Annotated in this window: 52 protein-coding genes, 1 pseudogene and 1 riboswitch (1 of these 54 only partly in view); of the genes and pseudogenes, 43 read left to right on the top strand and 10 right to left on the bottom strand. The window is 45.3% G+C overall.

What is annotated here, in order from left to right:
• The 17 genes from yfkAB to AB4Z45_RS10695 form a co-directional block, all read left to right on the top strand.
• A protein-coding gene (gene yfkAB / locus AB4Z45_RS10615; protein ID WP_441909165.1) for a radical SAM/CxCxxxxC motif protein YfkAB crosses the window boundary here: on the top strand, nucleotides 1-302 show its final stretch. The gene continues 838 nt to the left of window position 1, outside the view; 302 of the gene's 1,140 nt are visible here — the last part of the coding sequence; the start codon falls outside the window, past its left edge; its stop codon occupies nucleotides 300-302.
• Between the two features lie 64 nt (nucleotides 303-366).
• A complete protein-coding gene (gene ytvI, locus AB4Z45_RS10620; RefSeq protein WP_076270261.1) occupies nucleotides 367-1,398 on the top strand; it encodes a sporulation integral membrane protein YtvI in 1,032 nt (343 codons plus the stop codon).
• Between the two features lie 83 nt (nucleotides 1,399-1,481).
• Nucleotides 1,482-2,639, top strand: coding sequence for a glycosyltransferase family 4 protein (locus AB4Z45_RS10625; protein ID WP_076270260.1), 1,158 nt, complete (start codon nucleotides 1,482-1,484; stop codon nucleotides 2,637-2,639).
• A gap of 74 nt (nucleotides 2,640-2,713) precedes the next feature.
• Nucleotides 2,714-2,818, top strand: a riboswitch (TPP riboswitch).
• Nucleotides 2,819-2,900: 82 nt separating this feature from the next.
• Nucleotides 2,901-3,038, top strand: coding sequence for a hypothetical protein (locus AB4Z45_RS10630; protein ID WP_441909166.1), 138 nt, complete (start codon nucleotides 2,901-2,903; stop codon nucleotides 3,036-3,038).
• A gap of 91 nt (nucleotides 3,039-3,129) precedes the next feature.
• A complete protein-coding gene (gene thiC, locus AB4Z45_RS10635) occupies nucleotides 3,130-4,893 on the top strand; it encodes a phosphomethylpyrimidine synthase ThiC (protein WP_441909168.1) in 1,764 nt (587 codons plus the stop codon).
• The gene (locus tag AB4Z45_RS10640) at nucleotides 4,886-5,953 is read left to right on the top strand and encodes a ThiF family adenylyltransferase (protein ID WP_441909170.1); all 1,068 of its coding nucleotides are present in this window, start codon (nucleotides 4,886-4,888) and stop codon (nucleotides 5,951-5,953) included. The genes thiC and AB4Z45_RS10640 overlap by 8 nt, the downstream gene beginning before the upstream one ends.
• A 43-nt stretch (nucleotides 5,954-5,996) precedes the next feature.
• Nucleotides 5,997-6,851: a thiamine phosphate synthase gene (thiE, locus tag AB4Z45_RS10645; RefSeq protein WP_441909171.1), complete on the top strand. Its 855-nt coding sequence runs from the start codon at nucleotides 5,997-5,999 to the stop codon at nucleotides 6,849-6,851.
• A 5-nt stretch (nucleotides 6,852-6,856) separates the two neighbouring features.
• A complete protein-coding gene (locus AB4Z45_RS10650) occupies nucleotides 6,857-7,675 on the top strand; it encodes a thiazole synthase (RefSeq protein WP_441909173.1) in 819 nt (272 codons plus the stop codon).
• Nucleotides 7,675-8,823: a glycine oxidase ThiO gene (gene thiO / locus AB4Z45_RS10655; protein WP_441909175.1), complete on the top strand. Its 1,149-nt coding sequence runs from the start codon at nucleotides 7,675-7,677 to the stop codon at nucleotides 8,821-8,823. Before AB4Z45_RS10650 ends, thiO begins: the two co-directional genes overlap by 1 nt.
• 186 nt (nucleotides 8,824-9,009) lie before the next feature.
• On the top strand, nucleotides 9,010-10,050 hold the full coding sequence (locus AB4Z45_RS10660) for a FecCD family ABC transporter permease (protein ID WP_441909177.1): 1,041 nt from the start codon (nucleotides 9,010-9,012) through the stop codon (nucleotides 10,048-10,050).
• 2 nt (nucleotides 10,051-10,052) lie between these two features.
• Entirely contained in the window at nucleotides 10,053-11,084 is a 1,032-nt protein-coding gene (locus AB4Z45_RS10665) for a FecCD family ABC transporter permease (protein ID WP_441909179.1), read from the top strand.
• Between the two features lie 159 nt (nucleotides 11,085-11,243).
• The gene (locus tag AB4Z45_RS10670) at nucleotides 11,244-17,507 is read left to right on the top strand and encodes a WIAG-tail domain (protein ID WP_441909181.1); all 6,264 of its coding nucleotides are present in this window, start codon (nucleotides 11,244-11,246) and stop codon (nucleotides 17,505-17,507) included.
• Nucleotides 17,508-17,720: 213 nt separating this feature from the next.
• Nucleotides 17,721-19,109 (top strand): glycosyltransferase family 2 protein, encoded by a 1,389-nt coding sequence (locus AB4Z45_RS10675; protein WP_441909182.1) that lies wholly within the window; start codon nucleotides 17,721-17,723, stop codon nucleotides 19,107-19,109.
• Between the two features lie 64 nt (nucleotides 19,110-19,173).
• Nucleotides 19,174-19,464: a nucleoside-diphosphate sugar epimerase gene (locus tag AB4Z45_RS10680; RefSeq protein WP_441909183.1), complete on the top strand. Its 291-nt coding sequence runs from the start codon at nucleotides 19,174-19,176 to the stop codon at nucleotides 19,462-19,464.
• 27 nt (nucleotides 19,465-19,491) lie between these two features.
• Nucleotides 19,492-19,836: a restriction endonuclease subunit S gene (locus AB4Z45_RS10685; protein ID WP_441909184.1), complete on the top strand. Its 345-nt coding sequence runs from the start codon at nucleotides 19,492-19,494 to the stop codon at nucleotides 19,834-19,836.
• Nucleotides 19,836-20,150 carry a hypothetical protein gene (locus tag AB4Z45_RS10690; protein WP_441909186.1) on the top strand — a complete coding sequence of 105 codons (315 nt, stop codon included), beginning with the start codon at nucleotides 19,836-19,838 and terminating at the stop codon, nucleotides 20,148-20,150. Before AB4Z45_RS10685 ends, AB4Z45_RS10690 begins: the two co-directional genes overlap by 1 nt.
• A complete protein-coding gene (locus AB4Z45_RS10695) occupies nucleotides 20,137-20,382 on the top strand; it encodes a hypothetical protein (RefSeq protein WP_441886803.1) in 246 nt (81 codons plus the stop codon). Before AB4Z45_RS10690 ends, AB4Z45_RS10695 begins: the two co-directional genes overlap by 14 nt.
• A gap of 81 nt (nucleotides 20,383-20,463) precedes the next feature.
• Here the strand turns inward: AB4Z45_RS10695 and AB4Z45_RS10700 are convergent, their stop codons facing one another.
• Nucleotides 20,464-21,471 (bottom strand): ketoacyl-ACP synthase III, encoded by a 1,008-nt coding sequence (locus tag AB4Z45_RS10700; RefSeq protein ID WP_441909188.1) that lies wholly within the window; start codon nucleotides 21,469-21,471, stop codon nucleotides 20,464-20,466.
• A 161-nt stretch (nucleotides 21,472-21,632) separates the two neighbouring features.
• Between AB4Z45_RS10700 and AB4Z45_RS10705 the strand changes: the two genes are divergently transcribed.
• Together AB4Z45_RS10705 and AB4Z45_RS10710 are read left to right on the top strand one after the other, a co-directional pair.
• Entirely contained in the window at nucleotides 21,633-22,358 is a 726-nt protein-coding gene (locus AB4Z45_RS10705; RefSeq protein WP_441909190.1) for a YhcN/YlaJ family sporulation lipoprotein, read from the top strand.
• A 232-nt stretch (nucleotides 22,359-22,590) separates the two neighbouring features.
• A complete protein-coding gene (locus tag AB4Z45_RS10710; RefSeq protein WP_441909191.1) occupies nucleotides 22,591-23,730 on the top strand; it encodes a hypothetical protein in 1,140 nt (379 codons plus the stop codon).
• Nucleotides 23,731-23,792: 62 nt separating this feature from the next.
• Here the strand turns inward: AB4Z45_RS10710 and AB4Z45_RS10715 are convergent, their stop codons facing one another.
• Nucleotides 23,793-24,872 carry a glycosyltransferase gene (locus AB4Z45_RS10715; RefSeq protein WP_441909193.1) on the bottom strand — a complete coding sequence of 360 codons (1,080 nt, stop codon included), beginning with the start codon at nucleotides 24,870-24,872 and terminating at the stop codon, nucleotides 23,793-23,795.
• Between the two features lie 218 nt (nucleotides 24,873-25,090).
• On the opposite strand from AB4Z45_RS10715, the gene AB4Z45_RS10720 reads away from it, so the two are divergent.
• Together AB4Z45_RS10720 and AB4Z45_RS10725 are read left to right on the top strand one after the other, a co-directional pair.
• Nucleotides 25,091-25,921 carry a nucleotide sugar dehydrogenase gene (locus tag AB4Z45_RS10720; protein WP_441909195.1) on the top strand — a complete coding sequence of 277 codons (831 nt, stop codon included), beginning with the start codon at nucleotides 25,091-25,093 and terminating at the stop codon, nucleotides 25,919-25,921.
• Nucleotides 25,918-26,703 carry a glycosyltransferase gene (locus tag AB4Z45_RS10725; RefSeq protein ID WP_441909197.1) on the top strand — a complete coding sequence of 262 codons (786 nt, stop codon included), beginning with the start codon at nucleotides 25,918-25,920 and terminating at the stop codon, nucleotides 26,701-26,703. The genes AB4Z45_RS10720 and AB4Z45_RS10725 overlap by 4 nt, the downstream gene beginning before the upstream one ends.
• Before the next feature lie 31 nt (nucleotides 26,704-26,734).
• On the opposite strand, the gene AB4Z45_RS10730 is transcribed toward AB4Z45_RS10725, so the two are convergent.
• Complete coding sequence (locus AB4Z45_RS10730) at nucleotides 26,735-27,553, bottom strand: UTP--glucose-1-phosphate uridylyltransferase (protein WP_441909198.1); 819 nt, start codon at nucleotides 27,551-27,553, stop codon at nucleotides 26,735-26,737.
• 231 nt (nucleotides 27,554-27,784) lie between these two features.
• Here AB4Z45_RS10730 and AB4Z45_RS10735 point away from each other — a divergent pair, with 231 nt between their 5' ends.
• From AB4Z45_RS10735 to AB4Z45_RS10755, 5 genes are all read left to right on the top strand, one after another.
• Nucleotides 27,785-28,507: a sugar phosphate nucleotidyltransferase gene (locus AB4Z45_RS10735; protein ID WP_441909199.1), complete on the top strand. Its 723-nt coding sequence runs from the start codon at nucleotides 27,785-27,787 to the stop codon at nucleotides 28,505-28,507.
• A 186-nt stretch (nucleotides 28,508-28,693) separates the two neighbouring features.
• The gene (locus AB4Z45_RS10740) at nucleotides 28,694-29,872 is read left to right on the top strand and encodes a glycosyltransferase family 4 protein (RefSeq protein WP_441909201.1); all 1,179 of its coding nucleotides are present in this window, start codon (nucleotides 28,694-28,696) and stop codon (nucleotides 29,870-29,872) included.
• A gap of 225 nt (nucleotides 29,873-30,097) precedes the next feature.
• Nucleotides 30,098-31,009 carry a CgeB family protein gene (locus AB4Z45_RS10745; protein ID WP_441909202.1) on the top strand — a complete coding sequence of 304 codons (912 nt, stop codon included), beginning with the start codon at nucleotides 30,098-30,100 and terminating at the stop codon, nucleotides 31,007-31,009.
• 32 nt (nucleotides 31,010-31,041) lie between these two features.
• On the top strand, nucleotides 31,042-32,373 hold the full coding sequence (locus tag AB4Z45_RS10750) for a glycosyltransferase family 2 protein (RefSeq protein ID WP_441909203.1): 1,332 nt from the start codon (nucleotides 31,042-31,044) through the stop codon (nucleotides 32,371-32,373).
• Between the two features lie 24 nt (nucleotides 32,374-32,397).
• Nucleotides 32,398-33,477, top strand: coding sequence for a family 6 glucosyltransferase (locus tag AB4Z45_RS10755; RefSeq protein ID WP_441909204.1), 1,080 nt, complete (start codon nucleotides 32,398-32,400; stop codon nucleotides 33,475-33,477).
• A 78-nt stretch (nucleotides 33,478-33,555) separates the two neighbouring features.
• Here the strand turns inward: AB4Z45_RS10755 and AB4Z45_RS10760 are convergent, their stop codons facing one another.
• Nucleotides 33,556-34,635 (bottom strand): hypothetical protein, encoded by a 1,080-nt coding sequence (locus AB4Z45_RS10760; protein WP_441909205.1) that lies wholly within the window; start codon nucleotides 34,633-34,635, stop codon nucleotides 33,556-33,558.
• A 242-nt stretch (nucleotides 34,636-34,877) separates the two neighbouring features.
• Between AB4Z45_RS10760 and AB4Z45_RS10765 the strand changes: the two are divergent.
• From AB4Z45_RS10765 to AB4Z45_RS10795, 7 genes and pseudogenes are all read left to right on the top strand, one after another.
• A pseudogene (locus tag AB4Z45_RS10765) lies at nucleotides 34,878-35,475 on the top strand (sugar phosphate nucleotidyltransferase).
• Nucleotides 35,476-35,591: 116 nt separating this feature from the next.
• Complete coding sequence (locus AB4Z45_RS10770) at nucleotides 35,592-35,801, top strand: GDP-mannose 4,6-dehydratase (RefSeq protein ID WP_441909206.1); 210 nt, start codon at nucleotides 35,592-35,594, stop codon at nucleotides 35,799-35,801.
• Nucleotides 35,752-35,883, top strand: a complete 132-nt coding sequence (locus AB4Z45_RS10775; RefSeq protein WP_441909545.1) for a hypothetical protein — start codon at nucleotides 35,752-35,754, stop codon at nucleotides 35,881-35,883. Before AB4Z45_RS10770 ends, AB4Z45_RS10775 begins: the two co-directional genes overlap by 50 nt.
• A gap of 84 nt (nucleotides 35,884-35,967) precedes the next feature.
• Nucleotides 35,968-36,498: an NAD-dependent epimerase/dehydratase family protein gene (locus tag AB4Z45_RS10780; RefSeq protein WP_441909208.1), complete on the top strand. Its 531-nt coding sequence runs from the start codon at nucleotides 35,968-35,970 to the stop codon at nucleotides 36,496-36,498.
• A gap of 405 nt (nucleotides 36,499-36,903) precedes the next feature.
• Nucleotides 36,904-37,326, top strand: a complete 423-nt coding sequence (locus tag AB4Z45_RS10785) for a hypothetical protein (RefSeq protein ID WP_441909210.1) — start codon at nucleotides 36,904-36,906, stop codon at nucleotides 37,324-37,326.
• Between the two features lie 64 nt (nucleotides 37,327-37,390).
• Nucleotides 37,391-38,023 carry a glycosyltransferase family A protein gene (locus tag AB4Z45_RS10790; RefSeq protein ID WP_441909526.1) on the top strand — a complete coding sequence of 211 codons (633 nt, stop codon included), beginning with the start codon at nucleotides 37,391-37,393 and terminating at the stop codon, nucleotides 38,021-38,023.
• Between the two features lie 109 nt (nucleotides 38,024-38,132).
• A complete protein-coding gene (locus tag AB4Z45_RS10795) occupies nucleotides 38,133-39,239 on the top strand; it encodes a glycosyltransferase family 2 protein (protein ID WP_441909211.1) in 1,107 nt (368 codons plus the stop codon).
• Nucleotides 39,240-39,296: 57 nt separating this feature from the next.
• Here the strand turns inward: AB4Z45_RS10795 and AB4Z45_RS10800 are convergent, their stop codons facing one another.
• Nucleotides 39,297-40,232 (bottom strand): GDP-L-fucose synthase family protein, encoded by a 936-nt coding sequence (locus AB4Z45_RS10800; RefSeq protein WP_441909213.1) that lies wholly within the window; start codon nucleotides 40,230-40,232, stop codon nucleotides 39,297-39,299.
• 194 nt (nucleotides 40,233-40,426) lie between these two features.
• Between AB4Z45_RS10800 and gmd the strand changes: the two genes are divergently transcribed.
• The 10 genes from gmd (at nucleotide 40,427) to AB4Z45_RS10850 (ending at nucleotide 52,897) form a co-directional block, all read left to right on the top strand.
• On the top strand, nucleotides 40,427-41,500 hold the full coding sequence (gmd, locus tag AB4Z45_RS10805; protein ID WP_441909214.1) for a GDP-mannose 4,6-dehydratase: 1,074 nt from the start codon (nucleotides 40,427-40,429) through the stop codon (nucleotides 41,498-41,500).
• On the top strand, nucleotides 41,500-42,825 hold the full coding sequence (locus tag AB4Z45_RS10810; protein WP_441909215.1) for a sugar phosphate nucleotidyltransferase: 1,326 nt from the start codon (nucleotides 41,500-41,502) through the stop codon (nucleotides 42,823-42,825). Before gmd ends, AB4Z45_RS10810 begins: the two co-directional genes overlap by 1 nt.
• Nucleotides 42,822-43,010 (top strand): hypothetical protein, encoded by a 189-nt coding sequence (locus AB4Z45_RS10815; RefSeq protein WP_441909216.1) that lies wholly within the window; start codon nucleotides 42,822-42,824, stop codon nucleotides 43,008-43,010. The genes AB4Z45_RS10810 and AB4Z45_RS10815 overlap by 4 nt, the downstream gene beginning before the upstream one ends.
• A 350-nt stretch (nucleotides 43,011-43,360) precedes the next feature.
• Nucleotides 43,361-47,167, top strand: coding sequence for a phospholipid carrier-dependent glycosyltransferase (locus tag AB4Z45_RS10820; protein ID WP_441909217.1), 3,807 nt, complete (start codon nucleotides 43,361-43,363; stop codon nucleotides 47,165-47,167).
• A 111-nt stretch (nucleotides 47,168-47,278) separates the two neighbouring features.
• A complete protein-coding gene (locus AB4Z45_RS10825) occupies nucleotides 47,279-48,280 on the top strand; it encodes a glycosyltransferase family 2 protein (RefSeq protein WP_430061252.1) in 1,002 nt (333 codons plus the stop codon).
• The gene (locus tag AB4Z45_RS10830; RefSeq protein ID WP_441909219.1) at nucleotides 48,273-48,719 is read left to right on the top strand and encodes a GtrA family protein; all 447 of its coding nucleotides are present in this window, start codon (nucleotides 48,273-48,275) and stop codon (nucleotides 48,717-48,719) included. The genes AB4Z45_RS10825 and AB4Z45_RS10830 overlap by 8 nt, the downstream gene beginning before the upstream one ends.
• Before the next feature lie 16 nt (nucleotides 48,720-48,735).
• Nucleotides 48,736-49,407: a class D sortase gene (locus AB4Z45_RS10835; protein ID WP_076270221.1), complete on the top strand. Its 672-nt coding sequence runs from the start codon at nucleotides 48,736-48,738 to the stop codon at nucleotides 49,405-49,407.
• Between the two features lie 125 nt (nucleotides 49,408-49,532).
• The gene (locus AB4Z45_RS10840; RefSeq protein WP_006040330.1) at nucleotides 49,533-49,757 is read left to right on the top strand and encodes a helix-turn-helix domain-containing protein; all 225 of its coding nucleotides are present in this window, start codon (nucleotides 49,533-49,535) and stop codon (nucleotides 49,755-49,757) included.
• 177 nt (nucleotides 49,758-49,934) lie between these two features.
• On the top strand, nucleotides 49,935-51,524 hold the full coding sequence (locus tag AB4Z45_RS10845) for a sensor domain-containing diguanylate cyclase (protein WP_441909221.1): 1,590 nt from the start codon (nucleotides 49,935-49,937) through the stop codon (nucleotides 51,522-51,524).
• A 62-nt stretch (nucleotides 51,525-51,586) separates the two neighbouring features.
• Nucleotides 51,587-52,897: a GHKL domain-containing protein gene (locus AB4Z45_RS10850; protein ID WP_441909222.1), complete on the top strand. Its 1,311-nt coding sequence runs from the start codon at nucleotides 51,587-51,589 to the stop codon at nucleotides 52,895-52,897.
• Nucleotides 52,898-52,951: 54 nt separating this feature from the next.
• Here AB4Z45_RS10850 and ptsP read toward each other — a convergent pair whose 3' ends face one another.
• Genes ptsP through AB4Z45_RS10875 form a run of 5 tightly spaced genes read right to left on the bottom strand, consistent with a single transcriptional unit; the run spans nucleotide 52,952 to nucleotide 57,557 of the window.
• Nucleotides 52,952-54,682 (bottom strand): phosphoenolpyruvate--protein phosphotransferase, encoded by a 1,731-nt coding sequence (gene ptsP / locus AB4Z45_RS10855; protein WP_441909223.1) that lies wholly within the window; start codon nucleotides 54,680-54,682, stop codon nucleotides 52,952-52,954.
• 3 nt (nucleotides 54,683-54,685) lie between these two features.
• Entirely contained in the window at nucleotides 54,686-54,961 is a 276-nt protein-coding gene (locus AB4Z45_RS10860; protein ID WP_076270216.1) for an HPr family phosphocarrier protein, read from the bottom strand.
• A 27-nt stretch (nucleotides 54,962-54,988) separates the two neighbouring features.
• Entirely contained in the window at nucleotides 54,989-56,440 is a 1,452-nt protein-coding gene (gene nagE / locus AB4Z45_RS10865; protein ID WP_076270215.1) for an N-acetylglucosamine-specific PTS transporter subunit IIBC, read from the bottom strand.
• Nucleotides 56,441-56,483: 43 nt separating this feature from the next.
• Nucleotides 56,484-56,984, bottom strand: a complete 501-nt coding sequence (locus AB4Z45_RS10870) for a PTS sugar transporter subunit IIA (RefSeq protein WP_441909224.1) — start codon at nucleotides 56,982-56,984, stop codon at nucleotides 56,484-56,486.
• A 12-nt stretch (nucleotides 56,985-56,996) separates the two neighbouring features.
• The gene (locus AB4Z45_RS10875) at nucleotides 56,997-57,557 is read right to left on the bottom strand and encodes a PRD domain-containing protein (protein ID WP_441909225.1); all 561 of its coding nucleotides are present in this window, start codon (nucleotides 57,555-57,557) and stop codon (nucleotides 56,997-56,999) included.
• Nucleotides 57,558-57,671: the final 114 nt, after the last annotated feature.

The raw sequence follows: 57,671 nt of genomic DNA on the forward strand, positions 1-57,671 counted from the left end.
TGCGAAGATTAGCGAATGAGCCAAATGTAACGGTACGCAACGACCCTGACGGCCGCAATCGACTGAACGTAAATTTGTTTACAGGCGATGTATTTGTAACTGACTTTTCTGACGTGCCCGCTTTTGGCAACATCGGTTCGTCAAAATTGGAGGATTTATTTGATAAATGGCTGGACCATTCCCTTGCGCAAAGTGTGAATTGTCACTGCCCGGTCGCTTCATGCTGCGGACCTAATCTCCTTGTTAAGGATATGTACTACAAAGATGTTAATTTCCATGAGCGCAGCGCAGTGCTGGATTAGTATGAAAGAGCTGGTTTAAGAGTGGCGTAAAGTGCATATAAAAGAATAGAGAGGAGGAGAAGCTGTGTCTATTAAGACAATCGTATTTATCGCTTTAGGGTTATTGTTGCTCTATCTGTTTTTTACGGTAGGTGCTCCTTTCTTGCTTGCGCTTGTTGTAGCTATTTTTCTTGAGCCGCTTAATCAGCTGTTTATGAAAAAATTCCGAATGAATCGGCTGGTGGCAGCTACAATATCAAGCAGCCTGTTTACGGTTATTCTCATCGGACTAATCGCGCTGCTTGGCGTGAAAGTGGTAGCCGAATTAATAGCCTTTTTCAAAAAAGTGCCCCAATACTTCGAAAATGCCAATGGGATGGTAGACGATCTCATGTTTCAGGCACAATCGTTATATCAAAACTTCCCTCCTGACGCCATTGAAACGTTAGAGAAATGGCTAATGGAGCTAACGAGTACATTAACGAAAATGGTGGGTACGCTATCGAACACCGTTATCGCTTTCGCCTCAAGCATTCCGGGCATGTTCATCTTCTTTATCGTTTTCTTGGTGGCGGTATACATGATGAGCTTTAGTCTAAATACGATGAAGGCAACGGTGCTTTCATTATTTGAAGAAAAATCGCAGCCTCAGGTCAATGATGTGCTGAACAATCTCAAAAAGTCGATTTTTGGTTTCTTGCGTTCGCAGTTTATTTTGAGTGCACTCACCTACATCATTTCGTTGATCGGTTTGCTCATACTTAATGTCAAATATCCGCTTGCTATCGCGCTGCTTATTATCATTGTTGATATTATGCCGATTCTTGGAACAGGTTCTGTACTTGTGCCATGGGGAAGTTATTTGCTGCTGACGGGCAATGTTTTTGTAGGGGTAGGGCTAATTATTCTATTTCTAGTGATTACCGTTTTCCGCCGCATCGTAGAGCCTAAAATTCTCGGTGATTCTGTAGGGATCGGCTCATTGTCTGCGCTTGTAAGTTTATATGTCGGCTTCAAGCTCGTCGGTGTTATCGGTGTATTCATCGGACCGCTTGTCGTGATTATCTATATGGCAGCTCGAAGAGCTGGACTATTCCAAATGAAATTCAAGCTATAGCCTTGGAAACGCCGTGCCAAAGCCGTTGCTAGATACGTATGATACTGCAAAAAAAGCAGATCATGCAGGAGGCATACGAATAAATGGCACCTATTAAAGTTGCAATTGTAACACCAGGCTCCTTCCCGATTCCATCATCAGGGAGCAGCTCGGTTGAGCGAGTGGTAGAGAAATTTGCCCCGCTGCTTAAGCCTTACGCGGAACCTCGTATATTTGGAAGACTGAGCAAGCGATTGCCTCGTCAAGGACAATTTAACGGTGTTGTTTGTGAACGGTTTGCAGCGGGCAATAAGCAGCGATATATTCAAGAGGTAGGACATGCGGTTCACCGTTTTTCCCCTCACGTCATCGACGTCGAGAATCGTCCCCAATTTGTGCTAACGATGAAGCGATTGAATCCAGGCAAACGAGTCTGGCTTTATTTGCATTCCTCCACCTTTATTTCACCCTCCTATATTTCTTCTGCAAACTTGCATAAGTGCTTGCAGGCCGCAGATAGAATCATCGTAAATAGCGAGTTTCTAAGGCGAATTGTAGTGTCGAAAGCGCCAGAAGTCGCTTCGAAGCTGCGAGTCATTTATCCTGGGGTAGATACGGCCAGGTTCCCTTCACAATATTCCTCCGAAGGAGCCGCTAAACGGGAGAGTTTAAGGCAAAAGAGAGGATTGAATGGTAAAAAAGTGGTGCTTTTTATGGGGAGGCTTATTCCGCTTAAGGGCGTTCATCATCTTCTCAATATCGTGCCGCAGCTTGCCAAAAGCCACCCGGAGCTCGTCGTTATCATCGTAGGGAGCCCATTTTATGGCTCGCATCGCAAAACGGCTTATGCGCGCAAGCTTGAACAGCTTGGACGCAAATGTCCGGGTCATGTTCGTTTTGTGCCCTACGTGCCGCATTCGGAAGTGCCCAGCTGGATGCTCGTTGCTGATGTAGCGGTCGTTCCATCTGGACAGAGGGAGGCATTTGGGCTCGTAAATGTCGAGGCGATGTCCTGCGGCGTTCCGGTAGTCGCAACACGTGCAGGCGGAATGAAAGAAATTATCCGTAATGGTGAAACGGGCTATTTGGTCAATCAGCTTCATATCGAGCGAGAGCTGCGAGAAAAGCTGCATCTGCTGCTTCGCGATAAACAGCTCAGGCAGAAGCTGGGGCGCCGCAGCCGCGAGCGTGTGGAGCAGACATTCACATGGCGTCACACCGCTGATCGATGGGTAAGGCTGCTGAAGGAAAGCGGACTGTAGCAGGCTGTATTTTTCCGCGGTTTGGAAAATAGAGGGTTGACACCCTTCTTTACTAAACGGTATAGTCAAACAAGGAAATCCACTAGGGGCGCCGTAATGGCTGAGATAAAGCGAATCGCTTTGGTCCCTTTGAACCTGATCTGGGTTATGCCAGCGTAGGAAAGTGGGATTGTGCGTTTATGCTTTGCGCGTGAAAGCCCTGCCAGAATCTGCTGAAGCCTCAGCCTATGCGGCATGACTTTATCTGCTTAGGGGGAACCCTTGCAAGATAACACTCGCATGACGACACTCTTCGACCGCTCCTTTGCTGGAGCGGTTTTTTTGTTTGGCGCCAGTGAATCGATAAGCTTTGTGGCCGCCATGCACGCTCCAGCAATTGAAGCTCTTGTAGCAGCCTAGCTACTTGTATAGCAGCGGTGTTTTATACTTTCTCATATGCTTGCGTATGCCTCCAGGAGGAATTCTATTATTCCATTAGGAGGTTTTTGTTATGACTATTTTTTCTACTCCGCTTCCGGGCAGCCGCAAGGTGTACGTCGAGGGCTCAAAGGGAAACATCCGTGTTCCGATGAGAGAAATTGCACTTGAAGCTAGTACTGGCAGAAATGGTGAAGAGCTGCCGAATGAACCTGTAAGAGTTTATGATGCAAGCGGCCCATATACCGATGAAACGTATAAGGCAGATGTTCGGCGCGGTTTGCCCGGTATTCGCAGCGAATGGATCTTGGAGCGTAGTGATGTAGAGCCCTATGAGGGCAGGGAAATCAAACCGGAGGATAACGGATTTATTTCGGCTGAAAAAGCAGAGCAGCGAGGCGCGGAACGATTCCCGGGGCTAACGAGGAAACCGCTTCGTGCCAAAACAGGGCAAAATGTTACGCAGCTTCATTACGCCCGCAAAGGGATCATAACTTCTGAGATGGAATACATCGCTATTCGCGAAGGGATGAGTGCAGAATTTGTACGCAGCGAGATTGCAGCCGGCCGTGCCATTATTCCGACGAATATCAACCATCCTGAAAGTGAGCCGATGATTATTGGGCGGCAGTTTCACGTTAAAATCAATGCTAATATCGGCAACTCTGCTGTAGCTTCTTCGATTGAAGAGGAAGTGGAGAAGATGACTTGGGCGACGCGCTGGGGAGCCGATACGATTATGGATTTGTCCACGGGGAAAAACATCCATACGACGCGGGAGTGGATCGTGCGGAATTCACCAGTTCCAGTTGGAACAGTCCCCATTTATCAAGCATTGGAGAAGGTAAATGGCAAAGCAGAAGACCTTTGCTGGGAAGTATTCCGCGATACGCTTATTGAACAAGCCGAGCAGGGCGTCGACTATTTTACGATTCATGCAGGTGTGCTGCTGCGCTACATACCACTCACGGCAAAGCGCGTTACGGGTATTGTCTCGCGAGGGGGATCAATTATGGCAGCTTGGTGCCTGGCACATCATAAGGAAAATTTCCTATATACGCATTTTGAAGACATTTGTGAAATTATGAAAGCATACGACGTATCATTCTCGCTCGGTGACGGCCTGAGACCCGGTTCTATAGCAGATGCCAATGACGCTGCTCAGTTTGCTGAGCTGGATACATTGGGGGAGTTAACGAAGATCGCATGGAAACATGATGTACAAGTGATGATTGAAGGCCCTGGCCATGTGCCTATGCATTTGATCAAAGAAAATATGGATCGTCAGCTAGAGGTGTGCGATGAAGCACCTTTCTATACATTAGGACCGCTAACGACCGATATCGCGCCAGGCTATGATCATATTACTTCGGCAATTGGAGCTGCAATGATTGGATGGTTCGGCACGGCAATGCTTTGTTATGTAACACCGAAGGAGCACCTTGGCCTCCCGAATAAGGAGGATGTGAAGGAAGGCGTCATTACGTACAAAATTGCGGCGCATGCGGCTGACTTGGCGAAGGGGCACCGGGGAGCGAAGCTGCGTGATGATGCATTGTCCAAAGCGCGATTCGAGTTTCGTTGGCGTGATCAATTCCATCTGTCGCTTGATCCAGAGCGTGCGATGGCTTATCACGATGAGACGCTTCCGGCAGATGCAGCGAAATCCGCTCATTTCTGCTCCATGTGCGGGCCGAAGTTTTGCAGCATGCGAATCACCCAAGATATAAGGGAGTATGCCGCGCAAAACGATATGGAAACAACGGAAGCCATTGAAGCGGGGATGAAGGAAAAATCAGATGCATTCAAGGCGGCAGGGAGCAAGATTTATGGTTGATTCTGTTCTTGATGCTTTTGCAGATCGTTATTCGAGGCAAACGAGATTTGCTTTAATTGGAGAGGCAGGCCAGCGGAAGCTGGCCGATGCCTCGGTGCTTATCGTCGGTGTTGGCGCATTAGGAGCTTCGCTTGCGCAGCATATGGTAAGAGCAGGTGTCGGGGAAGTTAGGCTGGTAGACAGGGACTTTGTTGAGCCGAGCAACTTGCAGCGCCAAATGCTTTTTGACGAGGCGGACGCGCTGGCTGTGATGCCCAAAGCAGTGGCCGCTGCCAATCGGCTTCGCCAAATTAACAGCAGTGTAAACATTATGGCGACAGTAGCGGATGTGAATGCACAGAACATCGGATTTCTCGCCGAAGGAGTCCATCTCGTCCTTGATGGTACGGATAATGCAGCGACAAGGCTTCTGGTCAGCGACCAATGCTTTAGACAGCAAATCCCATTTGTTTATGGCGGGGTGGCTGGGGCGCAGGGCATGCAGGCAACATTAATTCCTGGAGAGACAGCTTGCTTGCGCTGCTTAATCGGAGCAGATGATATGGAGCAGGAGGCAGATACTTGCGATACGGTGGGCGTACTTGCTCCAGCGGTTGAATGGATTGCATCTATGCAAGCAGCTGAGGCGATAAAATGGCTCACGGGCAATGATTCGGCGCTGCGTAAAACGTGGTTGAGCATTGATTTATGGTCATTCCGAATGCGGGAATCGGAGCTTCCGGCAGTCAGTACCGAGTGTCCATTCTGTGGTCAAACGCCTGATGGAGCAACTGACGACAAGCGTTGTTTTGAAACTGATAGAGCGGAAGACACTCAAATAAGCTCGACCGTATTATGCGGGAGGGATACGGTGCAGGTGACGTTAGGCAAGCCGTTTGATTTAAAAGAGGTAGAGCAAACTTTGCGAGCGATTGGCTGCACGCTCACCGTGAATCGGTATTTAGTGAAAGCGATGATCTCAAGCGGAGAGCAGCTGATTCTCTTCCCAGATGGACGAGTGCTTGTGCAAGGCACAGCGGATGCGGAGAATGCAATTAATCTCATTAAAACGTTCTTATGAAATGAAAAAAAATGATTTGTTTGATGAAAGGTTGTGTTTGAAGATGAGTAGACCAGATTGGCGGAACTTCAAGCTCTACGCCATTACAGCAAAATCCAATCACCCTGGCAGATCCGTTGTTGAAGTAATGGAGCAGGCGCTGATTGGCGGAGCTCAAATGGTTCAGCTTCGCAACAAAACGGGGACGAGAGAAGAGGTGCTTGAAGAGGCCAAAGCCCTTCGAATACTAACGCGAAAATATAAAGTGCCTCTTATCATTAATGATTATCCTGATCTTGTTCTTGAGACGGATGCTGACGGTGTTCATTTGGGGCAGGATGATATGCCAATTGCCAAAGCAAGAGAATGGCTTGGTGCTGACCGGATAATTGGCATATCCACGCATAACCTGCAGCAAGCGCTAGCTGCTGAACAGGAGGGAGCCGATTATATCGGCGTTGGGCCAGTGTACCCTACCGAAACAAAGCCGGGCCGTACGGCTGTTACAACAAGTTATGTCAGGGAAGCAGCGCATCATATATCGATACCGTTCGTGGCCATTGGAGGTATCACACTTGAAAATGTTGATGCCGTACTAGCGTCGGGAGCGACACGGATATGCGCAGTTTCAGCCATTGTTGGCCATAATGACCCGGCTAGTGTTTGTCAGGCTTTCTTAAAGAAAATCGATGCACACCGTTCTGAATATGATCCTCCCTTTAAGATAGTGAAGATTAATGGCCGCGAGGAGCAGACCAGCGCTAAAACAGTGGAGGAACTGGTCGTCCAGCTGGGACAACAACATAAAAAGCTCGTTATTGAGCTTAACGGTATGATCGTACAACGTGCAAGGTGGGCTGAAACTGAATTACTTGGCGGAAGCTCTATAGAACTTGTACATTTTGTTGGAGGGGGCTGAACATATTGGCAAATTGGGATAATGAAGATACCCTTCTTATTGGAGGACATGCGCTGCGGTCGCGTTTTTTATTCGGTACGGGGCGATTTCCAAGTCCTGCTGTACTGCAGCAAGCGCTTGAAGCGTCGGGTTCGGAGGTTATTACGTTCGCGGTTAGAAGGGTTAATCTAGAGAGTGTTGAGGACGATTCGGTACTACAACACTTTGAAGATAGACAAATGCAATATTTGCCGAATACATCTGGTGCGAGAACAGCGGACGAGGCTGTTCGAATTGCGCGTCTGGCGAGAGAAGCTGGGCTTGGCAACTGGATTAAGGTTGAAATCAGCGGAGACCATCGAACACTTCTGCCTGACCCTATAGAAACGCTGAGTGCTACGGAGCAGCTAGCAAACGAGGGTTTTATCGTTCTTCCTTATACATCCGATGACCCAATCCTATGCCGGAGATTAGAGGAAGCAGGAGCTTCAGCAATCATGCCCGGAGGATCGCCAATTGGATCCGGGCTCGGATTGCTCAATCCCTATAACCTTAGGCTTATTGCGGAGCAGTCGAGGGTTCCAGTCATCATTGATGCGGGAATTGGATCGGCGAAGGACGCTGCGGAAGCGATGGAGCTAGGCGCGGACGGCATTTTGGCTAATACGCCTATCGCTAAGGCACAGGACCCGATTATGATGGCTCGCGCGTTTCGATTAGCGATTGAAGCAGGGCGGCTGGCATGGCTGGCTGGCCGCATACCGAAAAAACGTTATGCATCTGCAAGCAGTGATTGGGCAGGTTCATTATTTGAAACAGGAGCTAGCGCAGGAGGGGAACAATAATGCCCCAATCGGTAATTATACTTGGAGGCGGCATTATTGGTTTGTCTTGTGCCTTCGAGTCGGCGCGCAGAGGCATGAACGTAACTCTCATTGAGCCAAGCGCAATCGGAGGGCAAGCATCCGGCGCAGCGGCAGGCATGCTTGCTCCATTTTCAGAAAATACGGAGCAGCCCGATCCATTTTTTCAGCTGTGCTTAAACAGCTACCGCAGCTACCCGGCGTGGATTAAAGCGATCGAGGAACAATCCGGCATGTCGGCAGAGTGGGTAGAGAGCGGCAGCATTAACGTTTTTATGCATGAAGCAGACGTCTTGCCCATACAATCCAGATTGCAGTGGCAAAATGAATGGGGAGCCGAAGCTCAGCTTATTGATGCAGCTCAGCTTAGGAAGCTGGAGCCGATGCTTGCTCATTCGGCAATTGCTGGCGTATTTACGCCAAAGGAAAGCCATGTGTACGCGCCAAAGCTTGTTGCAGCGCTTGAAGAAGCTTGCCGGAGGTTAGGTGTCGTCATCCTATCCCATGCGGGTAAAATTGTAGAGGTTGCGGTTCAACTGAGCGGGGGAGCGTCTGTCCGAGCAGAAACGATGATAAAGAAGGCTCATGCCGATCGGCTAGTCGTCTGCGCGGGCGCTTGGTCAGGTGAGTATGAACGATGGTTTGGACTCTCTGTTCCGATTCATCCCATTCGGGGACAAATCTGCTCTTACGAGCATCAAGAAACTGAAGTTCGCCATATGATCTTCTCCAGCCAAGCCTATTGGGTCGGAAAAAGAAATGCTCGGCTCGTATGCGGTGCTTCTGAAGATGTCGCGGGCTTTGAGACGAGTGTGACAGAACGAGGAATCGGCCGCTTAATTCGCAGCAGCAATCAGCTTTTTCCATTTCTAAAAGGCAAAGAAACCGCGCATCGGTGGGCAGGCTTGCGTCCCGCAACGCGAGATGGAATGCCAATGCTTGGGCAAGTAGAGGGAATGCCAGCCGTCATAATGGCCGCAGGTCATTATCGCAACGGGATTTTGCTAAGTCCTGTCACAGCTCATATTGTTGCTGATCTATTGGAAGAAAAGCAGGGAGAACTGTCGATCAGCAGATTCTCACCTAACCGCTTTACGACTAATGCTATGAGAGGAAGACTTTCTACTTGATAGGAAGCCGCATTAAGGCAGCACGAAATATCTATATTATTGCATTGAAAACATATGAAAAATCTGCTATATTGAAAACGAGAATCGTTATCAGTTGAGTGGGTTTTTTTTTGTGTCTGGAAACAGACTTCCTTTATGAAGCATTTTTTATCAACCAAAGTATACATACAGAAGGGTAGTTTTCAAATGTCTTCTCTATCAAGCAAGAAAGCGCTGGCAGGCACAAAGCTGCGCACACGGCCTCTAGTGGCTACGATTATTTTATTTGGCGGGTTTGCAGCACTCTTATTATCGCTTGCATTATCTATCTCCGTCGGTGCTGCAAATATCAGTCTCTCAACAGTGTGGGATGGCGTATTCCACTTCAATGAGGAAAACATTCAGCATCAAATTATTAAAGAGCTTCGTATGCCGCGTGCGTTAGCCGCTGCTTTGGTGGGAGCAGCTTTCGCTGTCGCAGGTTCTGTTATGCAAGGCATGACTAGAAACCCATTAGCAGACTCGAGCTTGCTCGGAATTAACGCAGGAGCAGGTTTTATGTTGGCGCTTTGCTTTGCTTTTTTCCCTTCGATATCTTATCTTGGTCTTATGTTTGTGTGTTTTGCGGGTGCAGCAGTTGCAATGGGACTCGTATACGGAATCGGCTCATTAGCAAAAGGCGGCCTAACACCCGTGCGGCTTACACTGGCTGGTGCGGCTGTAGGGGCATTGCTGCTAGCTATAACAGAAGGCATAGCGATTTATTATAAAATTGGTCAGGATTTGGCTTTTTGGTATGCTGGCGGGGTAGCCGGAACGAAATGGCTGCAAATTCAAATTGTATGGCCATGGGTAGTTGGTGGACTGCTTGGCGCCATCGTGTTATCGCGCTCCATTACATTGTTAAGCTTAGGCGATGATGTTGCTGCAGGTCTTGGACAACGAACTGGCCTAGTAAAAGCAGCAGGCGTCATTATAGTCTTATTGCTGGCAGGCACCGCCGTTTCAGCGGTAGGCTCTATCGGTTTTGTAGGCTTGATTATTCCTCATATCTCACGATTCCTAGTTGGTGTCGACTATAGATGGATCATTCCATGCTCGGCGGTTTTGGGAAGTTTACTTATGGTTCTGGCAGATATTGGCGGGCGATTGATTAATCCGCCTCAGGAAGTGGCTATCGGTATTATAATCGCGGTTATCGGCGTTCCGTTCTTCCTCTATCTTGTAACAAGAATGAAGGGAGAATAAGCATGAATACTTACTTTATTACCGAAACCGAACTGCGTAGAAGAAAACGCGCAGTCCTCGTAATGACCGTGCTTAGCGTACTTATTGTTTTGTCCGTTATCATCAGTATGAACACCGGTTTTATTCGCTTAGCGCCGCTTGACGTATTCAAAACGTTAATTGGATCGGGAACGGCTAAGCAGGAGCTAATTCTATTTGATTTCCGCTTGCCGCGGATTGTCATCTCTATATTAATTGGCGCAGGTTTTGCAGTATCGGGCTGTATTATTCAAGGATTATCGCGCAACCCGCTTTCTGATCCAGGGCTGCTGGGTATAAACGCGGGCGCAGGGCTTGCAGTTATCTTGTTTATTTCTTTTTATCCGACGACGGAAAAGGGCTCTATATTTTTGATGCCGTTTCTTGCATTAATCGGAGCATCGTTTACCGCATTGCTTATTTTTGTACTTTCGTATAAAAGACATCGAGGGTTATTGCCAACTCGGATGATATTGGTTGGGATCGCTGTAGCGGCGGGCATTAGCGCAGCGATGCAGCTTCTGATTTTGCGTCTAACACCTGAGAAATATCAGTTTTTTGCTGTATGGATGGCGGGGAGCATTTGGGGAACGAACTGGAAGTATGTGCTTGCACTGCTCCCATGGTTAATCGTTATTTTTCCAATCGTGCAATATAAGGCGAAAGCATTGAATGCATTAAATTTAGGCGATCAATTGGCAGTTGGACTTGGAGCTCAAGTGAACAAGGAGCGGGCATTGCTGCTTGCTGCAGCGGTAGGCCTAGCTGGTTCTTGCGTTGCTGTCGGCGGGGGCATTGGATTTGTCGGACTAATAGCGCCTCACTTGGCAAGAAGACTTGTCGGTCCGCAGCATCAGGTATTATTGCCAGCTTCAGCATTTGTAGGCGCGCTGCTCGTTATTGTGGCGGATACACTTGCCAGATGGGCATTCCAGCCAAATGAAATTCCAACAGGCATTGTTGTTGCTGTTATTGGAGCACCTTATTTCTTATACTTATTGTCCAGATCTAAATAGTTAAAACAGTTGAAACAGAAACCGCGGAGAGCAGCATGCTCCCGCGGTTTTTTGTTTGTTAAAAGCCGCATATATACATTTGTCTGTACTCCTTGTAGCGAGCCCATGGGTACCTGCATATATTACCTATGACATTTCAGGTGGAAGAAGGAGAGGACTATGACAAAAAACAGAAAAGGGAAAAGCCCGAAGGGGCGAAAGCCGCTTTTTTATGTTGATAATCCGAATGCTTCCGAGTTAAAGTGGCTAGATGATTTGAACAGGAAGAAGGCCGCTGTTGCACAAGCACATGCAGCTAAAACATTGATTAAAAAAGAGGAAGAAGAGAAGGAGAAAGCGAGCATTAACGCACTCGCTCTCATACTCGAGAATCCATTAGAGCAGACGGATTCGGAAGTTGTCACGGTGGAGGACTCTGAGGAGATTGAACAGCTAGAACAGCTTATTCAAGTGGAACTAGGGGAGCAAGCAGAACAGCTGGAGCAAGAGCAGCAGAAACAAGTGGGGCAAGTAGAACTGTTGGAGCAAGGGGAACAGCCGGAACAACTGGAACAACTGGAACAACTGGAACTATCGCAAGAAGAAGAGCAGCAGGAGCAAGCACGGCTGTTGGAGCTAGGGGAGCAGCTGGAACGAAATGAACAATTGGAACAATCGCAAGGAGAAGAGCAGCAGGAGCAATTAGAACATTTGGATACGCTGGAACAGCTGCACCAGATTGAAGAGCAAGAGCAGCTCGCTGTCGAAGAGCTTGCCCAGCAGATTGCTCAGTTAAGCTTGGAAGAAAAGTTTGAGAAACTTGATGAGAAATTGGCACCGGAAGGTCCTCCAGCTTTTATATACACGGATGATTTGGTAGACTTTTCGGTTACTTCAGAGAAAATTGCACCTGGGTCGATCGATAGCAGCAAGCTGGCAGCAGGCAGCGTGCAGGCAAGCACGATTGCCGATTATTCCATTCACACCATCCATTTAGCTGACGGCACAATCAACTCCGCTAAAATTGCAAAAGAATCGATTATGGGCGAGCATTTGGTAAACCACTCAATTACTGGAAACAAAATTTTGGATTATTCAATTTCTGGCAATAAGCTTCAAGATGGCAGCATCTCGTCAGAGAAGCTTGCGGATCGTACGATCAGTATGGACAAAATTGCAGAAGGGTCAATCGAATCCAGGCATTTGAAGTCATTGCTCATTACAACAGACCTGCTTGCCGATCAAGCCATTACTGGCGATAAAATTAAAAGCGGAACGATTCGACCGGAAAATTTGGCTAATGAAGCCGTTGACAACTCAAAGCTTTCTGAAGGAGCAGTAACACATTCCAAGCTTCGTGACTCAGCTGTTACGAGTGAGAAGATAGCTGCAGAAGCGATTGAAGCGGAGCATTTGAAGCCTGGATTGCTGCTATCTGAGCATGTCGCAGTTGGTATTATTCAGGGAAAGCATTTGGCCCTCGGAGACATAGCCGCGGAACATCTAGCAGAAGGAGCAGTCGGAACAAGGGAACTGCAGCCAAAAGCGGTAAAAGCAGAACAATTAGCGGACGAATCGGTATCTTCATCTCATCTGCAAGCAGCGGCCGTTCTAAGCTCCCACGTTGGAACAGGGCAAATAACAAGTGAGCACATCGCGGATCAGTCCATTAACTCTAGGAAGCTTGCGGATCAATCGGTATCCACCATTAAAATTGTTGATCATTCGATAACGATTTCCAAGCTTTCTGATCAATCCGTTAATGCTCAGAAGCTCGCGAATGACTCCGTTCACAGCCGTCATTTGGGCTCTGGAAGCATTACATCCGACAAAATTGCTGATGGGCAAATATTGCAGGCGCATCTGACAACAGATGCAGTAAACATGAAGCATATTGCACCAAATGCAATTAAACGGGATCATCTACAAAGCGGCATTGTTAATGAAGATAAAATCGCGCCATTATCCATTCGTGTTGACCATATTGGTATGGAGGCTGTTGGTACTACTCAATTAGCGGATGCTTCAATAACGCGAAGTAAGCTGGCTGATGGTGCTGTTGATAGTAAAGTCATAGCAAACTTTGCTATTGAATCCCGGCATCTTCAGGATGAATCGGTAACGTTTCAGAAGCTGGCTCCTGAAGTGTTAAGGTCGTATCATTTTACTAAGGGTGCCGTAACGGGTGAAGCGATTTCTTCTGAAGCAGTGAACGGCATGCATTTAAAATCGGAGATCATTGAAGGGCGCCATCTCGCAAAGGATGCTGTAGATAACAAAAAGCTGCAAGACGGTTCAGTTACGAGCAGCAAGCTAACGAAAGGCGCTGTCACGGATCAAGCTATTGCTTCAGGTGCAGTTTTTTCGCATCATTTGGCAGATCATACTGTAAATTCATTAAAGCTTTCCCCTGAATCGGTTACGACGGATAAGCTGGCTGATTTAAGCGTCTCGACTGGCAAGCTCGCAGACGGAAGCGTATCGAGTGTCAAGATTGCGTCTCAAGCTATTATGCCAGGGCATCTCGGAGCCAATTTGATTGCTTCCCACCACATACAAGCAGAATCGATTCGCTCGACCCATATTGAAGCTCATGCAATTGGAGCTGAACATTTGGCTGATCAATCGATCGGAAATGAGCACCTTCAAGATGGTGTCATTACATCTGCTAAACTAGCTTACGGCGCTGTGCAATCAAAGCAGATAGCAAATGAAGCGGTGCTTAGCCGTCATTTGGGAAATGCATCCGTGCTTGGAATCCATTTGGGAGAAGGGGCGGTTCATGCCGCGCATTTGGCGGATGATTCGATTACGATTGAAAAACTGACAGCAAACAGTATTGGACCAGCGCAATTGCAAAACGATTCCGTAGGTGCTGATGTCATAAGCAAAGGTGCTGTAGGTACGGATCATATCGCACCAGGAGCCATTACGTCGGGTAAAATAGCGGAATTGTCGATCGGCGCGAAGCAGCTTAAGCCAGAGTCGGTAAATGCAACGCATTTAACAATAAATAGTGTAAACGAACATGCATTGCAGGATGAGTCGGTGACGAGTGCAAAGCTGGCTCAAGATGCCGTCTCAAGCGAGCATGTACAGCTCGAATCACTTGCCGGCAAACATTTGAAATCCGATTCGATTCAAGGCTATCACGTTCGCAAGGGCACGATTACACTAGCTCATTTGGCTAATGATGTGCTTGTGTTTGACCGAATTGCTGACAACAGTATTTTGGGCAGAAAGCTTAAGGAAGGCTCTATCGACAGTAAGTTGTTGTCCGTCGACAGTGTGGGGACGGAGCAGCTGGCAGACGGAAGCGTGACGACGTCGAAGCTGAAGCTAGGCGGCGTAGGAACGGAGCAGTTGTCGGACGGAAGCGTAACGACATCGAAGCTGGAACTAGGCAGTGTAGGTTCGGAGCAGCTGGCGAGTGAAAGTGTGACGACGACGAAATTGGTACTAGGCAGCGTAGGCACGAAGCAGTTGTCGGACGGCAGTGTGACGACATCGAAGCTGGAACTAGGCAGTGTGGGTACGGAGCAGTTGGCGGACGGAAGTGTAACGACATCGAAGCTGGAGCTAGGCAGCATAGGCTCGGCGCAGTTGTCAGATGGTAGTGTGACCAAATCGAAGCTGGAGCTGCGCAGTGTAGGTACGGAGCAGTTATCAGATCGCAGTGTGACGACATCAAAGCTGGTACTTGGCAGCGTGGGTACAGATCAGTTGACGGATGGCAGTGTAACGACATCGAAGCTTGAGTTAGGCAGTGTAGGTACGGAGCAGTTGGCGGACGGTAGTATAACAAAATCGAAGCTGGTCCTAGGCAGTGTAGGCTCGGATCAGTTGTCGGATGGCAGTGTGACGACATCCAAGCTGGTACTAGGCAGTGTAGGCTCGGATCAGTTGTCGAATGGCAGTGTGACGACGACGAAGTTGGTACTAGGCAGCGTGGGTACGGAGCAGTTGGCGGACGGCAGTGTGACGACGACGAAGTTGGTACTAGGCAGCGTGGGTACGGAGCAGTTGGCGGACGGTAGTGTAACAAAATCGAAGCTGGTACTAGGCAGTGTAGGCTCGGATCAGTTGTCGAATGGCAGTGTGACGACGACGAAGTTGGTGCTTGGCAGTGTGGGTACGGATCAGTTGTCGGATGGCAGTGTAACAAAATCGAAGCTGGTACTAGGCAGTGTAGGCTCGGATCAGTTGTCGAATGGCAGTGTGACGACGACGAAGTTGGTACTTGGCAGCGTGGGTACGGATCAGTTGGCGGATTGCAGTGTGACGACATCCAAGCTGGTACTAGGCAGTGTAGGCTCGGATCAGTTGTCGAATGGCAGTGTGACGACGACGAAGTTGGTGCTTGGCAGTGTGGGGACGGATCAGTTGTCGGATGGCAGTGTGACGACATCGAAGCTTGAGCTAGGCAGCGTAGGTACAGATCAGTTGTCAGATGGAAGTGTAACTACAACAAAGATCGCGTTAGAGAGCATAGGCTCGGAGCAGTTAATGGATGGAAGCGTGACTGCATGGAAACTAGCGTTTGGAAGCGTTGGATCAGAACAGCTTTCTGACGGAAGTGTGACAACAGAGAAACTGGCGTTTGGCAGCGTAGGCTCGAATCAGCTGTTGGACGGAAGTGTGACATCAACGAAGCTGGCATTTGGCAGTGTAAATTCGGAACAGCTGGCGGACGGCAGTGTGACGACATCGAAGCTGGCGTATGAAAGCATAGGTTCGGAGCAACTGGCAGATGGCAGTGTGACAACATCGAAGCTGTCGTATGGAAGCATTGGTTTAGAACAACTAATGGATAGAAGTGTGACATCAGCGAAACTTGCTTATGGAAGCGTTGGTTCAGAACAACTGACGGATAGAAGTGTGACATCAGCGAAGCTTACGTATGGAAGCGTTGGATCAGAACAGCTGACTGACGGAAGTGTGACAACAGAGAAACTGGCGCTAGGCAGCGTAGGTCCGAATCAGCTGATGGACGGAAGTGTGACATCAACGAAGCTGGCATTTGGCAGTGTAAATGCGGAACAGCTGACGGATGGCAGTGTGACGACAGCGAAGCTTGCGTATGGAAGCGTAGATTCAGAACAGCTGATGGGCGGAAGTGTAACATCATCAAAATTGGCATATGACAGTGTAGGTTCAGAGCACTTGATAGACAGAAGCGTGACGACGACCAAGCTAGCATTTGACAGCGTAGGTTTGGAACAGCTGATGGACGGAAGCGTGACATCCGCAAAGCTGGCGAATGGAAGCATTGGTTCAGAACAACTGACGGATAGAAGTGTGACATCAACAAAGCTGGCGTATGGAAGCGTAGGTTCAGAACAACTGACGGATAGAAGTGTGACATCAGCGAAGCTTACGCATGGAAGCGTAAGTTCAGAACAGTTGGCAGACGGAAGCGTGACTACATCGAAGCTGGCTTATGGCAGTGTAGATTCAGAACAGCTGATGGGTGGAAGCGTAACTTCATCGAAACTGGCGTATGATAGCATAGGTTCAGAGCACTTAATGGACGGAAGCGTGACAACGACGAAGCTGGGAATTGGCAGCGTAGGTGCGGAACAACTGACGGACGGAAGCGTGACAACGACGAAGCTAGCGTATGGCAGCGTAGGAACGGAACAGCTGACGGACGGAAGCGTAACAACGACGAAGCTAGCATTAGGCAGTGTAGGTGCGGAACAGCTGGCGGACGGAAGCGTGACAACGACGAAGCTGGCGTTTGGCAGTGTATGTGCGGAACAGCTGACGGACGGAAGCGTGACAACAACGAAGCTAGCGTTTGGCATCGTAGGATCGGAGCACCTGACGGACGGAAGTGTGACAACGACGAAGCTGGGAATTGGAAGCGTAGGATCGGAGCAGCTGACGGACGGAAGCGTGACGACGACGAAGCTAGCGTTTGGCAGCATAGGATCGGAACAGCTGGCGGATGGAAGCGTAACTTCAGCGAAGCTCGCTCTTGGCAGCGTAGGAACGGAACAAATTGTTCCGGGAAGCATTACCGCAGATTTGTTGGCACCTGGATTACTGCTGAGCAATGTAGAGGGTTCAGCTGCAAATCAAGTAGAGCAGATTGCAGATGGATCAATTACTGGAAGGCATATTCAAGAGCAATCCATTAGTCTTTCAGCACTGCAATTTGCACCTGTAATTACTAACGAAAGCCAAGGCATTGTAAAGCAACAATTTGGGCTTGCGCCTTACAGCTTTGCTGCGCAAGCAGAACAAGTAGAGCTTATCATTCCATTTGATGAGCCGTTCGTGGATAATTATTACGTGCTAACCGTAACGACTGACAACCCGGCTTGCTACGCTGTAGCTCATTCGAAAGCTGCGGATCATGCAGTTATTCTCATCATTCGTACACGCATCAGTCAAGAGCCAGTTGGCCATCTCAACTGGATTGCTATCGGTAAAGGATAAGATGAATTGAAAAGGAGATTGCCTGTAGGTGTAAAACACCAAAGGCAGTCTCTTTTTATACAAAATTTTAAGACAACTCTAGCATTTTGTTGTCGCAGCATTTTATACTCATTCCTTGATTAGCAGTACACTTGCCGTTGCAGATATCTCTTCAAAACATACTATGTGATGTTGAAGTAAAAAAGATCAAATGACGGATTGGAGAGGTTATCGATGAGACGCAAAAAAAGACCGGTCCGACGTCTCAAAAACAATGTTAGTTTGCGCAATACAGCGGAAAAAAGAGTAGAGAGATATAGGCTGGGTATGAATGAAGGCTATGAGGAAGGATTGAAAGCCGGCATTGAAAGCTATGATTCTTGTTTCGAAGGAACTAGCATAATTATTCCCAGTCATAATGAGGTTGAATCGGTAAAAGCATGTATCGAAGGCATTATGGATCATACCGATTTGCCGTATGAAATCATCGTTATAGATAATGGATCTTCAGATGGTATCGAGCATTATTTAAGACAACTAGACGGCCAAGTGCGGTATCGTATTTTAGCAAAATCGGCAGGCTTTACAGGCGCTGCAAATAAAGGTTTAATGATGGCTAAAGGGACGACTATTTTGCTGCTAAACAATGGGATGCGACCGACTGAAAATTGGCTCGACAATCTATTAATATGCTTGAATAGCGATGCTGGCATCGGAATGGTAGGCCCTGTCTCTATCGGTCTGACTGGCAAACAAAAAATGGAATTTCATTATGTTGATATGGAAGATATGCATGAACTTGCGAGATTAAATAATGCTAGTGATTCATCAAAATGGCATCAAACAGAGCGGTTAGCAAGCAGATGCCTGCTCTTTCGGCGCGAGCTGCTGGAGAAAGTGGGCTTTCTCGATGAAGGCTGCCAAGAGTCGCCGTTTGAAGCAGAAGATTATGGCTTGCGAGTGAGATTGCAAGGATATTCATTGGTTTACGCGCGCGACGCCTACATTCATGCCGAACGAAATGATAAGGAGCTGGCGGAGTATAATGCGAAAGAGTCCGAGGCCCTTGATTCCAAGCATTATTTTATGAACAAATGGAGTCACTTGGATGAGAAGTTTTTGGACCGAGAGGGAACTGACTTTGAACGTCAAGCCAAGCTTCCTGAATGGGAAGCGGGCATTAGACCGAAGCTTGGGGAGTCGGTGTTTTATCCGCAGCAAATGGTCGTAAAAGGTTTTGGAGAAACAATTTATTGGATAGAAGACAGCGTTAGACGGCCCATTCATGGCTTATGGGAGCAGCCAGTTAAACGCGTATCTCAGCTTGACTTGTGTCGTTGGCCGATCGGGGAGCCTATCGAGGTGGATGTAGTCATTTCACGAAAAGGCTCGCTATGTTACGGTGATAGCAACGAACTCCAAAATGGCAGCATTTATGGAAGTGAGAACGGAAGCAGCTTCTATATTGAGAATGGCAAGAAACGTATTATTATGAGTCGCCTTGCTGCCGATGGCTGGGGTTTGCAGCTTGGGCATAAAGAGAAGCTTTCCGAAGCAGAGCTTCGTATGATTCCCGATGGCTTGCCCTTGATCGCACCGATTACGCTTCGTCAAGCATTGTAACAAAAGGGAAGTATCCACTGCTGCGGAGCACGCATATGATGTAGGAGCAAGGAGGGAAAGTACGATGCAAGCTACAATTACGGAAATTATGCAGCATATGTCTCACGGCAATGTACAAATGGCACGAATGCTAGAAGCAGAACGGCATGTAACGGTTCGCTTATCCGAGATCGTGCAGGCGCTTCCAGACGAGCATCCGAATTTAGGAGGTTTATCTGGCATTCTGGAAAATACGCAAGCAGTGGGTCAGAATATCGTTGCATATTTGAATAGTATCGCAGATTTTCAAGAAACGATTGCTGCTCAGCTTACTTATGTCATCCGTGAGCTGAAGGAAGCAGACGGGGAAGAATAGAGAGCAAATAAGGAGGTCTAGCTTGCAATGGATCGTGATCAAGCCTATATGCGAATGCTTAGCTCAACAGCTAATATGCAATGGAATATAGCAATTATGCTGGAAGCCAAAGCGGCTGAGGCAGAGAAGATGCGAGGCTGGATATGTAATCATGTGCATACCAAAACCTTTAACTCGCACCAAACGCAGCTAGGCCAGTCTATTCAAATGCATGATCAGGTGATTGAGATGATCGATGGAATCGCGAAGCTTAATCAAGGGATCGTGTCTATTATGAAGGCCGTGCTGCAGCAAGAGGAAGAAATGTCAGAGAGCTATGGTGATTCATTGTCTTCACTCGGCAAGGGCTTCACCTTTGGTGACAAAAACTGATGGAGACCTTGGGATCTGAACGTGAGGCAAGAGCGGCTTTTTTAGCCTCGCTTGCTAGAAGCCAAGGCGCGCTTGCCCGTATATTAGAAAGTATCGCTGATGTGTCTGATGCTTCACAAGGAACAGTTAAGCTCCTCCGGGACAATGTAAGATCGCTTACCGAACTACAGGAAACGATTGCTGAATCGGTAACAAGCCTTGCTTGGCATAGACGGGTAAAACGGAAGGGTAATCCAACGAAGCCATGGCTACAGCCTGAGCTGCCTATTTATGGCGTTTATTGGTCAGGGGGAGAGGGGATTGTTGAACAATAAGAGCAAAACACGGAAAAGTGAAAGTGCACGAAGCCCTCGCAAACGGACAGCAAGAAGAAATACGACAAGCAAAAAAACACTACAACGTAGAAAACAAGTACCGAGGAAACGATTTGCCCATAAGGAAACCGAACGAGCTGGACTTGGGCAAACCTTTAATGATGGCTATAACACAGGGTTTGCAACTGGTTTTGAAGATGGACATCAAGCAGCATACGAGAGTCAACCCTAAATGGCTGTAGAAAAACAGCCCTCTACACCATCGGTTCCAAGCGGAATGTAATCGATGGAGTATAGGGCTGTTTAGCATGTTCTAGAAGGACCAGCGAAGAACGACGCCAGCTTGAGTTAATCCGCCTCCAAAGCCGTATAGGAGCAAAAGATGTCCAGGCTTAACGAAGCCGGATTTCACAGCCTCGTCTAGAGCAAGCGGAATGGATGCAGCGGATGTGTTGCCATATTGTTTTATACTCGATAAGGTTTGTTCAAGTGAGAAACCTGTTCTTTCGCAAAGCGATTCTATAATTCGCATATTAGCGCTATGAGGAATAAACCAATTGATTTCTGCCGGTGTATATCCACTCTTCTCTAATAGCTGCTGAACACCTTCAGCTACGTGACTAACCGCCCAGCGATATACTTCCCGGCCATTTTGCACGATTAAACCGTTCGTTTGTATATCATGTTCACCAATTGCGGATGCTAAACTGCTGCGATAAAGCAGATGACCACGAGAACCATCTGTTTTGGTATATACTGCTTCGATATCGCCATGTCTGTCATGCGAAGCTTCCATAAGAATTGCGCCAGCCCCGTCGCCAAACAAAATACAGGTCGTACGGTCTGTATAGTCCGTAATTTTGGATAACGTTTCTGCGCCAAGCACTAAAATTTTGCGATGCGCTCCAGATAACAACAAGCCATTCGCTAATTGAATGGCAGCGGCAAAACCAGCACAGGCTGCTTGAATATCAGCTGCACCTGCATGGCTGATGTTGAAGTGCGACTGCACCTGAGAAGCTACGCTTGGGAAGACGGCATCTGGGGTAGAAGTAGCCACGATAATGTAGTCAACATCAGTCACGCTTACGCCGTAGCGTTCAATCATATTATGAACAGCTTCAAAGCATAGATCGCTGGTGAACTGACTGTCTGAGGCGATATGACGCTCCTTGATGCCGGTTCGCTGCATGATCCATTCATCGCTCGTCTCCACAAGCTTCTCCATATCTGTATTTGTTAAAATCCGTTCAGGAACGTAAGTGCCTATCGCGGTAATGACGGCATTCGATTGAATGGCAGATGGTTTTATTTTGTCCATACAATGTACACTTCCTCTCAAAATTAGTACCAAGTACTAGTATCTGATACTAATTTACTTCATCCCTTTTGCTTTGTCAATGCAATGAATAGCGAGTCCCGAAAAGGCGAACGCTAAGGAAGGGTCAGGTGCCTAAACAAAACAAGTTGGAGGATGGCTAAATGCGCAAACAAATCGTTGCTTTGTCTGCAGGTGTGTTGCTAAGCACAATGCTGGCAGGCTGCATGGAAAATCACGGTGAGCTTGGAAATAAAGACATCCGCTCGAACAGTATCCGTTATGATGCAAATGGAAATTTATTAAAAAATAAACGATTCGCCGATGACCAAATGAATGAGAAGAATCGAGTAAATGGACGCAGGCTAAACAGCAATAACGTCATCGGCTCGCATAAAAATTATAGAATGCAAATGAATGAAAAAATGGCTAAGGAAATCACAGATTTAGGTGTAGTCAAATCTTCATATGTGATGATAACCGACCATAATGCATACGTTGCTGTTTCATTAGATGAGATTCAGCCTAAGGTTGAATCCAAAATGCTAAGTCGCACAAATAGTGGTTATATGGGGAATGAGGGCGTGGAGATTAGTCGGCGCATGAGCACCCTGTCTACAGGAAACCATATGCTTACGGCGCAAGTAAAGGAACAAATTGCGAGTAAAGTGAAGCAATTAAATCCGAGCATTGAACATGTATATGTGTCAGCTAATCCTGATTTTGTTGGGCGGATGAATGCGTATATGAATGATGTGAAGCTTGGGCATCCTATACAAGGCTATATTGCAGAATTTAATGCGATGGTCGAACGAATTTTTCCAGCGCAGCCTATAGAAAATAAGATGAAGAGCAAAAGTATCAAAGATAGGCGCATGATTTACGACTAAAGGGCAGGTAATCGTAATGAAAATACAGAAACGGCTGGAGGGTTTCAATCTCTGAGCCGTTTTTATTTTGGAATGGCAATGGGTAAAACTATCAGATAATCTTCACCCTATATTTAGACGTATACTAGGGTTTCCTATGAAACAAGGCAATCATAGGATATGACAGGAGAGGAGATGGTCGTACTGCCATGAATGATAATAGACTAGTTATAGCTAGATTGGGAGAGGCATTATGATTTTTGGTACGGTTATACATGCAGAGCATGCAGCCAAAGCGATAATGATGGCCAAATCCATTAAGAAACATATTCCTAATGGCAAGGTTATCATTGGTGTGATGGAGGAAACTATGCCTAATGCCGCTGTTGGCTGTCCTTGTTTTGATGAGGTCGTGCTCATGAAAGATATGGATGCATATTCCAATATGAAAAAGTTTTTTTTCCAGTACACTCTTCAAGAAGCACAGCGGGCTTGCAAGGCTTTATTGGTGAACTATATATACAAAAAGTATACAAATGACATAACTATCCATTACTTGGATGCGGATACATGGGTCATTTCGCCATTTGAAGAGCTTGCAGACGGTTTTAATCAGCATCCTATTACTTTGATTGGAAAAGTCATTGATCCTGAGTTTCTGGATTTGGACTGGTTGACGGATGTTAGGAAAAACGGGATCTATGATTCAAGCTTTATGAGCTTTAAACGTCATTCTGTTACGGAAAGCTTCCTGAAATGCTGGCTCAAGCTTAGTGAAAATAATTGTTATTATGATCAGGCGATCCATAATTTTATTGATCAAGGATGGCTGGATCAATCGCACACACTCTTTGATGGTGTCTTTTCCTTGCGTGATGCGGGTTATCAGGTCTCTCACAGCAACCTTATGGAGAGATGGGATATATCAAAAACAGCCCCTCAAACGTATTCCATTGGTAATAAACCACTGCGCTCCATTCGAATATCCAATAATTTTGAGCTAGCGATCTCATGGATCGAGCATGAGAAGGGGCAGCTATACGGAGAACTAATCGAAAAATATAAAAATGAATGGATAGAAGTAGAACGAAATACAGCGGCGAGCTCAACCTGGAGCTATAGTCACTTCACTAGCGGAGAAGTGATTGCAGATCAAACGAGAGGTAAGTTTCGCATGCATTACTATGACAATTCTGAAGTTGAAAATCCATTTTTGCTTTCAAATGGGTACTTTCATTCAGAAGCGTTCAGTACGGATGAGATGGATCAACCGATTCCGTTTTACGCGGACGAACCAGATCGGATAAAGCATCGAAACATGATGGTTAAGAAGAGAAGAGCTCGGCGCAAGCTAAGGAAGTCTATCCGTAAAAAACGTCGTCGTTCGTATTGAGATATGCCTCAAATGAAATGAAAAAAATGCACCCGTTAGCCTAGGTGCATTTTTTTGCATTCTTATTTATTTAATCTTGCACGATGCTTCGTGTAACCAAAGTTTGCTTCAACATATTGAATCGCTCTTCTCACTTGCCTCTCGTAAAGTTCGGAGCTTGACATCAACCGATCGATTTCATTCGTTACATTGGAAGGTTCAGCATAAATGGCGGCTTCACCAAAAAGCTCCTTGTAGCTTGGCGGAAGAATAACCGGCACGCCAGCAGCCATCGCCTCAAAAATAACTCGGCCAAATGCTTCGACACAATTGGGATGCGTATAGTAAACAAAGACGTCGAGTCCTGCCAAAAAAGACTTTGGCGAGCGTTTTCCAAATCCAAGCACATGCCAGTTTTGAGGCAGCTTTCCTAATATCCGACGCGGTGTTCTAGCACCGCCAAGAATGTGTATTTCATATTTTGATGAAGCGGGATAAATTTTTAGAAGATCTGCTCGATTGGAAGGCCATTTCACATAAGCATCTCTGGAGTGTCTGCCTATTTTGATCACGCCTCTGTGAGAAGGACGGTTTTTCCGTCTCCATTCCCTCGTATTAATGATGTTGACCCAATCTGCAGAAGCCAATTTAATGTTCTTCAAATCACCTGCATGGTGCTTAAAAAGCGTTTTTCTTACTTGAGGGCCGATTGGATGCCATGTACTGGATTTTCCGAAAAATTGTTTGACCCGCTGTTCGCAGCGACTAATGTTATAAACTAACCGGCCGTATCTGCCATAATCCTTTCTTGGGGTTTGATTGACGATGACGTGTATTCTCTTTGCCGATACGTTCGGTTTATATCTTCTTCTTACATGAAGAATTCGGGGATGTCTAATAATTAGAGTATTACAGGTAGCTCTGGCAGTTGTATTCAGCATTCGAATGCTCCGCCCATCGACCATACGCTTGATTTTGGGGTTAATTGTACTGGTTTTGCTTCTTGGCTGGCCGGACATGTGAATCAGCCCTGTTGTTAAGCCTGCTCTTTTTTGAGCTTTCATTTCTTCTATGTTGGATGAGGTTGTTCCACCCGGCAATCTAAAGTCAGACATCATAATGACGTCAAAATGTCTGCTGCGCTTGCGGTATTTTCCAGCCATATCGTTACCCCTCTCGAAGCATTTACTTGCTGCAGATTATCGATAGCATATGCGGCATTTGAAAGGAAGGTATAAGGCGAATGCAAGGGAAGCGGAAAATTGGGCTGTAATCAAGGTGGCTGCTTTTTGTATCCAAACTGTCCAAACTATTAATAAGTTGTTTCATATACTATCTAAGCTGATTAAAAATTACTAGAGAGAAGGCGAGAGATTAGAATATGAGCGATTTGCATAATCATAACGCGATTGAAATGCAGAGTACGGTAGCTATTGTGGGGCTTGGTTATGTGGGTCTGCCACATGCTCTGCTTTTTGTTCGTAAGGGGTTTAACGTTGTTGGAATTGATTTGGATAGAAGAAAAGTAGAGTCGATTCAATCTGGAAAAAGCTATATAAACGAAATAAAGGATCAGGATATTTTTTTCATTAATGAAATGGCTTTAATATGCGATGCAATCCATTTGAATGTCTGGGAAATTATAGAGGCAGCCAGTACGAAGCCGTTTGGATACAACACGTTTTATCCCGGGCCTGGAATTGGCGGTCACTGTATTCCGGTGGATCCCTCGTATTTAGCATGGAAGCTGAAGCAGCATGGCATTACTTCTGATTTTATTCACATTTCAAATACAATTAATGATGGAATGCCGCTATATATTACACAGCAGCTTGAACATTACTTGGCGCCTAAACCGCTCTCGGAAACGAGAATTATGATATATGGAGTAGCCTATAAGCCAGATATAGCTGATTACAGGGAATCAGCGGCTATTGGTTTGATTCAAAGTCTGCATCTAAAAGGTGCGGATGTAGTTTACCATGATCCATACGTACCATCGCTGCAAGTTGGTGAGCATAAGCTTGTTAGCTTGGCGCTAAGCGCAGAAACACTTTTAAATACAGATTGCGTTATCATTGCTACCGATCATACTTCTTTGCCGCTGGAACTTGTTTTGGAGCATGCTCCGTTTGTATATGATACCCGAAATGTAGTCAAAGGGATTACGGGTAAATCAAGAATCGTCACGCTCGGAGGCGGCGGATCATGAGAGTATCACTAGCCGTTTATGACCGAGTAAGGAGGCACGATGCAGCCGGCATGGAAAAGGAGCATTTTTCCGGTCAGGGGAGGATGACCTCAGGTGTAACCATAATTACAGCAACGAATAAACCCCTCTTTATGCAAAATCTATTCACTAACTTCAAGCGTCAGCAGTGGAGGGTGAAGGAGATGATCGTGCTGCTCAATAACGATGGCATGAACATTGAACTTTACAAAAAACAGGCCAGCAGCTTTGGAAATGTATCGATATACAAGCTGCCGGCCAAATGGTCGCTTGGGAAGTGTTTAAATTACGGCATTAGCAAAGCCCAATATGAGATTATAGCCAAATTCGACGATGATGATTATTACGCTCCGAATTATTTGACTGAGGCGATGCTGCGACTTGAAAAGACGGAAGCGGATCTGATAGGGAAAAATAAGTTTTATATGTACTTTAAGCATTCTTCAAGGCTGATGCTTGCAACGATGCCTAGTAAAAATAGAGTAGCAGGAGCGACGATGCTGTTTAAAAAAAAGTTGTATCCGGACGTTTCTTTCAAACATCTTCGAAAGGGAACGGATATGAGGTTTCAGAAGGACAGCATCAAAAAAGGCTATAAGCTGGCTTTCACAAGTCCCAGCCATTTTGCAGCAATTAGAAGATCCAATCAAAAAATGCATACATGGAAGGTTACCAAAAAAACGATTCGATTGCTTCGTGCCAAAAAGATTGCGCAGACGAAGCCATACCGAAGCATAGTCAATCAGACCAGCAAACAAAAATAAGGATGGCAGCGGCCTATCCTTATTTTTTACTTTATTGCTTCAGTTTTTTATGGAGCTGGTATGCACGTTGTTGAATTTTCAAGTAGTCATGCTCGATGCTCGTATCGTACCAGCGTTCCTTGTATACATATCCGATCGCTTTGCGTGTCATGCCCATCTGATTTAAAGCATCGGTTAATTGAATCTCTCCGCCTATTCCGGGTTTCGTTGTTTTTAATAATTCGAAAATGCCAGGTTCAACAATATATCTGCCCATGACCGCTAGCTGGGACGGAGGATCATATGCCGGCTTCTCTACTATGGAAGCGACCTCGTAAATTCGGCGCTGAACTTGAACAGCAGACGCCACGCCGTATTGGGACAACAGCTTGGGGTCAACCGATTGCAGTCCAATGACATTGGTTCTGTGCTTCTCGTAGTTTCGAATCAATGGTAGGAGTAAAGAGTTTTGATGCAGGTTTATTTGATCCGGCAGCATAACAGCAAAGGGCTCGTTTGCAGCAAATGATTGTCCAAGCGAAACGGCATGACCTAGACCTAGTGCTTCATATTGTCGAATATATTGAATATTGACTTTGGCGGGAGCAATGATAGGCAGCATGCTTTCTTTGTGAATCATACGCAAATGAGCCTCCAACTCCATCGAACGGTCAAAATAGTTCATAATTTCTGTCTTATTGCGAGATAATATAATTAAAATGTCGGTAATTCCTGCATCGACTGCTTCTTTAACTACATAGTCGATTGCGGGTCTGTTTCCAATGGGAAACAATTCTTTGGGTATAGCCTTGGTTATGGGTAAATTGCGAATTCCATAGCCTGCGGCAGGAATGATCGCTTTTCGAATCAATTGCATCACCTCTAGTTTTGAATGTCTCTCTAAATCTAGTTTATTAATAAAATATAGATTTGAAGCTTGTCCATCTTAAAAAAGGCAACCGTACAAGCCCCTTTATCGTTATGATTTTTGATCAACATCGTCCAAATCTTAGCGTATGTGGTTATCCATCCACTCTTAAATCTTTTAAATTCATATACTTATAAGGGAGTTTCAGTAGAGTGAGGGGAGGTGGACTGCTGGATGAAAGGCGTTATACTGGCTGGCGGGTCAGGCACGAGACTTTATCCGCTAACGAAATTTATGAACAAGCATCTATTGCCAGTCGGAAAGCATCCTATGATATATTATGCGATTAAAAAGCTGGCGGATGCAGGGATTAGAGATATTTTGCTCGTTATAGGAAAACAATCAGCAGGCTTGTATGTTGATTTTTTGGGGAGCGGCCACGAATGGGGCGTTAATCTCGTTTTTAGAGTGCAAGATCAGTTTGGCGGTGTTGCCGAGGCATTGGCTTTGGCAGCTGGGTTCGTATCTGCGGATGAAAAATTTGTCGTTCTGCTAGGAGACAATTTGTTCGAGGATTCATTATCTGAATATATGGTTTCTTTTGAAGCATCATCGGAAGAGGCGAAGGTATTACTTAAGAGAGTAGCTGATCCAGAAAGATTTGGCGTTCCGAGAATGGAAGGCGGGCGTATTGTATCCATTGAGGAGAAACCTTCGAATCCCGGATCTAATTATTGTGTAACAGGTATTTATATGTACAACGCTGATGTTTTTAATGTAATTAAGACACTGCGCCCTTCGGGGAGAGGGGAGCTTGAAATTACCGATGTAAACAACTTTTATGCGGCGAGGGGGGCGCTCAAGCACAGCATCTTGAAAGGGTGGTGGCATGACGCGGGTACGTTCACTTCGCTGCAGGAAGCGGGATTGCGTCTAGTGGATGAGAAAACAGAATAGTAGGCCAGCTAGACTGCGACATTACCTGTGTCCCAGTCTATTTTTTTGCAACGACTAGGAGTGATGAAACTTCATGGTAACAGACGCCGTGGCGGTAAAAAGGATCAAACATACTATGAGATAGGGTTGAATGCATAGAGTCACCAATTATACCGCCATTACAGATAAAAGGGAGGAAAAAAGATTATGAAATTCAAAAATCTTAAGGTCCGACCTAAGATGATGCTGAAGCCAAAAAGGAGAATTGGTAGAAAAAGCCGCTTGGTCAAAAATGGAAGGAAAGATTGGCGGGCAGGATCGATAAGCAGCCAGTCAGAAGGCTACAAAGCTGGATGGAAAGACGGCTATCGTGATGGCCGCTGGATTGCTGTAGTAGGCGGTGTCTGTAAGCCGAAAATTGCATACGTCATCCCAGGATGCTCCATTTCCGGTGGTGTAGCGGTTATTCTTCAGCATGCCAACCGATTGAAGCAGCGCGGTTATGATGTCGTTTTAGTTTCCCTGGATGGAAATACGCAGGTTAGCTGGCATCCTGTTGAGGTGCCCATCGTCACAGAATCCCGCGCTCCTGCGGATCGTGATATTGTGATTGCGACCTTTTGGGCTACACTCGGCGCTGCAAGAAGAATAGAAGCGAAGAAACGCTTTTATTTCATTCAATCGGATGAATCCAGATTTTATTCGCCATCGTCGGAGCAATCGAAGCTGGCCTATCAAACGTACAAAACGAATGATTTTACGTTTCTGACGATGGCAGGCTGGCTGCAGCGCTGGCTGCAGCGTACGTTTAATAAGCAAGCGATCTATATCCCTAACGGACTCGATACCTCACTTATGTATGAGGCAGAGCCGCTTGCACCAAAAGGCAACAAGGTTAGAGTATTGCTGGAGGGCCCTATTAACGTTCCTTACAAAGGAATGAGCGATGCTTTTGCGGCAGTGCGAGATTTGAACTGTGAGGTTTGGTGTGTCAGCTCGTCGGGGCGTCCCGCTGCATCTTGGCGCTGTGACCGTTTCTTTGAGAGTGTATCCTATGAAACGATGAAGCATATTTACTCTAGCTGTGATATTTTGCTCAAAATGAGCAGGGTTGAAAGTTTCCTCTATCCTCCACTTGAGATGATGGCTTGCGGAGGAGTTCCAGTCGTTGCTGATGTAACGGGGACGGATGAATATCTGGTCAATCATTATAATAGTTTGGTCATTCCAAATGACATTAGATCAGCAGCGAATGCAGTACAAAGTTTGATAGCAGACAAGTCTCTGCGCGAACACCTAAGAGCTGGCGGGAGCGAGACGGTAAAGAAGTGGGAATGGGATCGAAGCATAGATTTATTGGAGCAGGCACTAATTAGAAATGTATAGAGAGTATTCGTTACAGAAAGAGGTGAGATACTTCTGAAGCAGAAACGGAAAATAAACATTTCAGCAGCAAGCGAGTGGGATGCGGGACGCGAATCTGGCTGGAAGCATGGTTACCATGTGGGTATCTGTGAGGCGTTAATTCAGAAAATACCGCGGTCTGCAAGCCTGCTTCGATCTCTGCGAGTATTATATGTTCGCGCGGGATTAAGAGGCCCTTTTCCAGATATGGATCAGGCGGTTACGGATGCTCTCAGAGGTATGGTCAGCGAGCTGATCATCGCATCTCCATCAGATAATCTTATTGATCTGGCAAGCAGGAGAAGACCGGATTTAGTGCTGGTACTGCATGGCACTCAGGTGCCAGTCCACCAAATTAAAGGCATTCGTTCGATCGGTGTTAAAACAGCGATATGGCTCGTCGATGAGCCCTATGTAACCGATGTTACAACGGTCATTGCCCCGCAGTATGAATGGTTATTTACCCATGAGCTGGCTGCTATTCCAATCTATCGGCAGCTCGGCTGTCAGGTTCATTATTTGCCGCTGGCAGTTAACCCAGCCGTGTATAAGCCCAAATATGTACCCGCTCATTATCAAAGCGATATTTGCTTTATTGGGAATGCCTTTCATAACAGAGTCAGATTGATAGATCGAATTGCTCCTGCACTAGCACAGCGCGATACAAGAATTATCGGTTTGTTCTGGAAAAGGCTTAAGCGTTACAAAAGCCTAAGCAAAGGCATTCGCATTTCTTGGATCAGCTCAGAAGAAGCAGCGAGCTATTATAATGGCGCCAAGATTGTCATCAATATTCATCGTTCCCATGACGACAAGGTGCATAACAAAAATAGCCGCAACCTTCCCGGCTTGTCGATCAACCCTCGTACGTATGAAATTGCGGCTGCCGGAGCTTTTCAGCTTACAGATGTTCGTCAGGACTTAAGCGATTTTTATGTTCCTGGAACGGAGCTTGAAACGTACTCTTCACCAAATGAGCTGGCTGATAAAATTGCATATTACCTGCAGGACGAGCAAAAGAGAAATCAAATCGCATTAAGAGGATTTATAAAAACGCTGGAGCAGCATACCTACGAGAAGCGGCTCAGCCAGCTGCTTCAAATCGTCTTTCCATCATGATAGCTAAAAAAGATCGTGGGAGGTGAACCGAGATGCGCAAGCGATATCCGCGCAGGCGTATAAAAGCAGTCCGTAAAATAAAGCGAATCAACTTTCAAGCGAGCTATGCGGCTGGTTATCGGGATGGCAGGGCGAGTGGAGCAGCTAGCTATCAGCAACCTTTTGAAGGCACAAGCATTATTATTCCAACCTATAACCAGTTGAACTATTTACGAAATTGCATAGAGAGCATTCATAAATATACGCCGCAGTCTTACGAAATCATCATTATTGATAATGGCTCAACGGACGGAACGGCTGCCTATTTAAAGTCGCAGGCAGGGCGATTGCGCTATAAAATTTTTCAAGAGAACTTAGGTTTTTCCGGTGGCGTCAATCAAGGCCTGATGATGGCAAAAGGTACGTCGATTCTCATTCTTAACAATGATACGATCGTGACGAAAAACTGGCTGTCGAATTTATTGTCGTGCTTGAACAGCAACCCATCGATTGGTCTTGTTGGTCCGGTAACCAATTATTTGTCGAATGATCAAAAGATTGATGTCAGCTACAAAAACATGAAAGAAATGCAGCAGTTTGCCCAAAATTACAATCATATTAACCCAGTACGATGGAGAAAAACGAATGCCATAATGGGCTTTTGCTTGCTTTTATCCAGAGAGGTGCTTCAGAGAGTCGGGTATATGGATGAGGGATATGTCATTGGGACCTGCGAGGATGTAGACTTTTATCTTCGGATACAATTGCTTGGTCTCGATCTAGTTATTGCGGAGGATACATTCATCCATCATTATGGCAGTGTGACGATGCGTTCGTTTCTGGATGCTTCCTTGCTTAATAACGCTTTTTTTCGTGAAAAATGGGGCGACTGGGATCAGATCAGAAGGCTGGAGGCGGTAATGAATTCGGCATCACCTAATGAAAAGAGAAAAGGAACAAACTTTTACCCTAGCCATATCGTTGTAAAAGGAACCGATTCGAATGTCTATTGGGTAGAAAATGGATATCGATATATCGTGCGGTCTTCAGACTTAATGCATGTGGATGCAGTAAGATTGCCGCAGCTTGATTTATGGAACTGGCCGATAGGAGGAGACATTTCGATTGCAGTGCTGCATCAGAGAATAGCTGCATTATCGACGCTCACCACCAATTTCGCTGAAGGCAGTTTAGTGAAAACGCAGGACGGCGAAATGTACCAGATTATACAGGGCAAGCTGCACCGGATGACGACAAAATATGCTTATATGGCATGGGGACTGGAGCAGCGTTATGTTCGTCCTTTAACGCAAGCCGACAAAAACCAGTATTCGGAAGGCTTCCCTATTATAGCTCCTCCGATCATTAAGGCTAATAATATATAATTTCAAGTTTAGGAGGACGGCAGCATGCTGACGAAACGAAAAAAAAGTACAGTTATTAAAAAAACGAGCGTAAAAAAAACGTTGAAAACCGGCTGGAAATTAAGCAGCCGCAAAAACAAATATGGTGTAAAAAAAGGGAAAAGGCGCGGTAAAACATTAAAAAAGGGTTTGAGGAGCGGTGCAAGAGGGAGAAAAAGAAGCGGGCCGTTTCACACGGGTTATGAGCAAGGGTATAGAGAAGGGCATTCGAAAGGTTTTGAGGATGCGCATCAAGAGTCTTATATGACCAATCAAGGTGCTGTCCTCTCGCAAGCACAGCCAGAAAGCGCAAATGCATCACCTTATCTGACTACACAAATGCCGAGTGAAGCGGAAATTGCGAGCGTAGCCGGATCTCGAATCGGGATTCTTTATATATGCACAGGGAAATACAGTATTTTCTGGGAAAACTTCTATCGGAGCGCCGAAGCTTATTTCTTGCCGGGCTACCAGAAAAACTATTATGTATTCACAGATGCTGAGCACATCGTTGATGAAGAGAGATCGAACATTTTGAAGATTCCTCAGGATAATCTTGGATGGCCGGGAAATACGCTGCTGCGATATGCGATGTTTAGAAACGTGGTGCATCAGCTGCAGCAGGAATGTGATTTTGTATTTTTCTTTAATGCCAATATGCAATTCGTTGATGTCGTAAGAGAAGAAATATTGCCAATTCACGAGGGCATCGTTGCGGTCCAGCATCCAGGCTTCTACAATAAAGCGCGGCACGAGCTTGATTATGAGAAAAATCAACAAAGCTTAGCCTATATTCCGGAGGGCGCAGGAAGCTACTACTTTATGGGTGGGTTGAACGGCGGCCGAACGGAGCACTATACGAATCTCATTCGTGTTCTGGATGACAATATTAGAACGGATATGAATAATGGGATCAATGCCGTTTGGCATGACGAATCGCATTTAAATAAATATTTAATCGACAAGTCTCCTAAAGTGATGAATCCATCCTATGGTTACGTGGAGGGCCAGCAGCTTCCGTTTCCAATGAAAATATTAATTCGCGATAAAAACAACTTCGGCGGCCATAGCTTTTTGAGAAGCTAGCGGCATAAAAGAACGTAAGCGGTTCGGATTTCTCCGAGCTGCTTACGTTTTTTTGTGGATGAATGATAGGAACAGCGATTAAAAGATGTCTACCTGCTCGTGGCATGCGGCTGGGATATAGTTTGCATATTTGTTTACGTTTATACGATCACCGTTTTCAAATAGCAAAGCAAGCTCTTGCGGCGAGAATTCCTTATTGCTTCCTGCGCGGTTGGCATACACATTTTGAACGATGTTGAGCGGGTTGCAAAACGCTAAGGATACTTCGCTGCATGCTAGAAACTGGCGTCCCTCAGACAGCTCCTGCGCACGTCCTGCCATACATCCTTCAAGCGTATTGGGGTTGGAGAAATCCAAGTTTCTCAGATGCGGAAGAAGATTAGTTGTGCGGTATACCGAGCTGGAAACTTCAAGCGGATAGCCGAATTCATACTGCGCCGATGTCCAGTCAAACTTGCGATAGCCATACTCGATAATGTGGTGCCATGGAATAGACTGTTCGGCACTCATCGTATAGCAGTAACGGATGTTTGGTCCCAGCCTTAAGGAAAAGCCAATCAAATCGTTGTGCGCAGCTAATGTGTTCATGATGGACTGCAGCGTAAAATCGCGAACGAACAAGCAATCATCCACGATGAATAGAACATAGGCATAGGGTTCCATAGAAGCGATAACCTGCTCTTTGAATTGCTCCTCTTTAATAAATTGCACCATCGGGTATTCGTTTTTTAGTCGTTCATATTGTGATTCATAAAAATCGCTCGATGTCTTGTAAAGGACCTTCATGTGAAAATTGGAAATATCGAGGGCATGCAAGTAAAGCGATCGCAGGGCTGCATCCAGCTGGAGGGCTCGATCCTTGCTGAAAATAATACCCGTCAGCGGTATTAAAATAGGCGCTGCCCCTCCGTCGCTTGGCTGTTCAACAAGAGAAGAGGCAGGAGCAGTAGGAGCTATTGGAGCAGCTGGTGCTTTACGGGCGAGGATGCCGCGCTTCCATCCTCTTGCTCGTTTGTTTATTCGATTTGACCGCAGCAGCTTCTTTCCCTTGCGAGAAGCTCTGCGACGCGTATTTGCGGACGTACGATTTATTTTTTTAGTTTGTCGTTTCATCTGCTTATTCGCAGCTTGTTTTCGTTTGACAACGGTTTGAGACAAGCGTTATCCCTCCTTATTTTCAAGAAACCTCGTTCAATGTATTCTATGTCGATAATTTGGCATGGTACGGGCAATTGATAGGCAAGGAGCGCCTGTATTCCATTGCTTAATCGCATCTATTAAATTTTCACAGACTGGGTATTCACTAGAACAACAAACTATCGAATAAATAAACATAGGAAGATGGCAAAGTATATTTGAGAGAAAGAGAGGATGTTTCTATGCGGACGATAGATAAAAATATGAAAGTGGTCATTCTAGCAAGCGGGTTCGGCACTAGAATAAGCGAGGAGTCGCTCATGAAGCCAAAACCGATGATCAACATTGGGGATAAGCCAATCCTATGGCATATCATGCAAACCTATGCGCATAACGGCTTTACTGATTTTGTGATTTGTAGGGCTACAAAGGTTATTTCATCAAAGAATATTTCTATCATTATTTTTGCATCACTCGGATGTAACCTTTGATTTATCGAATCGAAACGAAATGACGATTCATGAATCTTCCATTGAAACGTGGAAAATCACGCTGGTCGACACCGGCAAAGAAACGATGACAGGCGGCAGGCTAAAGCGAGTTCAGCCGTATTTAGGAAACAAGACGTTTATGCTGACGTACGGCGACGGGAGCTGGAATAATTCAGGTTTTTTCGTAATGGAACCGCAGCTGCTTGATTATATTGAAAGCGATCATACAAATCTGGAGATGGACTGCATGCAGAAGATAGCTAATGATGGACAACTTATGGCTTATAAGCATGAGGGGTTCTTTCAGCCGATGGACTGCTCGAAGGCGCAGCTGCGCTTAGGCTGGAAGCCAAGATGGACCCTTGATTAGGCGCTGAATAAGGTGGTTGAGTGGACGCTTGCCTATCAAGGCAACGAAGATATTCGGCAGGTTTGTTTGAAGCAATGGCATGAATATGCAGGGAAAACAAGCTGGGGGGGAGATCGATGATAGAAAAAAATTCCCGTGCAGCCTTAACCGCTTTAGTCACCGGAGCCATGGGTTTTATTGGCTCACACCTCGTGCGAAAGCTTTTGGCGGAAGAATGGAAGGTGCACATTATCGCTAGAAATGAATCGAGCCTTAAGCAACTGGAGGATGTCCAGGGTGCTATCATCATACATCGGCCACAGTTACTTATGCGCCAAAACAGGTAGAAGAGATGCTGACAAGCAATATTATTTTCGGTACGCAGCTAGTGGAGGCGATGTTGTCGCAGCACGTTTATGCATTCATTAAAACGGAAACCTTCTCACAGCATTTTGATAATAAAAAACCATTTCGTTGCTGCTGAAGGCTGGAAAGGAACATAAACCGCTTGCGATGTCACCTGGAGAGCAGCTGATTGATATTGTACACATTGATGATGTTGTTGAAGCTTATATGCTCGCAGCCCAGCAGCTGCTAAATGATGGGGCAGTTAAGAACGAGGTTTATTCCGTTTCTTCACAGCAGCCCATTCCACTAAAGGAGTTAGCGAGCATTATTGAAAAAATAATGGATATACCGTTACAGGTGAATTGGGGAGGACGACCCTACCATCCGCGAGAAATTATGATTCCATGGAACAAGGGGGTAACCGTGCCGAAGTGGAAGCCAAAAATAACATTAGTGGAGGGAATTAAAAGATTAATTTGCCTGAACGGGAATTTATATCTAAAAATAAGCATTACGCTGCCTGTACTCAATAAAGAAGCTACGATTGTTCCCCTAATAGCGGAGCTGCACCGTGCTGTGAGCGAATATAAAAATGCTGAACTCCGAATTATTTTCGATGGCTGCTACGATCAAAATCGAATATGTGGTGAAGCAATTTTTTCAGACCGTTCAAGTGGATTACAGTATTGCTTATGAAACGACGCCTAACATTTTTGAGATTAAAACGAACAACATCGGCTTAAAAAAATCATCCGGTGCTTTGGCCCATTACGATACAGGGATGAGCAGGATGTTCCAGGAGGTGATGGAGCGAAATACGAATATTTTTTATGCAAGATGGACGCCGAGTACAAACAAAGATTTTGCATGGATTCATCGAACTCGCGTTGATGGATTACAGGTTAGAAGGAAGTGGTCATAAAAGATTTATTTAGTAAGCTTTGCCTCGCCGGAATTTCAATCCTATCAAGATAGACTAAATGCGTCTGCTCTGCAATTCGGCGTTGATCGTGTCATTTCATATCATCCAAGCGATCTCGAAGGAAAGGCTTTTGCTCGTAAGAATACAGCAATTTTGCAGCATGAGAAAGGCTTTGGCCTATGGTACTGGAAGCCGTATATTTTACTGGACTCTTTATCGAAAATGGAAGAAGGAGCGCTAGTGCTGTATTCGGATGCGGACACGCACTGTATCCAAGCTGGACAAAAAGAGACAGCTTCGTGCTCATGCAGTGCGACAGCTCAGGTTATTGGGAAGCGGAGCAGGTTTGGGCTGGATTTTTTATGTTTTACAATAATGAGAAAAGCAGAAGCCTATTAGAAGAATGGCTGTTTTATTGCGAAGATTATAAAGTGATTTCGAATGCTGAAAATAGCAGCGGCCTGCCGAACTTCCCGGAATTTATCGATCATCGTTACGACCATTCGATTCTTTCGCTGTTGACGGTTAAATACAGCTTGCCGGTGACAAAGGATATGTATCATTACTTTATGCTGCCAGACAGGAAAGTTACACCAGAATGAAAGGAGCTTGCCCGATGAATGTGAAGGTCAGCATAGTAATCCCGTGCTTTGATAGGGTAGATTTATTGAACAAACCATCGATTCTTGCTTAGCTTCTTCCTATTCGGAGATTGAAGTAATCGTCGTGGATTATGGATCAACAGAGCCAGCGATGATTGATCTATTAAATCGTTTAAATAAGCCAAAAACGAGAGTCATTCATGTGCAGACGAATATCGGTCTGCCGTATGGACGAAACGTTGGCATACACGAAGCAAGAGGGAATTATATATTGCCCCTTGATGCGGACGATAAAATACAGCCTACTTTAATAGAGAAGGCTTACCGTACATTAGAAGCGAGACCGGAGGCTGGCTTCGCGACTGTCGGCTTGGAGTATTTCGGCGATCAATCGTGGGTTTGGATTCCGCCTGAATTTGATTTTAACCGCTTGCTCTCAGAAAATATTGTTTGTGTCACCTCGCTTGTTCGCAAAAGTGCTTGGTTATCAGTAGGCGGTTACAATGAAGCGATGATACATGGCTATGAGGATTGGGATTTCTGGATTTCGTTATGCGAGAGGGGCTGGTGTGGGACTGCCATTCATGAAGCCTTGTTATTATACCGGCGTCATGGCCATTCGTTGTCCTATGATGCGGGACAGAAGCATGCGATGATTGTTCAGCAAATACGAGCGAATCATCCGAGATTATACTGAAACAGCGACATTGTTGAAAGAACGATGAAGATGCCCTAAGGCTTTTGTCCAAACCATCTGCATCTATCATTCATTGTATAGTAGTGAGTGTGTAGAAGGAGGCGGGAAGGTGCCAAAGGTAACGGTTTTGATGCCGGTTTATAACGGTGAATTGTTTTTGCGCGAAGCAATCGAAAGCATTTTAAATCAGACATTTCAAGATTTTGAGTTTTTAATTATTGATGACGGCTCGAAGGATCAGAGCGCCGCAATCATTGCCTCTTACTCAGATACAAGAATCCGTTTCTTTAGCAATGGAGCAAACTACGGACTTATTTTCACGCTGAACAAGGGGCTTGTTCTTGCTCAAGGCGAATATATTGCTAGAATGGATTGTGATGATTTTGCTTTTCCTGATCGTTTGGCTAGGCAGGTTGAGCTTATGAATCAATACCCGGATATCGGCCTTTGCGGTACAGCGATAAAATATATGCATACCGATATTTGGGTTAAGCATCCAACCGATCATGAGGACATTAAGGCAGGGCTTTTGTTTTATTGCTCTCTAAATCATCCAACGGTCATGATGCGGAGCTCCGTCGTTAAGAGCTACTCGCTTTATTATGACTATCAGAGTCCCCATACGGAGGATTATGAGCTGTGGACGAGAATGGCGCAATTAACCCGTATCACGAATATACCTGATGTTCTGCTTCATTACCGCATTCATAGTGAGCAAATAGGCGCGAAGCATAATGCGGAACAACAAGTGATCGGGAAAAAAATTGTATTCAATCAGCTGATTCAGATGGGCCTTCTGCCTACGGAGGATGAGCTTAATCTTCATATGGATGTATGCGAGAGACGTTTGCAGGCAACAGACGGTTTTGTTCAAGGGGTGACAAGCTGGTTCGAAAAGCTTCGGGCAAAAAATATCGAAACGAACCATTATTCCCAGCAGAGCCTTGAAAATGTGTTGAATTCGTATTTTGCTGAGGTTTCAAGCTATTATCATGCTAATCTGCCAGTTGCCAAACCAGCTCCAAGCATAAGAAGAACGAAGCCGTTAAGAAGAAACGGACGTAAAAGGTTAGGAAAAAAAACAACCGGCATACGAAGGAAAAAAAGTAATAAAGGCGCATCAAGCAGGAGAGCTGTCAGCCGGAGCAAGCGTAAGGGGAGTGTCCAGCCACGGAAAAAAGGGAGCGCAATAAAAGGAAAGAAGCGGGCATCATAAAAACAAAAGCCACAGCGACTATGGATAGTCGCTGTGGCTTTTGTTTTATGACCGTATTTATTGCTGATCGATATACCATTTCACGGTTTTCTCTAACCCTTCCGGCAAATCCGTCTTCGCTTTGAAGGAGAATAGCTGCTCTGCTTTGGATGTGTCGAGGCATCTTCGCAGCTGCCCGTCAGGTCTGCTTGCATCCCATCGTATATTTCCGGTGTAGCCTGTTTTCTCTGCAATTAAATGAACGAGCTCTTTAATCGAGATTTCGCGGCCTGTGCCAATATTGACAGGCTCTTCGCCATTATACTGCTCTGCGGCTTGCAGAATAGCTGTTGCAGCGTCCTCCACATATAAAAACTCTCTTGTTGCAATCCCTGTGCCCCAAACCTCAATGCAATCGGCATTCTGTTCTTTCGCCTCTAAGCATTTGCGAATAAGCGCAGGAATGACATGCGAGGTTTCCAGATCAAAGTTATCTCTAGGACCATACAGATTAACGGGTAAAAGGAAGATGGAATTAAAGCCGTATTGCTTGCGATAAGCTTGTGACTGAACGAGCAGCATTTTTTTTGCTAAGCCATAAGGTGCGTTTGTCTCTTCAGGATAGCCGTCCCACAACTCTTCTTCCTTGAATGGAACATTGGCAAATTTGGGGTAAGAGCAAATCGTTCCGCAGGCTACAAACTTTTCGACGCCATGGAGGCGCGATGCCTCTGCGAGATGGATGCCCATCGAAAGGTTGTCATAAAAAAAAGAACCTGGATTTGCGCGATTGGCTCCAATCCCGCCTACTTTTGCGGCCAAGTGAATGACGATATCCGGTTTATAGTCTTGAATAACGGACAAACATGCGGCCTGGCTAGTTAAATCATATTGCCGGCTCCTCGGTACAATAACGTCTGCTGCATCGTATTTAGCAAGCAGCTGGGTGACATGCGAGCCTAAGAAACCGGAGCCTCCGGTGACCATAATTTTTTTCCCTTTCAATTGACTCATTATCAGCCTCCGACCTTTCCTATTTAACCTGAATATATAATTCTACTTATCAGATTATGTAATCGGCTCTTAATGTGAGCATGTCTTTGCCTATTTATAGAATAGAGTTTGTGAAGCTTCCATTACGTCCATACCAATTCGTTTGAGAGACATACTATGTTACTAATTGGGATGATAGGGAAGGGGCAGATGCTTTGAAGATTGCTTTTGTAACAGGGATTACGGGACAAGACGGCGCATATCTAGCTGAATTGCTGTTAGATAAGGGATATATTGTACACGGATTGCAGAGAAGAAGCTCTCTGCCGAATACCGGAAGAATCGACCATTTGTTGAATGATTCCAGCATTAATGAACAAAGATTTTTTCTTCATTATGGAGACCTAACGGATTCTTTAAACATAGTGCGAATTATTGAGCAGGTGAAACCGGATGAAATTTATAACTTGGCAGCGATGAGCCATGTTCATGTCAGCTTCGATACGCCAGAGTATACAGCCAACGCAGATGGCATCGGAACGCTGCGCATATTGGAAGCTGTACGACTGCTTGGGCTTACGCAAAAAACAAAAATTTATCAAGCCTCTACATCTGAGCTTTACGGGCTTGTTCAACAAATTCCACAGCATGAGAAAACACCGTTTTATCCCCGCAGTCCTTATGCAGTTGCCAAGTTGTATGCCTATTGGATCACAGTAAACTACCGCGAGGCCTACGGCATGTTCGCATCCAACGGTATTCTCTTTAATCATGAAAGTCCTTTGCGGGGAGAAACATTCGTTTCACGCAAAATTACAAAAGCGGTAGCGCGCATCGCGCATGGATTGCAAGACAAGGTTTACTTAGGAAATTTAAATGCGCAGCGAGACTGGGGACACGCAAGAGATTACGTCGAGGCGATGTGGCTGATTCTTCAGCAGAGCGAGCCGGAAGACTTTGTCATAGCAACAGGATACACGACAGAGGTTAGAGAGTTTGTTCGTCTTGCTTTTGCCGAGATCGGTGTGGAAATAGCATTTAAAGGGGAAAAGGAAGACGAAGTGGCCTATGTAAAGGCATGCCATAATCCAGCCTATTCGCTTCCGGTCGGCAAGGAGGTTGTTGCCGTGGATGCCAAATATTATCGGCCTACCGAGGTTGAGCTGCTGCTCGGAAGTCCTGAGAAGGCAAAGAAACAATTAGGGTGGACACCTAAATATGATGTTCAAGCGCTTGTTAAAGAAATGGTTATGCAGGATATGAATGCATTAAAAGGAGCGCGAGGCTAATGAAAATAATTCTGCTCTCGGGAGGCTCCGGCAAACGATTATGGCCGCTCTCGAACGGCTCGCGAACGAAGCAGTTTTTAAAGGTGCTCAAAGGGGAGAACGGCGAACGAGAATCGATGGTTCAAAGGGTGTGGAGACAGCTGCAAGAGGCTGGTCTTGAGGCTTCATCCTATATCGCCACATGCTCCTCTCAGGTGGATTTGATTAGAAGCCAGATTGGCAACCAAGTTTCGATCATCGTGGAACCGGAGAGAAGAGATACCTTTCCGGCCATTGCTTTGGTTTCCGCTTATTTGAATTCAATAGTGAAGGCCTCTAAGGACGAGATCGTATGCGTGCTGCCTGTAGATCCCTATGTAAATGCTGATTTTTTCGAAAAGATCAAGGAATTAGAGCAGGTTTTGAGAGGAACGAATGCGGAGGTTGCTTTAATCGGATCACGTCCGACTTATCCTTCAGAGAAATATGGCTATATGATTCCATCTCCTATGAATCTCGCATCACAGACTAATAATAGCATCGTGATTACAAGTTTTGTCGAGAAGCCGCCAGCGCTGATTGCCAAGGAGTTAATAGACAATGGTGCACTATGGAATTGCGGCGTGTTTGCCTTCAAGCTTGATTATTTGCTCTCGCTTCTGCGCGATCGGAATTACCCAACCTCCTATCAACAATTATCCCGCCAATATGCTGCGCTGCCCAAAAACAGCTTTGATTATGAAGTGTTGGAAAAAGCGAAGCAGCTCAGAGCCATCGCATATGAAAATGAGTGGAAGGACCTCGGCACATGGAACACGCTAACGGAGGAAATGGATACGAATGTAATTGGGCAGGGTCTTATAAGCGACGATTCGAACAATACGCATGTGCTTAATGAATTGGATATCTTGGTGACGGTGCTTGGTTTATCGAATATTGTTGTAGCAGCAAGTCCGAATGGCATTCTCATATCCGATAAATCTGCGAGTCCCCGCATTAAGGAAATGATGCAGCCTATCGATCAGCGATTGATGTACGAGGAGCTCCGCTGGGGCTGGTATCGCATTTTGGACGTGTTTAAGCTTGAAGACAACCGAGAGACGCTCGTGAAAAAAATTGTGGTTCATACAGGGGAGCATTATGTTCCGGGTCCATTGCCCTCTCGAAGGGTTATATGGACCGTTCAAGCCGGCAAAGGCGTAGCGATTGTGGATGGCAAGCCGCTAAACGTCGCTCCCGGGGATTGCTTGGAAATGGAGTCGACTACAAGCTACAGCATAGCCGCTTTAACGGAGCTTACTTTAGTGGAAGTACAAATAGAGATGACGAGCGGAATGGACGTATGACATTTAGCAAAAGGATGCTGGTCTTATCCATCATCGACAGCCTGCTGCTCCTCGGAAGCTGGATGTTTCCTTTTTATTTGATTTATGGCGAGCTTCTGCCTCAATTATATTGCTTGGGCACGCTGAATTTTGTAGACAATGCGATTAAGGCTGAAGTGCAGCGATTTGTATTCATCTCTACCTAAGCTATGTGGCGGGAGGCATGATCGGCGAGAAAAAACGATATCGTTGTCGCGGATATAAGAAAACCATCAGAAATCGTAGGCATAGCCGATGGAAAGGGTGGTATGCTGCCCCCATCCTCAAGCTGAATCGAGAGTGCTTGCATACAGAAAAACATGCATTCCATTGTGGCATTTCGCGCATCCCATTAGGGATGCTTTTTTATTATCGCTGTCGACTTTTCCGTCGTGCTAAAAAAGCGGTGGAAATTTCACTTTTTCATTGACCATGAGGTTAATATCACATAGAGTTAAGTTGTATTTCATTATAAAATGGACAACTTTATTCCAAATATGAGGTGGAAATCGGAACGATGATGAATATGTTTAGTCGCGCTACAATAACCATCCTTCTCCTAACCCTTCTATGGCCAGCGGCAGTATCAAACGCAGCAAGCAATCTGCTTAACAATGCCGGTTTTGAAAATGTTACGGAGGGAGCGCCTTCAGATTGGACGCATGATGCGTATTTGAAGGAAGAGCAAATTACTTCGTATAGTATTGATAGTACCGAAGCGCATACAGGAACCTATTCAGCCGTGCTTGAGAACAAGCAAGCTAATCACTCGCGGTGGACACAGGCGATAAAAGTAAAACCAAAAACAACATATAAATTTTCTGGGTACGTGAAGACGGAACAAGTAGGCTTGGATGCAACAGGGGCTCTATTTTTCGTTGAAGGCGTAGCAGTAACTTATCCTGAAGTGAAGGATACAAATGGAAAATGGGCGTACATTGAGTTTTATGCGAAGACGGGCCAGGATCAGAAGAGTATTACGTTCAGCGCTAGTTTAGGCGGATACGGGAGCATTAATACAGGGAAAGCCTATTTTGATGACGTCAGTGTGGAGAAAGTATCTAAGGCGCCATCCGGTGCAGAGGTGTTCAGCTTAGTCCCTACGGAGACAAGCCAAGGAACTGAAGTATCAACTTCGGGCGGCTCAGTCCTTCCACTTATTTTGTTTGGTGCGCTGTTCACCTTGTTTTTTGCACTTATCTATAAGAAGCTGTTTCGAGATCGAAGCTGGCTTGACGAGAAACAACATTTACATAAAACCATTCTTGTATTCGTGTTCCTCGGTGCGCTAATTTTGCGGCTTTGGATTGCTGTTTCAAGCAGTGGTTATGCGAATGACATCGCTTTGTTTATGGCTTGGGCTGACCAAGCTGCGAAGCAGGGGCTTTCTGGTTTTTACCATTCGGGAATGTTTGTAGATTACCCTCCCGGCTATATTTATATTCTGTATGTATTAGGTTTAATAAAAGATATGCTGTCGCTAGATTCAGGATCAAATGCGGCAATGCTTCTATTTAAGCTCCCGGCGATTTTAGCCGATTTGGCTGCTGCTTATTTCATTGTCCAAATAGGAAAGAAGAAAGCAGGCTATTCGATAGCGTTAGGATTAGCGCTTCTTTTCTTATTCAATCCAGCTATTATTGTGGATTCTGCCGCATGGGGGCAAGTGGATTCAATATTTGCGCTGGCACTCGTAATGGCTATTCATGGACTGGTCGAAAATAAAATAGAGCGCGCTTCGGTTTTGTTTGCTGTTGCAGCGCTTATTAAGCCGCAGGCATTTATATTCATGCCGGTGCTGCTGTTGTGGTTCGTATATCGCAAAGATTGGAAGAAGATTTCGGTCAGCGCATTTTACGGCTTCACTACGTTTATATTGCTCGCTTTGCCTTTCTTCTGGGGCAACAGCGGCTTGTCGGGGCTCATTAAGCTCTATTCAGGAACCTTGTCCTCTTATCCGTACGCGACGCTAAATGCATTCAACTTCTATGCGTTAAGCGATGCGAATTGGAAGCCGATTACGGATACGTGGCTGCTGTTTTCGTTCAAAACATGGGGGAATATCTTCATTTTTGCAGCCGTAGCGATTTCCGCTTTTTTTGCACTGTTAAAGCGAGACAATGAATCGTCCAAGCGCTCTTATTTTATAGCGATGGTGCTTATCGTTGTCGTATTTATGGGTGTAACGAAGATGCATGAGCGTTACCTGTTCCCAGTAATGCTGCTTGGAATCTTTGCTTTTATACAATCGCTCGATCGCAGGATGTTGATGGTGTATTTCGGATTTAGCTTAACGAGCTTCATCAATATTGCGTATGTGCTTGACTACAGCAAGGTGAGCACGAATGTTCCTTTTAATGGAATTGTTCTATTGTGCTCGTTAGCAAATGTTGGATTAATGCTTTACTTGTTATATATCGGATATGATAATTATGCACGCGGAAGGTCGAAGCCTATCGCCCCGCTGCTGGATGAAGAACGCAAGCAGACGGATCACAAGACACTAACAGCTTTCAAAGCTGAAGCGATCTCAAGAGTGAAGCAAGAGAATGAACGACTGGTTCGCAAGGATTGGATATGGATGGGTGCGATTACGCTAATTTATGCGGTCGTCGCGCTATTCCAGCTTGGCGAGATGAAGGGGCCGACAACCGCATGGCAGCCTTCGACCGTTGGTCAAAGCTTTTACGTTGATTTGGGCGAGGTTAAGCAGCTTGATCGCATCAACAGCTTTGGCGGAGTTGGAACAGGAAAATACAAATATGAATTTAGTCAAAATGGGACCGACTGGGACAATCTCATGGAAATCGACAGCAGCCATGTTGCTGTATTTACTTGGAACAGTCAGCCCGCGGCGCTCGCAGCTCGGTATGTGAAGCTTACGACGGTTCAAACAGGCTTCTCCATGCATGAGATGGCTATTTACGAGCAAGGCAACCAAATACCGTTATCAATCGTCGGAATAAATGATGAACAGGCGAAGGATGCCAAACGAGGCAGCGTACCTTTGCTCTTTGATGAACAGCAGCGCGCGAAATATGAAGCGACTTATATGAACGGATCTTATTTTGATGAAATTTATCATGCCCGTACTGCTTATGAGCATATGGAGCATATTGTAGCTTACGAGAATACGCATCCACCGCTTGGCAAAATTATAATTGCGATCGGTATTAAGCTGTTTGGGCTTAATCCGTTTGGCTGGCGCATTGCCGGTACGCTGTTTGGCATTGCAATGCTGCCGGTAATGTATGTATTCGCGAGAAGGTTGTTTAAAACGACTGTTTATGCGGGTGTGGCGACTGCCTTGCTAGCAGCAGATTTTATGCATTTTACGCAAACTAGAATTGCAACGATTGACGTTTACGGCGTGTTTTTCATTATGCTGATGTTTTATTTCATGCACAAATATTATTCCTTAAGCTTCTACAAGGTAAAGCTGAGTGTTACTTTGCTGCCGTTGTTTTTAGCAGGTCTCTTTTTTGGAATCGGTGTAGCTTCCAAATGGATTGTGCTTTATGGGGGCGCAGGCTTAGCTATTATGCTCGGTTTATCTTTATTTGAACGTTATAAGGAGTATGCAGCTGCCAAGCGAGTTCTGAAAGAGAACAAAAAAGAGTCTGGCTTTAGCCAAGACAAGCTGCAGCATATTATAAACGTATTTCCTCGTTATACGATCATAACGCTTGCTGTATGTCTCGTATTTTATATCGTTATACCGCTTGTGATTTATGCGTTATCCTACATTCCCGTGCTGACAGTAATGGATGAAGGATATACCTTAAAAAGTCTAGTTGATTACCAGAAGCATATGTTCAGCTATCATAGCAAGCTGGTATCTACGCATCCATTCTCATCCTCATGGTGGGAGTGGCCGTTCATGAAGAGGCCGGTATGGTATTACTCAGGGGACAATATGGCAGCAGGAATGAAATCCACAATTGTAGCGATGGGCAATCCGCTTATTTGGTGGGCAGGCATTTTTGCGATGGCAGCGACGATATGGATGAGTATCAAGAGGAAAGATAAAGCGATGTATACGATATGGATCGCGTTTCTAGCACAGTACGTGCCTTGGATGCTTGTAACACGTCTTACATTCCTTTATCACTATTTTGCAATGGTGCCGTTCATTATTCTGAGCTTGGTCTATATGTTTAAAATAATCGAAGAGAAACGGCCAAACTTTAAGCTGATTCGAAATGTTTTTGTGGCAGTAGCGATATTGTTATTTGTGATGTACTATCCTGCGCTATCCGGTATGACTGTAAAGACCTGGTATGTAGAGCATGTTCTGCGCTGGTTCCCAAGCTGGTTATTTTAAAATATAAGAAAGTATATCGTTTTTTCATACTTATCTTATATTTCACCGTCAAGGCTACTTCAGCGTCTAAGGACGCCGAAGGCGTTTTTGCTTGAAGAAAGGGGTATCTGGATGAAACAATCGGCTGTAAAATACAGTATTATCGTTCCTATGTACAACGAAGAAGAGGTTATCGAGCATACGTACGAGCGGCTGAAGCTGGTCATGGACAGCACGAACGAGTGTTATGAGCTTATTTTCGTCAACGATGGAAGTAAAGATCGTACGGTTGAATTAATTTCCATGATCTGCGATTTCGATCCAAATGTCCGAATGATTAATTTTTCACGTAATTTTGGTCATCAAATCGCGATTTCAGCGGGGATGGATTATGCGCAGGGTGATGCGATCGTCGTCATTGATGCGGATCTACAAGATCCTCCAGAGGTCATTATCGATATGATCGCCAAATGGAAGGAAGGCTTTGAGGTTGTTTATGGCAAACGTCTTAAGCGCAAAGGCGAGACGATGTTCAAGAAAATAACCGCTAAGCTGTTTTATCGCACGCTGCGCAGCTTAACGAATGTGGATATTCCCGTAGATACGGGGGATTTCCGTTTGATTGACCGGAAGGTATGCGATGTGCTGCGCGGCTTGAAGGAAAAAAATCGGTTCGTTCGCGGCTTGGTTAGCTGGATCGGTTTCCGTCAGACGATGGTCGAATATGAACGGGAAGAACGTTTTGCAGGCGAAACCAAATATCCGCTGAAAAAAATGATTTCTTTTGCCATAGACGGAATAACCTCCTTCTCTTATAAACCATTGAAAATTGCCACTTATGTTGGCTTTACATTATCAATTACGAGCTTCTTGTATTTGTTAGTCGTTATATTCCAGAAGCTGTTTACGGGCACCACGATTGCTGGCTGGGCTTCCATTGTGGCAGTGAATCTTTTGTTTAACGGCATTATATTGATGCTCTTAGGTATAATCGGGGAATATATTGGCCGGATTTATGAAGAATCCAAAAACCGCCCTTTATACATCGTTCGCGAAGCTCAGGGGTTTCCTGCGAAAGAAGACAATCAATCCTCAGAGTCTGCTGAACAAGATCGGGTTAAAAAATATGTCTAACGCAACATCAAAACGAGCAGCTAGAGGATTCATCGCACAATTTGTAAAGTTCAATTTAGTTGGACTTCTTAATACGTTAATCGATTTTCTTATGTTTTCACTCCTCATTTGGTTTGGAGCGTATTATTTGCTTGCACAGGTGATTGCATACGGAGCTGGAATGATTAACAGCTATGTGCTAAATAGCCGATATACTTTTAGGAAGAGGGAAAATGAAGCTTCAAGCCCGCAGCAGCTAAATAGAGGTATGAGATTCATCGTATGGAACGGTATCATACTAGGTATTACTTTACTGCTGCTTATGGCCTTGAACGAGTGGTGGGGTTTGAATGAGGTCGTCTCAAAGCTGATTGTAACGGTGGTAACCGTTGCGCTTAACTTTTACGGAAGCAAGAAATGGGTTTTCGAGGCGAAAGGACCACAGACTGAGGCCAGCTAGCGGAAGGTGGGGAAAAATGAAAAGAATACTCTCTTATGCATTAGTGATTGTAGGTATTCTCATATTGCTCTATCCAAAAGCGAATGAATGGTACGAGAACCGTCAGCAGGATAAGCTGATGGCTACTTGGGATGAGGCGAGCTTTGATGTGAGCGCAGAGCAGCAAGCGCAGCAGCAGTATGAGCAATTAACGGATCTTTTCAACGAGCAATCCGCAGCGACCGAGACGCCGATTCAATCACCGACGGATGCAGCTACACCAGAAGCAACCCCTACAGAGGCGCCAAAAGCACAGAAGATTGCACCCATTGCAACGATTAAGATTGATAAAATAAAGCTTAAGCTGCCTGTCGTTGAGGGAGCCACCCAGAAGAATATGAAATCGGCTACAGCTCACTTAAAGGAAACAACAGCAATAGGCAAAGTCGGCAACGCAGCTATAGCTGGCCATCGGATGCGCTCTAAGGGAAGGCTGTTTAATAGGCTTGGGGAAGTTGAGGTCGGAGATAAAATCGTCGTGGATACAAAAGATGAAAGCTTCACATACACCGTTTATAAAGTATCCATTGTAGATCCGACAGATGTATCTGTTCTAAATTACAACAATAAAGATAAGCTGCTGACTTTGATCACCTGTGATCCCATTGTAAACCCCACGCATCGGCTCATCATTCATGCAAAAATATAATGGGCAGCAGAGCCCATTTTCCCTTCATAACAGCACCAATGGTATCGCCCCTTCATAGTATAAGTTGACTGTATCCCTTAACCTTGTTAAACCATAAAAACCCGCGCAAGGAGGGGTGACAAACATTGAAGGGTAGCGACCATAAGAGCAAGTTTTTATTGACGCATCGTGAACGCGAGGTATTCGAGCTGTTAGTACAGGACAAGACAACAAGAGATATTGCACAACAACTATTCATCAGCGAGAAGACCGTCCGCAACCATATTTCTAATGTCATGCAAAAGCTGAACGTAAAAGGTCGTTCACAAGCGGTTGTCGAGCTAATCAAGCTTGGTGAATTACAAATCTAACATAGCAACCTAATCGGACGGCACTGTGACAAGGTGCTGTCTTATTTTTTTAAATCGATTAATGGGCAATTATTGAAATTGATTATCTAATTATGGAAAATAAACCAGCTAGGAAAGAGGTATTTGTCGAATCCCGTCGAATAATGAGTAGTATCATAAATCAAAGAAGGTATCGCTGTGTCGCTTTTACAAGTAAAACAAGCTATCCAAAAGAGAAAAGTGAGCCTGACGACGCTAATGATTGGTTTAGTCTCTGTTTCGGTTTTACTCATGTTAACCATTTTGCTTATTGCATCCTACCAGTCCAAGAAACAAGCGTTGTATGAAACAACACTTACACTTAATCTTTCAACCGCATCTAAAATGAGCATGACAATGGATTCATTATTTGAGTCGATGCGAAGCAGTCTTAAAAACGCGGCAGACTTTTATTCTTTGAATAGTGATATGAAGCAATCAGATTCCGGAAAATATCTTGATCTCATTCGCAATAGCAGCAACTATTTTAATTCGATTGTCGTAGTTGATGAGAATGGTGTCATGCGTACACTGTCCCCTTCGTCGATCGGGAAGGCAGGCGTGCCTATTAAAACAGCTCCTGCGAAGGAAGCATTGGCCTCACGAAAGCCATATTTGTCAAAGCCTTATACGAGCGCGACAACAAAAAATCTCATGGTGTTTATTAGTGAGCCTTTGTTTGATCAAAAGGGTGTATACCGGGGCTATATCGGTGGAAGCCTCTATTTGCAACAAAATAACGTTCTAAATATGATATTCGGTAATGATAACCTAGACCATAACGGTTCCTATTTCTATGTAGTGGGTTCAGATGGCCACTTGATGTACGATCCTGATAAAAGTCAGATTGGAAAGGATAGTACCTCGAATATGATCGTTCAGAAGTTGATTAAGGGGCAGAGTGGACAAGAGCTCGCCGTAGATGAAGATGGTGTAAAATGGCTTGCCGGTTACTCCTACGTCCCAGAGAATCAATGGGGGGTCGTTGTGCTTTCACCAATAAGCATAGTGAAGGAGCAGTTGAGCAATCATATACAAGCGATCCTATTATACACGCTCGTACCCTTTATTCTTTTGATGCTCGTGACGACCTTTCTTGCCCGCCGATTGGCTAAACCTTTTGTAACACTTGCGAATATCGTCAGCAAAATGGGGAAAGAAGAAGTTCCCATACCCGCCATGAAGCATCATTGGAACAGAGAAGCCGATTTATTAACGAGCACGGTCATACTTGCTATGAACGGTATTAAAACGGAAACCGATCGGTTGACACAAGCGGCTATGACGGATCCTTTGACTGGATTAAATAATAGAAGAACGTTAGAAACGATTATGAAAAAATGGATAGAAGAAAAGAAACCTTACTCCATTGTCGTCCTGGATATTGATCGCTTTAAAACCATTAATGATACATATGGGCATCAGGAAGGTGACAGAGTGCTTCAACATTTGGCTGACATTGTCAGGTTTTCTGTAACACCTGATGACCTTTGCAGCCGTTATGGAGGGGAAGAGTTCGTTGTCCTGCTGCCGAATACCGCGCCGCATGTTGCCTTTGAAACTGCTGAGCGGATTCGTACAAGGATGGCGAGCAGCGAAAATCATCTCAAGCAGATGGTTACCGTTTCGCTTGGCGTAGCTCAGTTTCCTTCCCATGCACAAACAGCAGATGAATTATTTTCACTTGCAGATCAAGCTCTCTATAAGGCCAAGCACGCTGGAAGAAACCAGACGGTAATGGCTGACTAGTACGCTGCCTCTGAAATTTCTGATTATTATCAATTATTGATGTACTGAAAAGGATTAAGCTAATGAAACCAGACCTAGTGTATACAAAAAAAAGAATGATTTATTTTATCGTTTTATCCATTGCAATCATAAGTATGCTTGTTGGACTTAAACTCATCTCCACCTATCACAATACAACGAAGTCAGCGGAGATCACACTGGCGAAGCAGTATACGGAAATCGCTACGGATGCAGCAAATGGTATAGATAAAGTTGCTTATAAGCAATTTCTACTAACGAAAACGGATGATGAGAATCGTAAAAAAATAAAGCTGTATTTGGAGGAGTATCGGAAACGTATAAATGCGCTCTATATTTATATCCTGCTTTTAGATGATACCGATGTTTCCAAAGTAATGGTTAACGCATTTCCGCCTCATATAAAAGATATACCGATTGGTTTTCCTTGTACCGTTCCTTCTAATCAAGTGGAGATGGCAAAAAAAGGGTTGAAATATTCCACAGGAGTGTTACATGATAGGATAAGCGAATCCTATATGTCCGTCGGGGTTCCTTTCTTTGATGAGGATGGTACGGTGCTTGGTGTTGTGGGGATCGATATCGCTGCGAAGGATTTAGGCCATGTGGGCAAGTATGTTGTCCAAAATAATATGTTTATTTTCGGAGTGGATGTCCTGTTTGCTTTATTGCTGCTCGCTGGTGTATATGTGCTTAACAAATGGTACAAAGCCAGGCTTCATCAGGACATGCGTGAATCTGAGAAGGTATACATTTCCGAGTTGGGCAAAATTGTAGAGACCATCAAATCAAGTCGTCATGATCTCATGAATCATCTCCAGGTGTTGAATGGATTAATGGACATCCGAAGGTATGATAAGGCACATGATTATTTAAAACAGCTAACCGAGGAATCCAAAACGCTAAACCTATCGCTGCATATTAAAAATCCGATTTTAATGGTGCTGTTCCAGAGCAAGAGGGAGCTGGCGCATTCGAAAAATATAATCATCAGCTTCGCTACAGATTATGATGCATTCGATAAAATAGAGTCGATGGACTTAGTCAAATTATTTTCTAATTTGTTGGATAATGCGATTGAAGCGGTGGAATCAAATGCTGGGTATATAACGCAGGAGATTCAAGTGCAATGTAAAGTGGAACATGGAAAGTATATATTTATAATCGAGAATCCAGCCGTGCTTACGGATGAGGAGCAGAAGAGCTTCTTCCAATATGGTTTCACTACGAAAGCAAAAGGTTCTGTTTTACGAGGAAACGGTCTCTCTATAGTAAGGAGAACGGTGGAGAAATATAAGGGTGAGCTTAAATTTCAATATGAAGAAGGCAAGGTTCGTATTCAAATCCGAATCTAAATAAATAGAGGCTGTACCGCATTCTGATGCAGTACAGCCTCTTTTGCAGAAATTTTATTTTAATCCAGAAACATGCTGCTCCACATAGGCTTTAACCTCTTCAGCTGAGCTTAGTGCCAGAACGGCCTGCGCTATCTGCTTCATTTCCTGCTGAGATAGATTTGCTAGCAAAGCGCGAGCAGGAAGTATTGCACTTGCGCTCATACTAAACTCATCTAAACCTAGACCGAGCAGGATCGGCAGTGCAAGCTTCGAGCCCGCCATTTCACCGCACATCCCCACCCATTTGCCATGAGCATGAGCGGCTGTAATAACACGATTAATGAGCTGTAAAATAGCTGGATGAAGCGGATCGTTTAGATAGGAAAGCTTAGGATTCATACGATCTGCAGCAAATGTGTACTGAACTAAATCGTTTGTTCCGATACTGAAGAAATCAACTTCCTTGGCGAATAAATCCGCTAGCAGAGCCGCTGCTGGAATTTCGATCATGATACCGGCTTCGATCCCAGAGTTAAAGGGAATGCCTGCTTCGGTCAGTTCCTGCTTTGTTTCTTCCAGCATAGCTTTAGCTTGGCGCCATTCACCCAGTGTAGCAATCATAGGGAACATAATTTTTAAGTTGCCGTATGCGCTGGCCCGCAAAATCGCCCGAAGTTGTGTCTTGAACATATCCGGTCGATCCAAGCAGATACGAATGGCACGGTAACCAAGGAATGGGTTGTCTTCCTTAGGCAGGTTGAGGTATGCAATTTCCTTGTCTCCGCCAATATCTATCGTTCGAATGACGATAGGCGCATCGTTTCCAAACGCTTCTGCTGCTTTGCGATAAGCTTCAAACTGTGTATCCTCGGAGGGCAGCCCAGCTGTGTCCATATATAGAAACTCTGTACGAAAGAGTCCGATGCCTTCAGCTCCTGCCGCAGCGGCAAGCTCTGCATCCTTAACTAAGCCGATATTTGCTACAAGCTCTACCTGTACGCCATCGCTGCTTACGGAAGGCTGATTCATAAAGGTTTGATAAAATTGCTTGCTTTCAAGCTGCTGATTCTGCAATTGTGAATATCGAGTTAACGTTTCATTATCCGGGTCCACGTAAATATGCCCATCTGTCCCGTCAATGATGACGGTTTGGCCGTTTTTCACTGCCTGCTCCATGGAGCTGCCGATTCCGACAATGGCAGGGATGCCGATTGACCTTGCAATAATGGCAGAGTGGGAAGTGCGCCCGCCTGCTTGCGTTGCGAAGCCAATCACTTTGCTTGGATCGAGCTGAGCTGTGTCCGAAGGTGTTAAATCTTCAGCAAACAGAATGATAGAACCTGACTCATCATTCAAGGATGTTGATGAAATGCCTTGCAGCTTGTTCAATACGCGCCGACTTACATCACGAATATCGGCTGCTCTTTCCTTCAAGTAGGGATCATCCAGCGCGCCAATCATTTCAGCAATCTCTTCAGAGGTGCTCAAAAAGGCAAATTCTACATTGATCCGTTCGGATCTGACGATATCTTTCGAACGGTCGATGAGCTCTTCGTCCTCGAGCAGCATCAGATGCGCTTCAAATATTTCTGCCTCATGCTCTTTGTTCTGAGCAATCAGCTTGGCATGGATGGCTTCAAGCTCTACATGTGTTGAAGCAATTGCAGCTTCAAAACGGTTAATTTCATCGTCCAACTGGTTGTCTTCTAAGTGAACCTTCACGATCTGGAGAGGTTTTGTAGACAATACTTTAGCTACGCCGATCGCATATCCAGGAGATGCGGCAATTCCTTGAAGCATCATCTTTTATTGCCCCTTTTCTGCATGCGCCTCAATAGAGACAAGAATCTCTCCAATAGCAGCTACAACAGCCTCAGCGTGCTCACCCTCAGCGGAAACGGCAATGCTGTCTCCAAGTTTTGCCCCAACGGAGATGACATGAACTAGACTTTTGGCATTGAAGCTTTTGCCATCCTTCTCTAGTGTAACTGTTCCTGTGAATGCCTTTGCTGCTTCAACAATCTTGCGTGCTGGTCTTGCATGTATGCCAAATGGATTTTGTATAACAAAGCTGTTTTTCATCGTTTTTCACTCCTATTATGGTTGTTGTTACATTATTTTTTTGATTTCGTCTTTCAACTGCTCGGACTGCGTGCCGAATATAACTTGCACTGCGCCTTTGCCTAAACGGATAATGCCTGCTGCGCCCATGCCCTTTAGCTGTGTATCATTGACAATCGATTCATCCTTCACAACTAAGCGAAGACGTGTAATACAAGCATCTAGACCGACGATATTTGAAGATCCGCCGAGCGCATGCAGCACATTTTCTGCTTTACTGCCAGATGCGGCTGCAGTCTTTTCTTTGTTATCGGCTTTGTCCTCGGCCGTCTCATCTTCGCGACCTGGCGTCTTAATATTGAATTTGACGATGATAAAGCGAAATAAGAAATAATACACGACGGCAAAGGCAAGGCCTACTGGAATAATGAGCAGCGGATTCGTCGCGAGCTGATAATTGATCGCATAATCGATAAAACCAGCTGAGAAGCCAAACCCATGCCTAACCTCCAGCTGATAGAGGATGAAGCCGGATAACCCCGTTAAGATGGCATGAATGACAAATAGAAACGGCGCTGCGAACATAAAAGCAAATTCAAGCGGTTCTGTGATCCCTGTCAGGAATGAAGCGAATGCCGTACCAATAAATATGGAAGCAACGAGTTTGCGCTTCTCCTTGCGAGCTGTGTGGATAATCGCAAGCGCGCCTGCTGGCAGTGCAAACATCATAATCGGGAAGAAGCCAGTCATAAACATGCCCGCTGTTTTGTCTCCAGCGAAAAAGCGATATAAGTCACCGTGCACTACTTTGCCTGTTGCATCTGTATAGTCACCGATTTGGAACCAAGCGATGGAATTAATAACATGATGCAAGCCGGTAGGAATAAGCAGTCGGTTGGCTGTAAGAAAAACAAAGGAGCCGATTCCGCCAAAACCAACGACCCAGCGGCCAAAAGTATCCAGCGCCATTTGAACAGGACCCCAGACAAGACCGAGCAAGAGAGCAACGATAACCATAACGAGCGAGGTTATGATAGGGACAAATCGTTTGCCGCTGAAGAAGCCAAGCCAATCGGGCAGCTTGATCGTATGAAATCTTTTATATAAGTACGCTGAGATCAAACCAGCAATAATACCGCCAAGGACGCCCATGTTGAGTTCAACATCTTTTCCAACAATGTTGGTAAAGACGAGCGGCACTTTAATTTGAACGGTTACAAGAACTTGGTACGCAATAACGGCAGCCAGTGCGGCAACTGCATCACCAGCAAGTCCGATGGCAACACCGACGGCAAATATGAGCGGTAAGTTATCGAAAATTGCGGCGCCGCCAGCAGCAAGAAACGGTGCGATGTATTGATTAATAAACTCTCCTGCGCTGCCCATGTGAAAGTCTTTCACATAGTCAATATTACCAAAACGAAGCAAGATGGAAGCCGCTGGAAGAGCGGCGACTGGAAGCATTAATGCTTTACCTATTTTTTGTAGGAAGGCCAGCATAGTTATTCGTCCTCTTTTCTAATCCAAGTGTAGGGGTGCTTCTTTAGCCGTTCATAGTTGCCTTGAGCAGAAGCTCTTTGCCAGCTGTGACAGAACCGCTGGTGAGCAAATGTTCCAACTGCTTCACATCATCCTCGTTTGCGACAACGATAGGTGTGATGGATGGATAACCTGCAGCTTCGATTTTGGCGCGATCAAATGTTATAAGTGCATCACCGGCTTGAAAGGTGTCACCTGAAGCTACATGAGCCTCAAAACCATCGCCATTTAGTGCTACAGTATTGATGCCGATGTGAATGAGAAGCTGCAGGCCTGATGCATGCTCAATAATAATGGCATGATTGGTATGAATAAGATGAGATACAGTACCTTCGAAAGGTGCGACGATTGTCCCTTCAGACGGCTCAATCGCAAGTCCGTCACCCATATGTTTGCCTGCGAAAGCTTCATCAGGAACAGCGGTTAACGGTACGACCTTTCCTGACAAGGGTGCTGATACTTCAATTGTTTTTTGTTTTGATTTTCCAAAAAGTTTAGATAGCATAATAATATCCTCCTAGTGTTGGTCTACTTGTTTAATAAGTTGCCCTACCGGTACATTGTGAATTCCAGAATAAACATGAAACGATAAAAACCCTATTTCTTCTTCCGGGATGCCGACGTGGAATTGCTCACTAATCCACTCAGCCAATTTGGCGGCAATTTCGAACTCTAAAGGAAAGCTCTGCTTCGTCTCGTTTAGAAAGGGATTTACAATATCCATGCCATTGTGAAGCCGATAAACAGCAAATTGGATGTGGCTCGGCAGTGTGAAATATAGTTTCGGGTTTACTTCGACACCCGTTTTCTGCTTGATGTAATCGGCTATTCGCTCTGTCATATCAATGATGGTTGGATCGATTTCTTCAAGATACGTGTGATATTTCTTCATTTGTTCGGAATCGTCCAAACGAAATCGTTTTTCTATGCGGTTATCGGTTCGATCAATGGTTTGTCCGGCTTTAAGACTGAACCCTAATCCTTTGCCAAAAATGACGTATTCTTTCTCCGTTTGCACATCAATTGTTAATAACACATTGTTGCCGATTGCGCGTTCAACCCGAAAGGCGCGAGCCATACTTGAAATCCCTCCTTTGTCATTAAGGTGCCCATCTGGCAAAAAAAAGAGCCAAGAAAAGAAAACCGTTCTAAAAAGAAATTAGAAGGTAATCTGTTCTTGGCTCATGCCTCT

Origin of the sequence: Paenibacillus sp. MCAF9, assembly GCF_052114265.1 — a bacterium.
Lineage (GTDB): Bacteria > Bacillota > Bacilli > Paenibacillales > Paenibacillaceae > Pristimantibacillus.

Bases quoted from the DNA above. Each gene is read 5' to 3' on its own strand.
- AB4Z45_RS10625 (WP_076270260.1), top strand. From the start codon at position 1,482: ATGGCACCTATTAAAGTTGCAATTGTAACACCAGGCTCCTTCCCGATT.
- thiC (WP_441909168.1), top strand. From the start codon at position 3,130: ATGACTATTTTTTCTACTCCGCTTCCGGGCAGCCGCAAGGTGTACGTC.
- AB4Z45_RS10640 (WP_441909170.1), top strand. From the start codon at position 4,886: ATGGTTGATTCTGTTCTTGATGCTTTTGCAGATCGTTATTCGAGGCAA.
- thiE (WP_441909171.1), top strand. From the start codon at position 5,997: ATGAGTAGACCAGATTGGCGGAACTTCAAGCTCTACGCCATTACAGCA.
- thiO (WP_441909175.1), top strand. From the start codon at position 7,675: ATGCCCCAATCGGTAATTATACTTGGAGGCGGCATTATTGGTTTGTCT.
- AB4Z45_RS10660 (WP_441909177.1), top strand. From the start codon at position 9,010: ATGTCTTCTCTATCAAGCAAGAAAGCGCTGGCAGGCACAAAGCTGCGC.
- AB4Z45_RS10665 (WP_441909179.1), top strand. From the start codon at position 10,053: ATGAATACTTACTTTATTACCGAAACCGAACTGCGTAGAAGAAAACGC.
- AB4Z45_RS10670 (WP_441909181.1), top strand. From the start codon at position 11,244: ATGACAAAAAACAGAAAAGGGAAAAGCCCGAAGGGGCGAAAGCCGCTT.
- AB4Z45_RS10675 (WP_441909182.1), top strand. From the start codon at position 17,721: ATGAGACGCAAAAAAAGACCGGTCCGACGTCTCAAAAACAATGTTAGT.
- AB4Z45_RS10680 (WP_441909183.1), top strand. From the start codon at position 19,174: ATGCAAGCTACAATTACGGAAATTATGCAGCATATGTCTCACGGCAAT.
- AB4Z45_RS10685 (WP_441909184.1), top strand. From the start codon at position 19,492: ATGGATCGTGATCAAGCCTATATGCGAATGCTTAGCTCAACAGCTAAT.
- AB4Z45_RS10690 (WP_441909186.1), top strand. From the start codon at position 19,836: ATGGAGACCTTGGGATCTGAACGTGAGGCAAGAGCGGCTTTTTTAGCC.
- AB4Z45_RS10700 (WP_441909188.1), bottom strand. From the start codon at position 21,471: ATGGACAAAATAAAACCATCTGCCATTCAATCGAATGCCGTCATTACC.
- AB4Z45_RS10705 (WP_441909190.1), top strand. From the start codon at position 21,633: ATGCGCAAACAAATCGTTGCTTTGTCTGCAGGTGTGTTGCTAAGCACA.
- AB4Z45_RS10710 (WP_441909191.1), top strand. From the start codon at position 22,591: ATGATTTTTGGTACGGTTATACATGCAGAGCATGCAGCCAAAGCGATA.
- AB4Z45_RS10715 (WP_441909193.1), bottom strand. From the start codon at position 24,872: ATGGCTGGAAAATACCGCAAGCGCAGCAGACATTTTGACGTCATTATG.
- AB4Z45_RS10720 (WP_441909195.1), top strand. From the start codon at position 25,091: ATGAGCGATTTGCATAATCATAACGCGATTGAAATGCAGAGTACGGTA.
- AB4Z45_RS10725 (WP_441909197.1), top strand. From the start codon at position 25,918: ATGAGAGTATCACTAGCCGTTTATGACCGAGTAAGGAGGCACGATGCA.
- AB4Z45_RS10735 (WP_441909199.1), top strand. From the start codon at position 27,785: ATGAAAGGCGTTATACTGGCTGGCGGGTCAGGCACGAGACTTTATCCG.
- AB4Z45_RS10740 (WP_441909201.1), top strand. From the start codon at position 28,694: ATGAAATTCAAAAATCTTAAGGTCCGACCTAAGATGATGCTGAAGCCA.
- AB4Z45_RS10745 (WP_441909202.1), top strand. From the start codon at position 30,098: ATGGATCAGGCGGTTACGGATGCTCTCAGAGGTATGGTCAGCGAGCTG.
- AB4Z45_RS10750 (WP_441909203.1), top strand. From the start codon at position 31,042: ATGCGCAAGCGATATCCGCGCAGGCGTATAAAAGCAGTCCGTAAAATA.
- AB4Z45_RS10755 (WP_441909204.1), top strand. From the start codon at position 32,398: ATGCTGACGAAACGAAAAAAAAGTACAGTTATTAAAAAAACGAGCGTA.
- AB4Z45_RS10770 (WP_441909206.1), top strand. From the start codon at position 35,592: ATGATAGAAAAAAATTCCCGTGCAGCCTTAACCGCTTTAGTCACCGGA.
- AB4Z45_RS10780 (WP_441909208.1), top strand. From the start codon at position 35,968: ATGTCACCTGGAGAGCAGCTGATTGATATTGTACACATTGATGATGTT.
- AB4Z45_RS10785 (WP_441909210.1), top strand. From the start codon at position 36,904: ATGGTACTGGAAGCCGTATATTTTACTGGACTCTTTATCGAAAATGGA.
- AB4Z45_RS10800 (WP_441909213.1), bottom strand. From the start codon at position 40,232: ATGAGTCAATTGAAAGGGAAAAAAATTATGGTCACCGGAGGCTCCGGT.
- AB4Z45_RS10810 (WP_441909215.1), top strand. From the start codon at position 41,500: ATGAAAATAATTCTGCTCTCGGGAGGCTCCGGCAAACGATTATGGCCG.
- AB4Z45_RS10815 (WP_441909216.1), top strand. From the start codon at position 42,822: ATGACATTTAGCAAAAGGATGCTGGTCTTATCCATCATCGACAGCCTG.
- AB4Z45_RS10820 (WP_441909217.1), top strand. From the start codon at position 43,361: ATGATGAATATGTTTAGTCGCGCTACAATAACCATCCTTCTCCTAACC.
- AB4Z45_RS10825 (WP_430061252.1), top strand. From the start codon at position 47,279: ATGAAACAATCGGCTGTAAAATACAGTATTATCGTTCCTATGTACAAC.
- AB4Z45_RS10830 (WP_441909219.1), top strand. From the start codon at position 48,273: ATGTCTAACGCAACATCAAAACGAGCAGCTAGAGGATTCATCGCACAA.
- AB4Z45_RS10835 (WP_076270221.1), top strand. From the start codon at position 48,736: ATGAAAAGAATACTCTCTTATGCATTAGTGATTGTAGGTATTCTCATA.
- AB4Z45_RS10850 (WP_441909222.1), top strand. From the start codon at position 51,587: ATGAAACCAGACCTAGTGTATACAAAAAAAAGAATGATTTATTTTATC.
- ptsP (WP_441909223.1), bottom strand. From the start codon at position 54,682: ATGATGCTTCAAGGAATTGCCGCATCTCCTGGATATGCGATCGGCGTA.
- AB4Z45_RS10860 (WP_076270216.1), bottom strand. From the start codon at position 54,961: ATGAAAAACAGCTTTGTTATACAAAATCCATTTGGCATACATGCAAGA.
- nagE (WP_076270215.1), bottom strand. From the start codon at position 56,440: ATGCTGGCCTTCCTACAAAAAATAGGTAAAGCATTAATGCTTCCAGTC.
- AB4Z45_RS10870 (WP_441909224.1), bottom strand. From the start codon at position 56,984: ATGCTATCTAAACTTTTTGGAAAATCAAAACAAAAAACAATTGAAGTA.
- AB4Z45_RS10875 (WP_441909225.1), bottom strand. From the start codon at position 57,557: ATGGCTCGCGCCTTTCGGGTTGAACGCGCAATCGGCAACAATGTGTTA.